Here is a 54,579-nt window from a genome sequence, read left to right as displayed (position 1 = left end):
TCTTAATAGAGATTTTAGAGATGTTTTGAAATGTATTAGTTTCTCAAAAGGTCTGAATGATAAAGAAAACTGCTTCATATTTCTTGATCCGATTTATCATGAAACAGAATATGTCTACAACGTTCCAAAATGGACCCAAAAAGATACGATTGATTGCCTTGATTTAATGGTAAACTGCGGTATTAAATCTGCTATGTCTGAATTTAACCACCCGTTTGTTGTTTCTGAAGCGAAAAAAAGAGGCCTAAACATAATAACTATTGGTGAAAGAGCCAATATTAAAAACAGAAAAACAGAAATTCTGATAACCAATTACGAATTATCTCAAATTCAATTACAATTCAACAATTAATAACCATTAAACAACAAAAACCATGTATTTACAATTCATCACAGGCGCATCCTATTTTTTTGCAACACTTTTTATCTTACTTGTTTTACGCACGTTCGGAATACCGTACTTATTAAAACTGCGTAAAAAAAAGCAAGCTGAGGCGTATGACGAAAAAGAAAAGGAGTTAATTAAAAAAGGGAACCGGCCATTTTTTTACGAGCATGGCCGCGTGAAAGTGTTTGCAGTAACACAGGAACAGGCTAATGCACAATACCGTGAAATGAAGCAAAAACTTAAAAAAGCCAAAAAAGATGCCGTTCTATCAGAAAGAAAAAAGTAAAATCCGGATGGTGGTCCTTACTAAGCACGGCCACGAAAACCCAGTTTTCTATTCTCCAATTCAGGAAAATGCAAAGCCCTCGATTAAAATTATCGAGGGCATGCTAAAAAGAATTCCTAAAACCTTAAAAATGGAGTTGGTTAACGTAATCCGGTTCTATGAAAATGGGGCTTTGATTTATGAAGTAAAATAAAACACATTATGAAAAAAATAACAATTGGTTTTTTATTAGCGACAGCTTTATTTGTTTGGATATGGTGTTTTTTTGCTTGTTTGTTCTTTGCAAGCATTGTAATAGACAATGAGAAAAAAGCGGATGCAATAGGTTTTACAGCATTTTTTTTTGGTATAAGTATCACATATTCAGTTTTGTATTACTACTATTTTAAAAGCAAATTCTTTTCAAAATCTAACGCATAACGTTTCCGAGGCTTTATGAAGTGGCGTAATTTTAGAAATTGCCACAACCAATAAGCGAAAAGATATGAAAACAAAGCTTCTTTTAAAAGAAGTAATACGAAAAACAATTTTTACAAATAAACACTAACCAGCCATTTCATAAAACCTTCGTTATAAACTGGCTAAATTTTTATAAATATGGGAAAACAAAATTATAAATGGGATTTGTCAAAAGAAGAACAAAACCGAAAAGACAATAAAGCTTTATTGGAGGATTTGAAAGTAGTATTAATAGGTATTTTATGCCTTTTTGTTGCTTTCGTATTGTGGGAATTTTTACATTTTTTAGCTGTTTTTACGAAAAGTTTTACATAGCTTGTTTATAACGGTTGGTGGCTTGGCGAAGTACCGTCTTGCACAAATGTTGAATTATAGTACAAAGGCTTGTTGGCGGTATTTTGCCAAACCACTGTTATAAGCCGTTTTTATTAGTGTTTGGCATAATAAATTAATTTAAAAACAATGATTGATTTAAGTAAATATAATGTAGAAAAATTGAATGATTCACAAAAAAAGAAAGTAGATAGAGTGATTAAACTTTTGGTTGAACTTCAAAAAGAAAAAGTAAATGCTTGCGTTGCTTCAACTCCACAAAATAAATTGATTTTCTATAAAGCTGATAAATGGCTTGATAGTATGGAAGAAATACAAGATATGCACAATGAAACAGATTTTGTATATGAAGGTAAAAATCAGCCCGATAGTTTAATAGATACAGTCGGTTACTAAAATGGCTTATAACGTTAAAAGGCTTTGTGCAGTGTCGAATAAACTGCTATAACTTTCAAATTATTACTAAAATGGAAAATAAAAACAAAGCATCAAACAAAGATAATAACTCGGCATTGCATAAAACCGATGTTAGCGGTTGTTCTTCTCCGAAAATCATACTGCATCTTTGTGCTGATTTAGGTTCTGACAGTTTATTTTACCAATTATCAGATGAATATGAAGTCATAATGATAGGCGAAGATATAGGTGTTGAAAATTACACACCACCACCAAATGTTTATGGAATAATAGCAAACCCAGTATGCACTGAATTTTCAACTGCAAACGGATTTCATAAAATAAGAGATTATGAAAAAGGTATGGAAATGGTTAATCATTGTTTAAGGATAATAGATGAAGCCAATCCTAAATGGTGGGTTATCGAGAACCCTGCAAACGGTAGATTAAAAGATTTTTTAGGCAAACCAAAGTATGTTTATCAGCCTTGGGAATATGGAAGCCCTTGGACTAAAAAGACGGCTTTATGGGGTGACTTTAACATACCTCCAAAGAAATATACCGATTGGAATAAAGTGCCTAAAAACGATAAACTTTATGTAAGACCAGGGCGGCCAAAACCCGCACTTGCATTTTTACATAAATCAGCAGTTGATTTGATACCTGAAATGCAATGGGCAAAAGACAAAATAAAATGTGATGCTGACATTCGTTCAATGTGTTCAGCTGGGTTTGCAGAGGCATTCTTTCAGAATAACCGCTAACACGCGGCTAACAACTAAAAAACCATACATATCCAACCATTTAACCATAAATAACCATGAAAGAAGTAAAATTAAACAAAGTAACCGAACAGGAACTTTCGGTACTACAATCAGAACTACACCGGTATAACACCGTAATTTCTACCAACTTTAAACAACCGGAATTCGCCGGCCAATTCTTCGACTTGATAATGTTGATTGACATTACATTTCGCTTATGGTATTCTTTTCATCTAAAAATTACAAAAGGCAGTCCGGCGAAAGGATTTAGCATAAGTTTAAAGCCATTCGAGGCCGTCGCATTACTTAAATGCTGCACGTACCACGTGGAAAACGATGCACACGGTACGTTCACGTACCTCGTGAAAGAGAAATACAAAGGAATTATCGATCAACAGTTGAAAAGTCTTTAAATAATCTACTATTCAATAGCATGATAAAGAATTCTACCTACATACGCAGCTTTACTCCAACTCAAAAAAAACAGTTGGAGCAAGTTGCACAGGAACAAGGTTTAAAAAATGCAAATGATGTTCTTTTATTTACCCTCTCGAGCCATATAGAACTAACAAAAGACGTTGCCCGGCTAAACCGAATTATCGAAATGAAGCAAAAGAAAATCGAATCATTAAAAAATACTAACTTGTAAATAACTTTGAAATAATTATGGAAGAATTCGTAGAAGAAAAACTAAATTCACTTAAAAGTGAACTGAAAGAAATACAAATATCATTTCGAAATAATCCTAAAAGATTTTCAGTTCTGTCTTATACAGTAAAAACACATTATCTTGAAAAAGAAATAATTAAATTAGAAGAACTCTTGCAAGAGTATAATTCTTATAAAGAACAAAAGCCACGCTAGCTGCGTGGTTTTTTTTACTGCTGTAATATCATATATTTGTAAATAATTTAATACAATACTATGTTAATCACTAACGATAAAATTACATTTGAATCTACTGGCCGTGAAAAATTTATAATGGATGGCCGCAATAGCTTTTCAATTAACGGAGATATGATTTGTACAGGCTACGATGATGTAATTTTTTTTAATGATGGTTTGGACGATACAGATAATCTCAAACCGGAAGAAAGAAAGGAGTTAGCCATTTTCATGATAAAACAATGGGCTGATTTTGCCGAAATCGATATTAAAATTTAAACCACTCAAATAGTGTGGTTTTAATTTCCTTTAAATATTTTAGCTGGGATTTGTTGGAAATACTTTTTTAAAATTTTTTCCAATTCAATCTTCAATTTTGGATCATCGTTATTTTTGGATAGTATTTCATTAGCTTTTTTTACTAATTTTTGAGAATCTTTTTCTGCAAATTCACTCATTAGCTTTGTATTAAAAGCCATATTCTCCAAAGATTTTTGCTGTTTCCTTTTCGACATGTAAGATGATTCGACTTTCTTACATTCATTTTCCAGTAGTTGCGTTTCCTTTATCATGTTATATTAATTTTACAACATAAAGGTAAATCAATAAAGGATAAAAAATACTTAATAATCAACGAGTTATTAACTGAGATTGTTGATAAAAATCACTGAAATCTTTTCTTAATCTCTTCCACCTCACTAGCACGAACAGCTTTCTGGTCCTTAGCCTCTTTTAAAGGAATTCCGCGCATTTTAGCAATTACGTTGTTGATCTCTGCACGCACGGTACGTTCGCCAAAAATCCTAAATTCATTCATTAATTCCTGCTTCGTCATTGCGCGAAGCACATCGTTATTTTGTAAAGCGTTGGAAGTCATGGTATTTTGTGGTTAATGGTCATGTCAAAACTAAAAAAAAAGAAATTCACTACAAAATAAAAATCCTTGCAAATGTTTGCAAATCCTTGCAAAAGCTAACAAATGTTTGCAAATCCTTGCGAAACCTCGCGAATGCTTGCAAATCCTGACAAGCAACTTTTTTTCAAACCTACATTTGCTATCAACTTCTTTCACTCGGTCTTAAAAATTTAGTTATGAAACGATTTTAATCCAAAGGCTAGAGTTAATCATTTTGGGAGCTCGGACGTGGTAGGACAAAAACACGGTAACCGGCTCCCGATTAACTCTCAAAAAAAAGAAGTTCTTATAATAATGGATGCAGCAACCGTAAACAGACTACTCCGCAGAGAATTAAAACCATTTGACAAATGGGTCGATTTAATTCCGGCATACGAGGGAAGTCAGTACGATTTTGAAGCGCCAAACCAGTACAGCGATACAGACGACACACTCGTTTTTATGGCAAATTGTGTTGAAAAAACAGCACATCAATTGGTTAAGGTTGCGCCATTATTAAAAGGGAATACGCTCACTGAAACGGTTGATAATATTTACAAATGGTTGTACAATCATTTTCAGTACAAACTGGACGAAACAACCTTACAGCATTTGTACAAACCATCGGCAGCCGTGTATTACCGAAAGATTGGATTTGATTGTAAAACGTTCAGCACGCTTGCATCATCGCTTTTAAGCCTTTTAAAAATTCCACACGCATTTAGAAAGGTAAAGCAAAAAGGGTTTGTTCATCCGGTTACCGGTGAATTGGTCTGGTCGCACGTTTACGTGGTTGTTCCAAACGGTTCACAAACCTTGGTAGTAGATGCCACAACACACAATAACAGAGAAGTCAGTTTCGTCGAAAAATACGATTACGATATGACAAAAGTATTAAAACACGTTATGTTAGGTTCGCCTGCGGTTACAGCGCAACAAAACCCGTACACTTTAGATATGTATGGCGGTTTAGCGTGTCCGGGGCAAACTTGCAATTGTGGTGGTAGTGGCAGTTTAGGGAATCCGTACGCATACGGTTATGATTTGAACGAGCTATACACGTTGCCAATTTATAAACCTTTTGGTTTGAATGGAGGCCTAGACAGTATTAAAAGTTTTCAATGGTCCGACATTAAAACATTGTTTAGTAAAAACATTGATTGTATTGGAGGAACAGCCTACAATAAATCAATTGCCGAAAAAGATATTTCTACTCTAAGCCAACGTCTTTTTGGTTATTTGGATAAAATCAATCAAGCGGTTATTGATAATGACATGAGTACATTGTCTTTTTACGTAAATCAGTTCATTGGTGATGCCACATGGAATGCCTCAATAGCCGGATATAAAAGAGCAGACAAAGATTGGAATTCATGTTCGGCATCAAATTTAAAAGCGGTTCACGAAGCATTTAATTTTTACAGATATACCGCCACAAAAGCCTTAAAAATTTGGTTGGATCAGTATTTTACTGCCACACCAAATGGAACCAAATATTATGGTTTTCCACAAGTTGTTGGTGAAACGAACACAAAATATTACGGACCGGATCCTATTGATCAGACTTTAAAAACGGCACCATCACCATTTCCGGTAATTAATGCGTTTTTTGATGAATGGATTTCCTATGACACCGACTTTTTAATATTTGGAATTCCATATTTCGACTATGCGCTTAAGCCCGGAATGTCAATACCTAAGTTTGAGATTACACAACCGGTATTAGATGCAAATGCAAATATTAATTTGCTTACACCTCAAACGTTGTTAAGTACTTTAACTACTGTTATTCGTACTGCCGAACAAATTGTAACTCCAACGACAAATGGTACAACAAGTCAAAGTGGAACGTATGATGCTTCAACAGGAGCCTATACCGGAAATCCAAATACCCCAAAACCAAAACCACAAAATGCAGGTACAGGATTAGTTATTGGTGCAATAGTAGCATGGGCCGGATGGTCAATTTATCAATCATCAAAAAAATCAAAACCAAATGCAAAGTAACGCTTACACTTACGATATAGAAAATTATGGTCTTGGATTAGTACAAGCAAATAATATTTGTGTTCGTAGAAACCCAGACGGTTCTCGAACTACTTACACAAGCCACGCCGGGGAATGCCCTTATGGCGGTACTCCAACCACGATGGGGCCGGCTTTAAATTGCCCGGAAGCATTAAACGGATGGTTTAGCGATGCTTGGGGATGGGTAAAAAGAAATGCGAAGTATGCTGGTACTATTGGAGTATTGGTTTCTGAAGTTATGGATATCATCGATGGTTCACAATGCAAAACACTTGCCGGGCAAGATAATCCTAATAGTGCTTTTTGTCGTACTGCTTCGGTCATGCGTGATTATACCTTAACCGATGCAGAAAATGCACAGGTTGTCGAATGGGCTACCAATTACTTTTCACCATTTTACAATCAGGTTTTGAATGAACTAAATGCAGTTTTTGCCCAGGGCGTTACACTGGATCAGCAATTGCAAATTATTAATAGAGCTATTTCAAAAATGTCTTTGTTCAAGGCCTATTTAACTACAAATCCAAACGGATTTTCGGTTAACGCCAATAAAGAACAATTCAACGGAGTAACGGAATTCTTTGATTATGTAGAAAAAGTAGTCAATGATATTGTCATGGAAGCAGAAGTTTTATTAACAACTGAATCCACTAAAGTAAATACAACAGGAATGGATTTTAAACCATTTGTTGTGCCTACTATGAGTGCAATGGCTGAATTGTACAAAGTAGCAAATGGCGGTATCGTTCCAACTACGGCAGTTTTAACCCCTACGGCAGCACAAATGCAAGTAATTACAAGTAGCACAACATTGCCAAATGAGCCTAAGGCAGGTTCGGGATCCGGAGCAGGATTATTGATTTTAGGAGGCATCGTCATTGGAGGTGTTTTGATTGCAAATTCCGGTAAAAAAGCTAAAACCACTAAAAAAGGGAAATAATGACAGAATTAATAAATTTTGAAGATTCTAACCCTTACGATTCGTGGTTTCGGTACGAGTTTGAACCGTATTACGAACGTGTATTCGGATCAACAAACTATCTGCTTTCTGGCGAATTTCCTTTGGATGCCATCAATTACAGAGTTTCAAAAATGTGTGCCTACAAAGCCTACGTTCTTACAAATCCTAACGGTTTCAAACCAAATGCTCATGCAATGCAAATCAGCAAAGTAAACGAGTTGCTAAAGCCATTTGAAGATAAAATTTTGAGTTTTGTAGCAGAGTCAAATCAGCCAATCGAAAAGTTTACCGTTCGTGTTAGTACATCACAATTTAAGTACGACCCGATAAATGTTCTAAATGAAGTATCTGTGGATTGTGACAATTTCAGATTTGTGACTAATGGAACTGTTCCACAATATCCTTTAAATGAATCACCGGTTACAACTACTACAGTACAGCCCGCTCCATCAGCAGAAAGTACGATTAAAGTAATTGAACCAACTAACACGGGTTCCGGCGGTATCATTATCGGGGGTATAGCTTTGGCAGGATTACTCCTGTTTTTAGCAAGAAAGAAAAACAAGAATAACTAAAAATAATTTTTTAACCATTAAACCACTTAAAAACCATGTTTAAATCACCTAATTCTAAGACAATTGGAACCGCCGCTGTAGCAGTTGGCGCTGGTGTTGTTGGTGCAAAAGTTTCAGACGGTCTAGTGGCTTTAATGCCTGACAGCACAGCGAAATACAAAAAATTAGCAGTGGCGGCAGTAGCATTATTAGGCGCAGCATCGGTAGAAGCAAAAACCACAGCAGGTACAGCCGTACAAGCATCGCTTGTTGGTATGGCCATCAAACAGGGAACTGATTTCGTTACGGATCAGTTAACTACAAATGTTGCTCCAAAGGACAACTCAAGCAAGTTAAACCAATTTATTAATGCAGTTGTAGGACATCCTACCGCAGGCGCAGTACAAACGCCTCCAGTTGTAAATTCTACTGCTTTGGCAAGACTAGGAAACCCAATCAATTGGGCTCCGGTGTACCAACCTGAAGAAATCGCCTTTACGGGGGTTTAATCTCAACAAAACTGAAATTTTAACAAAAGAAAATCATTAAAACAGAAAAAGTAAGATGAACAATTTACCATTTTTTACAATCGTAATGGCTTTCCTGATGGGAATTACCGGAAAGCTTTCAGCACAGTTACAAGCTGACATTAAATCAGGCACAATAACTTTAGACGATCAAACGCTGGAGTTGAAAAAAGAAATCGGAGGCGGTGGAGAAATCTCCTTATTGTTAGCTTCCGATAACAGAATCGACGGACTTTGTACGTTTGATAAAAACACACTTCAATCCGGGAGAGCATTTATTTTCGATAACATTTCCTTAGGATATGCTACTGATGCCGCTAGTGGTAAAGTAACTCAATTATCCTACAACACAGCTGCACCGAAAGAGTTGCAAAATGCTACACTTGTCATAACTCAAATCGGTCGTGAAGTATTGCGTTTGCCGGTTAGGGACATCTGTAATATCGAAACCGGTAACAACATTTCGGACGAGTACCGCCAGTTAAAATCGTTGCGATATTTATTAGACGATCAGACTATCCAAATCAAATTAATTTTTCCTGACGGTGTTACTTTAGATGGAGCTGCAAAACACTACGTTTATTTAAGACTAAACGGCTTGCAGACTACTAAAAAGGCAGCTTAATACTACGACCATTTACCACACAAACCAACCTTAAAAAGCCCTGTCAAACATGGCAGGGCTTTTTTTAAAACTATTCAATATGAATAAATTCGAACATAGAGCGGTAAACATCACATTGTCTGACAGTTCAGCGTTGGCAATTGAAGATATTAAAATTCCTGATGGGAAAATCATTGCCATTGGTGCAGTAGTTGTCGGAAATACTGATAATGAAATCATTAACCTTTGTGTTAAACAAAATGGAAATGAAGTTTTAAGTCCTTCCGATTATCGTTTTTCAGAGCCAAAAGCAGGCGGAAACTTTGTACAGTCTTTACGTCCGGTGGATATTGACGGCGGCAGATTGCTTTCTGTTGAATTGCAAGCCTTTGCGAATTCAAGATCAAATGAAGTAAAAGCCCAGGTTCTATTTGTAGTACTTAAACCCGAAAGCGCATCATGTTCTTAAAAGGGATTTTAGGTAAAGAGATTATCAAACGAAGCGAGCAATCATTTTCTTTAAATGGAATGATTAATCCAACTTTTCAAAATGTTGGCACAAGCCCTGTTATGGTCGATGGCCGGATTTTGGAAAGTGGCGACACTTTTTACATGGATTGCCCGAACGTAATCCTTACCAATGCTATTTCAATTCAGTTTACCGGAACTTCAGCACAAAGTAAATTATTGTACTGTCATTTCGTACGACTTGAAGAAAAAGAAGGATGTTAAACTCACACACGCAACATGAGTAATTTACTTGAAACCATTCAGTTTTTAAAAGATAATCCCGGCAATTTCATTCGCTTAACCAACATGGCAGGCGAAATTGAACAACCGTTGGGAAAAAAAGACATTTATCTAAGCGATATCCCGAATGAAGATTTGGCAGCTTACATAAAATTTTTGCTTGGCAGCATTACTACAGATGCACATGTCATTGTAGAACGCCGCCGACAAAAAGGAGCAACACACGAAAAAGCAGGTCCTGCTTTTAAGGTAATTGTAAAAGCCCCTGAACCAATTCAAGCCACACCAGTTGTGGAGCAAACGGTATCACAAAATGCTCAACCGGTTCAACACAATCCACAAGTAATGCCGGCAGTACCCGGTATGGGAATGCCTTTTGGATTATCAGCGGCCGATGCATTTGCGATGATGCGTAAAGCAGACAAACTGGATGATGTGATTTCCGATAAGGAAGAATTAAAAGAAATAGTCAAAGGGTTACGCGCAGAAAATCGTACGCTTGAAATTGATAAACGAGAGTTGCAGACAAAACTTTCCATTGCTGAAGCACAAAAGGACATGGCTGTTTTAGCGGCCAAAATGGAAAACAAATCGTTTTTTGATTCTCAGGCATTTCAAAACTTAATGGAAAAAGCCCCGGACATGGTAGGGATGGTCATGGAAGCCAGAAAAGGAAGTGTACCACAAGTAGCTGCATCCGGATTAGGAGCGGCAAACATTTCAGAAACCAAAAAAACGTTTGTGGAGTACATCATTGAGAATTGTTCCGATGACCAGGTTAATTACCTCGGTTCTATTATCGCATACATGAGTAACCCAAATTTTGTAAATAAGTTGAACGCTTTAATATCCAATCCGAATGAATAAGCAGATTACCATTCAAGGAAAAGACGGCATCGATTTGATGGAGCGTGAAAAAGCATTGGAAAAGGTCCAATCGCTTACCACACAGGAATTAAAAAACCTTGCATCATTGGCCGACAGCGATAAAGCTAGAAAGTATTTATCGGACCCGATCAAGTTTAAAACACTAAAAACATTCTTGTAATACATGAAAAAGACTAACAGAGGTTTAGGAAATCCGGCGGCCGTTGCGGCTGTTGCCAGTACATCAGCAGGTCAAAAAGCCCTTGACAAATCTATGGAAGCAATTCCTATGGTTGCCAAATGGGTTGCTGCTCTTGGACTTATCGGGCTTACTTGGTATCTCGTTAGTAATAGGTTTGTTCGTTGGGATTATAATAACGCATACCCAAAATCAAACATTAGTCAGGCACAGGCCGAAGCGAGAGCCGAAGCCATCTACACGGCCATGTTTGGTATTGGAAATGGTTTTGAAATTGTCAAACAGCAAATAGCAGGATTAAACTATAACGGTTTCATAATGCTTTACAATGCTTTCGGTATCCGCAAATCTGCAACGAATATACCGTTCATAAATAAGGATGAAGGCACTTTGGTTGAATGGATTCAAAACCAGTTTAGCGAAAGTGAAAAAGCACAGTTACGCTTCTTAATCGGAAACTCATTTTTTTAAAAAAAGCAGCATGACAGAGCAAAATAAAAAATTAGCCATTTATGGTGTGGCAGCTTTAGGAATTGGTATAGCAGCCTATTTCATTTTCAGGCCACAAAGTTCTACACCTGGCAACGGAGGTATTTATGATCCAACCGGAAACGGTGGAGTTACCAATCCCGGGCAAACAGTTTTTAACCCGTCTGTAATAGCCGAAAGGCTTTATACAGCGATGGTTATGATAGGAACGGATGAAGATGAAATTTTCAACGCTCTTGCTGGTCTTTCCGAGCCGCAGTATTACCAAGTATCGCAAAAGTTTGGAAAGCGTAGTTACAACAGTACTACCGGTACAAACCACAGCTTTAATCCCTTTACCGATTTACCACTCGAGCCATTGAAAGTATGGCTTAAAAACGAGTTAAGTACTTCGGACTATGAAACTTTAAGAAAACGATTCCCTAATTATTTATAAGCTATGATATTTTCAGGACAAGTATTGGACACCGCAGGAAACCCGCTTCCGTTTGCTTCTGTTTATCCAAAATACAATATGATTACTGGTCAGACAGCTAATGAGTTTGGGCAGTTTTCGGTTAACGTTAATTTGGGTGATCCTGTTGTGATTTCTTATGTAGGTTATAAACCACAGGAAATTAAAGCTACAACCGCACCTGCAACTGTAGTTCTATTGAATAATCAAGTCATTGAAGAAATAGGGATTACTGCCAATACGAAAAAAACGAAAATTCCATGGGTTCCAATTGTAATTGGGAGCGCCATTGTTGGCGCATTAGTGGCGGTATTTGCATCAAATAAAGACGATAAGCCTAAAACAGTAAAGGCAAAATTATAAACAAGACTGCTTCTCGAGTAGTGTTATTTGTGTTCGCGTGTGAATTGTGCAATCGGGAGTTTCATCCCGATTGTAACAATTACTTTAAAAACAGAAAATCATGGCATTCAAATCATTTTTAGGACGTACAGACTTGCCGCGGGGATTCCGAAACAATAATCCGGGAAATCTCGTAAAAACTTCTATTCCGTGGAATGGAGAAGTAGCAGTAAACACCGATGGAAAATTTGAACAATTCATCGAGTTACGTTATGGAATACGTGCTTTGATGCGCGACATTATAAACGATGTGAATAAAGGGAAAACAAGTGTAAAAGCACTAATTACAGAATTCGCACCAGCATTTGAAAACAATACAACCGCTTACATTGCTTCTGTAATTGCTAATGTTGGTTTTTCAGTTATTCCTGAACTAACACAGGAAAATCTCATTGCGATTTGTAAGGCAATTATTTTCGTTGAGAACGATCACTACAACGGTAAAAGTGGTTATTCTAAAATGATTGTTGATGCAGACTATTATCAAGCCATTGCCATTTTAGGGATTGCACTTCCAAAAAAAAAAGTAACATCATAATTCCGGTTTTAGCTTTTGCAGCTATAACGGTTTTAGGGTTTATGTACTTAACACCAAACAAAAATGATAGGAGTAGTAAAAAAAATAGTATTTCCGGAAAATGAATCTTATTTGATGGAAATTATTGGGTTAATCTCACAAATTGATGACAAAGACCCAACAATTTATTTTTTAAAGAACGATTTTCCATTTGAAGTAAGAGCAAAATATAGTGGTCCTTCAGACTATTTAATTTATGACCCTTTTTATAGTAATAAGTTTTTAGACAATAAAACAGGGGTTTCAATTTCTCAACCGGATAAAGGGAAAGCTACTTCAATACAACGTCTTAATGAAAACGAAATAAGGGTCCAGACCTCGGCCGATGGTATATTATATCAAACCGAATTCAGGATAACTATGAAAAGATCTGATTATCCAAAAGACATCATAATAAAAGGCTAAAATATGCAAACTGAAATCATAATAAACATCGTTACAGCTCTTTTTGGGGGTACTGGGGTTATAACATTTTGGGCCGCCAGAAAAGAACGTCAGGTAAACGCATTTGAAGGCATGCAAAAAGTGTACGACCGGATGGTTGCTGATACTGATTTGAAAATGCAGAAAATGCAAGCTGAAATTGACAGTTTACGCAGCCAATTAGAGGCGCAAATGATGAAATGTAATAACTGTACAAAAAAATAATATGCTACATCTGAACCAAAATAACGACGAAGAAACAAGAAAATACCTTGCATTAGGGTATATTTTTTGGTTTGCTATGATACTAGGATTACTTTTTTTAACCGCTAGTTGCAGAAGCAAAAAAACAACCGTTGAAACCTCTAAAATAGAGGTGAAAGAAATTGTTAAAGACAGTTCTTTGATTATCAAAACATCAGATTTGAAAATCGAAAAGACCGTTCCGGTCTTTTCGGATAATTTCTACCCTTACGATACCACACGAACGGACAACCCAATTTTTGAAAATGAAATCAACAACGGTCACACTAAAGTTAGAATTTCATCTACCAAAAAAGGGTTGAGAATCACAACCGAAAGTAAACCGGTGGAAAATAAACAGGAAAAGAAAAACAACATCATCAACAATGTAAAGGTTCGAGAAACAGAAAAAAAAGAAGCCAACACCAGCAAAACAAATAAGGTAATTGTGCCAATTTACTTTCAATGGTGGTTTTGGCTACTCATTGTGATTTTGTCGGTGATACTTCGATATTTTGTGTTAAGCAAAATTTTCCCGGATAAAGAAAATGAGTAATGAATTATCAAAATATAAAAAACCACTTGCGATAATTGGCATCGCAACGATTCTTTATTTCATGGCATCAACAAAATCATTTGCAAAAATTACCGTCGATAATGTAAAACGTGGTTGCGATCAGGATTGGGGCTGTGGTTCTTATGGGGCAACTCGCGGAAACAGAACTCATAACGGACTGGATATAAAAGCAATTCCCGGGCAACAAATTATTTCGCCTATTTCGGGAACGGTAACTCGTTTCCCTTATCCGTATGGCGATGATTTGCGCTGGACCGGTATCGAAATAAAAAACTCCGATTACCATGTAAAAATCTTTTACTTAACGCCAACTGTTCTTCAGAACGCAAAAGTAAAACAAGGTCAGGTTATTGGAAGAGCGCAAAACATTGCCAGTAAATATTCTTCCAGTATGACTAATCATGTGCATATAGAAGTGAGAAATGCAAAAACATTAGAATTGATTAACCCTGATACTTTGCTTTAAGATGAAACCAAACGAAAAAAAAATAATGATTGTTGGCATCGGTGCTTTGGCGGCAATCGGAATATATTTTGCCACTCGAGGTAGTAATGAAATGGTTGTACAGGAAATCCCTAACCAAATTCCAACCCCGACCCCGCAGCAACCTACGCCGGTTGTTTTGGATGGTAACAAGTTGCTTAAAAAAGGCATAAATGGTGCGGAAACCAAGAAATTGCAAACGTTGTTAGGAATTTCTTCAGATGGTATTTTCGGATCACAAACTGAAGCTGCTTTGTTGGCCAAAAAAGGCGTTGTGCAAACAACTCTTAATCAGTTTGCCACCCTGCCAAATATCAATCAAAATTCGATTGCTATTGGTAGCCGTGTAATGGCTGATTTAAAGACCGGAACGCCAATTTTTACCGCTATCCAAAAAGCCGATGGATCGTATTATTCCGATTATAAAATTTTATACTATCACGATTACGGTAAGGAGATTGGAATTGTAAAATCGCACAATGATACCAAAACATGGTATTTAGTTGAATACACCGGTCTTTTAGGTTCCAAACATTTATATTTTGTCAAATCTACAGATGTAGCAAAAATATAGACTATGAAAACAGTTATAAAAGTTGTAGGCATTGCTGCCTTGGCCACCACTCTTTTTGCTTTCAAAAAGAAGAACGATTATACCAAAGTAATTGAGCAAATGGATTTTAAAGTCGAAGGACTTTCCAATATCAGGCTAAATGGGACCAATGTTCTTTTTGATTTAGCCGTGAGATTTTATAATCGTACGGATATCGATTTCGAAGTGTTTACGGCCGGATTGATAAAGCTAAGGAAAATTAAGGTTTGGATGAATGGCGCGTATGTCGGGGAAGCTAACAGTAATATTACTGAGATCCAAATACCGGCTTATTCTTCCATAGTGGTTAATAAAATTTTAGTTTCATCACCTCTTTTGCAAATGTTAAGCCAAATTACTACATTTGAAAATGAAACCGACTTCAAGAATATTAAGCTTGAAGTGATTGTAGATGCCTTGGGCGAAACGTATGTTTTAGAACAGCCGCTACAATTATAAACCATTTAACCACCAAACCAATGTCAAAACTAATATCCAAATTCAATGGGCTGCATGGGCGTACTGTGAATCGTGCCTATTTAGTATCTCTTAAAAATTCTGCCAAAAAGGAAAACAATAAGGAAATTGAATCGCGAATTTCAAACTTACTTTTGTCATTTCCGGATGCGGATAATTTTGATATAGAAATCGACGATCCTATTTCCGACAGCATTAAGCCTATCGGTTTATCAATTCCGGATTATCAGTATTTAGAATTTGAAGAAGCATTCGCCACCTCTGATGAAGATAATTTGGGTTTAGGCAAGGCTATTTCACCGGAAGAAATTTACCAAATGATTACGGATAAAGTTCTTAATCAAATTAAGAAAGTTAATAAAAAAGATTATAAGAGAAAATGGGAAACCAAGGGTTATTTAATTGCTTATAATTTTGAATCAAAAAAACCGTATAAAGGTGTAAATCAGTTGATTTTAGGTGGTTTTTTCGATCCTATTCCGAATCCTTATTACTTAACTTTTAAACAAGTGAAGGAACTTGGCGGAACTGTTAGAAAGGGAAGCGAAGGACAGGAAGTGATTTACTACACAAAGTATGAAAAAGAGGTAACCAAAAAAGTTAAGGATGAATTTGGTAAAGAAACAGGAGAAACAAAAGAAGTAACCGAATCGTTTTACGCAATACGTTATTACAATGTTTTTAACGGTTCAGATATTGACGGTATTGATTTTGATTTAGACAATTTCAATTTAGCTGGTAAAATTAAAAATGAAGTTATCGCTAAAGGTAAAAATCAACCTATTGAAGCTGCAGACTTAATCATTAGTAATTATCCAAAACCGCAACCAACTATTAATCATGGTGGGATACGAGCATATTTTGACCCTGAAAACGATGTAATTCAATTGCCTGAATTTCAGAGTTTCGAGAGTTCACAGGATTATTACAGAACGGCCTTTCATGAACTATCCCATAGTACATTATTGCCTAACAGGTTAAACAGAAACCCAGATATTTACGATAGAAAGGAATATGCTTTCGAGGAATTAGTGGCGGAGTTTGGCGCGGTTTTTTTGTCCTCACAGGCCGGCATAATTTTTTACACCAATAAAAATCATGCTGCATATTTAAAAGGATGGAATGAAGCCTTAACCCAAATGAAAGATGATAACAGATTTCTTATAAAAGCGGGTGCTGCAGCTCAAAAAATTGCTGATTACATATTGCAGTTTGATGAAAATGGCAATCCTCTGTATTTAAAGCATAATTTTGAATCTGAAAAACCAAATCGTGTAAAGAAATCACCATCTAATTACGGTAAAAAGACAAAGTTTGTTTCAAAACCAAAAACAAAAAAAGCGGAATATCCATTCAGTAAAGATGACATTCCTTATGAAACCGCTTACAGAGCGCATACGGGCACTTCATTCAGTCCTGAAAAAAGGGCAGAAATGGAAAAAAACAGATACTTTGAGGCTCTAAAAGAATTGTATGATAAGTTCTTTCCAAAAGCCAAAGAAGCAGGTAAAGAAATTGAGTTTACAGAATTATTTTCTAAACTTCAAACAGGATTTTTAAACCGTTTTCTAAAGTATCTTACTTCACGCCATGGATTTTATTCTACCATGATCGCTGGTCCTGCTAAATTTCCAGTTTCAAGAATGGAAAAGAAAAGCCGGGCTATTGACAGTAATTTGAATGATTTTATAAAGTATTTGGAATACGGAGAAAAGAAGCTTAATGACTTAGTTACTCCGGAAAGTGAAAAACCAATTAAATCAGGTAGCGATAATGCCCTTTTATTGTTAAAAGAAAAACTTTCAAAACTTGAAACGTTCCAGAAAAGAGCAAATGAAGCCAACAAGCAATTACGCGCTATAACAAAAAAGCATTCTGATTTTGATGTTGTTCTCGACTTATATAAAAAAGCATTGGCCGAAATTGGTTTTTCTGATAAGGATATTATCGGTATCACTCAGTTAGGAGAAAGAGAAAAGCGTGTGATGTGGCTTTCAATGGGGACAACAAATAATGCCGCTGAAATTAGACGTATAAAGGCTAGAATTGAAACCGAGGAAAGACTTGTAAAAAAAGATAAGGATACCACAATTGAAAAAAAATATGATTTCAATGGTGGTTATGTAGAGTTAGATTATTCTGAAAATCGGATTAAAATTTATTTTGATACCATACCGGATGCAGAACTTCGTTCCAAATTGAAAGGAGCCGGATATGCGTTTAAATGGTCGCCAAAAAATAAAGCTTGGCAACGTCAACTTAATACATTTAGATTAGAATATCTTGAAAGAATCCTTTCAGGATTTGATTCTCAAAAAAAACATATAAATAGTGATTCTTCACCTCAATTAGAGTTATTCGAAAAAGGAATGGCCGCACCTGCTGTAGAAACAATATATATTGATACGCCGGTAATTGTAAAGACAGAAACAATATCCAGCCCAATTGAAGTTCATTCAAACGAACAGGCTCCAGTTGCACAAGTAAAAAAGGTACTTCCAGTTACGACTTCGGTAACCGCTGAAGTAATTTCTGAGATCGCTCCAAAGCACAAAACACTCGGTTACTTGATGGCAAACGACGAAGTGAATGAATTGTATCAAATACCTGGGGATGTTGGGGCATTTTTGGGGGATGTTGAGATTAAGCCAAAGGAAAGTGTTGTTATTACGCTTTCATCACCGCAAGGTGGCGGAAAAACGCGTACACTTTTACAGTTTGCAAACGCTTATGCTTATAATTACAGTGTAAAAATTTTTTCACTTGAAGAACACGTGGAAAGCAAGGTTTTTAAAGATAAAATTGCAGAGTATATCGATCCGGCTAATTTTGAAAGAATTTCCGTTGATAGTGAACTACCGAAAGGCATCAATACCATACATGAAGCCGTTAAGGATTTTGATATCATTATGACCGATTCATGGCAAAAGATGCTTGAAATAAACTCAAGACTTTCGCTCGATCAGGATTTTCGAAAAAAATACGACGGGAAAACATTTTTGTTTATCTATCAACAAACCTCTGACGGAAAGATGAGAGGCGGTTCAACCAGTCAATTTGATGGCGACATTATCTTGTTTGTAGAGAAATTTCCTGACTATCGCAAAAGTTACGTGTACCCAAATAAGAATCGATACACAAAAATTCCTTTGGACCAATTAAAGTACAATATCTATTCGGGAAAAATGGATAGGGTAGAAGAAGAATTCGAAACTGAAACTATAAATCAATAATAACCATTTAAACCACAAAAACCATGGCGAAAAAACAGACAACAGGAAAAAGAGTTTCCAAGAAAGAAGCACTAACAAGCTGCGGAACACACCTTAAAAAAGGTTACAAATATGTAGCGGGTGGCGGCGTTGTGAAAGTTGAAAAGAAGAAAAGCACTTCAAGAGGTAAGAAGAAGTAATTTTTTTAGGTTAGTTATGTTAAGAGAATCCCGATTAAGGCCGGGATTTTTTATTTTTGCAGTATGACAGTGGATTTAGACATAACAATAAAAACCGATCGGGAACTAACCCCGGAAGAACAGGAGTACCACGAATTTTGGATAAACCAGTTTAAAGGCCATTTCGATGAATGGTTTTTAAAGTGTGGTATTCCGGTTTCAAATTCTCTGCATTTCAACATTGATTACTTCGCTGATAAAAGAAAGTTTGCCATAACTTATGTAAATCGTTATCAGGAAAGGATTTTAGAGCGAATTAGAATGGATGATTATTTTTACAACCGGTATTTTGGGCAATGAAAAAACCGCTTTTTAGCGGTTTTTTTATGTTATTGTAGTGAATTATGCTAAAACATTGAAATAATTAAACGCCATCCCGTTTAAATCTACACACTTTAAGTCTGTTTTTGAAAAGGTCAACGCATATTCTTTTGCCATGAAATTCATAACAACCTCAAGATGACTAACGGCTTTTCTAAAATGAGTAGAATAAGTTAAATTGCAAGGCTGTATGTCCGGTTGTGGCGCACCACCTTTGTTTTGAGCCACTTTCTCATTAATTAAATACCTTGATCTTCTTGATAATTGATAAAGCTTGGTGTATGATAAATAGGTCGCCTCGTCTATTTTTCCTACTGAAAGAACTCTGGTAGGGTTGATTACGTCGCTTACGCTTGTATGGGATAGATAATTTTTGTTTGTTTTATTTACTACATGAGCAGACATAAAGTGACAAGCTACATAAAAACATGTGGTAACTTGCCAATCCCAATACCCGTTTACATCTCTATTTATATTGCTCAGAAAAGCCAGGTTTGACTTACCTTGTAAAATGTGATCCGTAAAAGTTGCCAATTTATTCCTCGGTATTAACGATGATGTAATTCTGAGGGATTTCTAATTCGTCGCAATCCTCAACTATAGTGGTTAGAAGTCTAAAACCTATCTCGGAGTATTCTCCGTTGATTTTAGCCTCAGTCATGATAAGTGCATCTTCAGTCGCTTCGTCGTCTTGTGCGATTTCAGCCCAAACTAAGATTTTTGTATCAGACATATCAAACGCGATTTTTTTCAAATCTTTGATTTTATCTGACAATGTAGAAAAATATAACTGTAACATGTGAGGAATAATAACCGTTGAAGTCATTTTACGTCCTTGTTTGGCTGCTTCCAAATAATTATTCTCAATGAAATTAGCGTACATTTCTCTTTTTTCAGGGTGCATCGTATCGGTCTTATAGGTTAATTGGTCTACTTTAATTGCATTAATCATAGTAGCAAACCAGTCGTCCTGTGTAGACTGAGGTGAAGTATTTCTTTTTTCAAGTATCATAAGTAAAGAAATATTTAAAACTTATTTGTGTAAATAGTGATGAATGAGTCAATTACGGAAATAAAGTTACAATTTTTTTTAAAATATTTCTACAGCTTTTCCGTATTAATTGCGCAAATATATATATTCAGAAACGATATCCAAGATAAAGGTATAAAAAAATAACGCTTATTTAAGTTATCTTATTACATGTTTTTGCTTTATTGCTAGCAACAATAAGTGTACCAAGTTGCTAATTTGTTACTGTTTTGAACTGCTCAAGGCCTTTTTGATACGCTCCGAATAATCTTCCGGAAGTTCCGCATCAATATCGCGCAAATACTTCTTTAATGCATCATGAGAAGCGTGTCCGGTAATTAGCATCAAATGGCTTTCAGCTTCAAAAGGTGTAAGTTCCTTTCGGAATTCCCGGTAAAGTTTTGTGATAAAGGTATGTCGAAAAGAATAAATAGTGTAGTCTTTACTTAATCCAAGCGCGGTTTTTACTTCAAAAAACAAATCCGAATAATATTGACGACGGTTTTCTTCTTTGGCCGGCCAATACCCGCATAATTTGTCACGGTTAAAAAGTAACATATCTGATGGCAATCCTTTCATGTCCGGCAATTCTTCAAAAAGAATATCCGGGATGATTTTTGTTTTGATGCCGGTTTTTGTTTGCAGCGTTACTCGTTTTTGTTTTAGATCAATATCACCTATAGTAATACGGCATACTTCGACAGGTCTTAAAAAGTTGTAGGATATGAATTTAATAAATAGACCGAGTACCGGATAAGCAACTACTTTTTCCTCGATCGCTTCTTCCTGACTACTATTAAAGGTCTTGTTTCGTTTTGCCTTTGCTTTCTCTACAGGAATGTCCGAAACCAAATTAGCTTCTACAATATTGTTGTTTACTAAATTGGAATAAAAGGAAGACAACGCAATCCGGGTGTTATTTCGATTGGTTGCACTGGTGGCCTTCATTACTTCATTTAGATATTTGGCAATTGCAATTCTATTTACTGAAGTAATATGTCGAAATTCCCATCCGTTTTTTATCAGCCACTTTTTAAATTGCTGCAATCGGCTATTAAAATCACTATAATGTGATGCGGAAAATTTGGATTTAGTTAATTCCAGTACAAAATCAATCGCCTCTACAGTAGAATATTTTTTTACTTCGTCGATTAGTTCAGTTTCTTCGTAGGGATTAAAGCCGTTTTTTAAAATATCTTCAACGGTATCACGCAGCATCTTTATAGCCTTGTTTCTTCCGGAAAGCGTTTTGTATCGCATAACCCCGGTATCAATGGACGGTTGACGTTCCATTTTTCCGGTTTGGGGATTTCTAAAGGAAAAATACACGTACCAACGCTTGGTTATATCGCCTGAAGCGTTGTAAATCTTTGGAATTGAGTATTTTTTCTTATTGCTCAAATCGTACGCGTTATCGTACGCGTTGCGTACTACTTTTGTGATTTTAGACATTAAAAAAGCGGTTTAAAATCTCTCTTAAACCGCTTGATTGCTGTACTTGTAATTTGTAGCGAAGACGGGAGTTGAACCCGTGACCTCAGGGTTATGAATCCTGCGCTCTAACCAACTGAGCTACCTCGCCATTTGTTGGTCTTACATCCTTGCTGAATGCGGGTGCAAATATAAAACTAAAATCATAGCTTCCAAACATATTTTTCAAAAAATATTTTTTTTCATTTTTTTTCGATTTTCTTTGTTTATTTCAGTAAATACTATATATTTCCGAAAATTTATAAATGAAACATGGAAGGTAAAGTTAGATACGAATTAGAGTTCCCCATTATGTCATCGCCTCAGCTACTATATCAGTATATATCTACACCTTCGGGATTGCAGGAATGGTTTGCAGACAATGTAAATTCCCGCGGAGAATTTTTCACATTTGTCTGGAACGATTCAGAAGAAAAAGCGCGTCTGGCTTCTAAGAAAACCGGTGAAAAAGTAAAATTTCGCTGGGTGGACGAAGAAAATAAAGATGCCGAATATTATTTTGAATTGCGAATATTAGAAGACGAAATCACCAAAGACGTTTCGCTAATGGTGGTGGATTTCGCCGAAGAGGATGATCTTGATGAGGCCAAACAGCTTTGGGAAAACCAGATTTCCGATTTAAAACATGTCATAGGATCCGTTTAATTTTAAATTTATAAAGGTTATATTTGCCCTGAATTTATTCAGGGCTTTTTTTATGGTTAATTACAACGGGACTCTTGTGACACAAACAGGAGCAGAGATACAGGGAAACAGAGGTTTTTTGTTCGGAGATTCAATTTTTGAAACAATCAAAGTGCTGGATGGTAAGGTGTTGTTTCTTGAGGATCATTATTTCAGACTGATGGCTTCCCTGCGAATTGTCCGAATGGAAATCCCGATGCATTTTACCATGGAATATTTTGAAAGCCAGATTTTGGGCTTGGTGAAAGTGCAAGCCATTGAAAGTTCTGCCCGAGTTCGTTTTTCCGTTTTTCGTAAAGCCGGTGGTTTTTACCTTCCTGAAACCAATGATATTGAATTTGTGGCGGTTGCTGAATTTCTTGAAAACGCGATGTATTCTTTTGAGAATCAGCCGTATGAAGTGGAGCTTTTTAAAGATTTTTACATAACTGCACAATTGTTGTCAACCCTGAAAAGCAACAACCGTCTGGTTCAGATAACCGGTAGTATTTTTGCGGAGGAAAACGGATATCAGAACTGTTTGGTGATGAATGAGGTTAAAAATATTGCAGAAGCATTGCAAGGCAATCTTTTTATGCTCACCGGGAATAAACTGATTACACCGCCGTTATCTGACGGTTGTCTGAACGGAATCATGCGCAAGCAGATTTTGGCAATAGCGCGAAAAATGGAAAACTTAGAAGTGGCAGAGCAGTCCATTTCGCCTTTCGATCTGCAGAAAGCAGACGAACTTTTTATAACCAATGTTATTAAAGGCATTCAGCCGATTACCAAATACCGCAAAAAAGAATACAAGACCGATTTGGCCTCCGAATTAGTGAAGAAACTTAACGTACAAATTCGATTGGTTTAATTCAGGATTGGATTTTCCGGCGCGTTCGACCATATCAGATAATCGCCGCCTTGTTCCATGATTTTTTCTTTCCAGAAATGAGTGGCTGATTTTCCGATTATTTTATTGGCGTAGCTGTTTTTGGAAACAATCCAGGAGTTTTCTTCCAGTTCGTCTTCCAGTTGATGGGAATCCCAGCCGGTGTAGCCTAAAAAGAATCGGATGTTATTTTTTTTGATTTTCCCCTGATTGATGAGGTCTTTGGTGTATTCGAAATCGCCTCCCCAATAGATGCCGCTGGATATTTCAATGCTGTTCGGGATGAGTTCCGGAATATTGTGGATGAAATACAAGTTGTCCTGTTCGACCGGACCGCCGTTATAAATGCGGAAATTTGCGTTGATTTCCGGAATCAGATCGTGGATGGTGTATCGAAGCGGTTTGTTCATGATAAAACCTACTGAGCCTTCCGTATTGTGGTCTGCCAGCAATACTACAGACCGGTTGAAAGAAAGGTCGCCAATAATAGAAGGTTCGGCAATGAGAAGATTTCCTTTTTTAGGTTTAACTGATATCATCTTTCGTAGGTTTTTGGTTAATACTTAACAATCCTCTTAAAAGATCTAATTAAAATTAACAAAAAAAATAAATCGGCTCAAAATAAAATCGTTAAAAGGCAAAAAAAAACCCCGATTTAATCGGGGTTCATATTGTAAGTGTAAAACTATTTTTTGTTTACAGAACCTTCCAATTCAGCTCCTGCTTTGAATTTTACTACATTTTTAGCAGCAATTTTGATAGTTTTTCCAGTCTGAGGGTTTCTTCCTTCTCTTGCAGCTCTTTTAGATACTGACCAAGATCCGAAACCTACTAAAGATACTCTTCCGCCTTTTTTCAAAGTTCCTTCTACGTTTTTCAAGAAAGACTCTAAAGCTAATTTAGCAGCTGCTTTAGTAATACCTGCGTCTGCAGCGATTGCATCGATTAATTCTGATTTGTTCATAATAAATAGTTATTAATAGATTGATTAATTAATTAATGTCCTACAAATTTATATGAATTTCCCAATTACACAAGTGTTTTTCAGTTTTTTACAAAAAAAACACGCAAATTGTTGATAACTTAAGCCGTTTGTTAATAAACGAACTTGCATTTTTCGATTTTTCGCTACTGTTAGTGTTTACAAGGCTTACAGTGCGATGGCCTTTTCGCTGAACGAAATTCCGTTTAAAAGTTCCGGAGCGGTCATTCTTTTTTTACCTGGGAATTGTAAACTCAAAATTTTAAGGAAGCCGTCTTTTGCTGCAATTTTCATTTCCTTTTTAGTGGAAAGAATCGTACCGGTTGCATGGCTGTGACTTTCCGCTTCAAAGCGCGTTTCGTAGATTTTTACGTTCCATTCCTGTTCGTTGTCCCTAATGAAACACCAGGCAGCCGGATACGGACTCAGCCCGCGCACCAGATTGTGAATCGCTTTTCCGGATTGGGTCCAGTCTATTTTGCAGTTGTCGCGGTTCAGTTTGTAAGCCGTTTTAATTTCAGGGCTGTCTGCTTGTATTGTGGTGGTAACATTGCCTTTTTCAATCAAAGCTAAAGTTTTCAGAACCGTTTCGCTGCCTAAAACCATTAAACGGTCGTGCAGTTCGCCGGCAGTTTCATTTTCACCGATGGCAATTTCATCGTTTAAAATCATGGCTCCGGTATCGATTTTATCATCAATAAAAAACGTGGTCACGCCAGTTTTGGTTTCCCCGTTGATAATCGCCCAGTTAATCGGTGCCGCCCCGCGATATTCCGGAAGAAGCGAAGCGTGCAGATTAAATGTTCCGAATTTCGGCATGCGCCACACCACTTCCGGCAGCATTCTGAAAGCTACCACTACCTGCAAATTGGCATTCAGGCTGCGGAGTTCTTCCAGAAACGTTTCGTCTTTTAAGTTGGTGGGCTGAAGCAAACGTAAATTTTTCTCCAGCGCGTATTCTTTTACGGCAGAGTATTTGATTTTCTGTCCGCGTCCGGCAGGTTTATCGGCTGCGGTGATGACCCCGACGATTTCGTAATTGTTCTTATATATGGTATTGAGGATTCCCACGGCGAACTCCGGTGTTCCCATGAAAACAATGCGCAGTTTTTCCATTATACTATTGAATATTGGTTAAAATTGTCAATCCTGATTTTGTTGTTTTCCAGCAGGATTCTCAGTGCAAAGATAGTTTCCTCCGAAGTTAATTCCAGCGAATTTTCAATTTCTCTTGAGGTAAGTGCTGAATTCTGCAGCAAGGTCAGGATGCTTTCCGCCGTTTCAATCGGGCTTTTCGGTGTTTTTTTCTTCTGAATGCAAACCGAGCAGTTTCCGCAATCTGAAGCATTGGTTTCCCCGAAATACGTCAGTAACAACCGGCTTTTGCATTCCGAAGTGTCCGAAACATAATTGACAACCGAGGCAAACTGATTCGCTTTCAGTTCGTTTTGCTGTTGCAGAAATTTCGCCACGCGGTTAATTGTCAGTTCGTCTTCACGCACTTCGTTAAAGGTAAGGGTGCTGTCGTTGGACTGTGTTTTCAGCTGACAGGCTTCTTTTTGCTGCATTCGTTTCAAAACGGCAACGATTTCGTCTTCGGAAGCCTTGGCTTTTTTAGCAATCAGGCTGGTGTTGATTGACGTGTCGACATCATAAACGCCGGAATAATTCCGCAAAATCGCCGTAAGCACCGGTTCGTCGGCCGGATTCAAACTTAAATAACGGAGCATTTCGCGGCTGTCCAGCAAAAAGCGAACGGTGATTTTTTCCGAAAACTCTTTGGAAAGCGAAATAATCCCCTGATTGTCAATAAACTGCAACGCATTAAAGGTTTTCAGCGTCGGAAATTTATACTGATGGCAGAACTGGTTCAGGTTAAACGAATAACTTTCGTTAATTCCTTCGCCATAGCCAATCTGAAAATAATTGTTGAGTTTAAGGTAAACCTCTTTCAGAAATGCTTTATCCGGCAAAACATCCAAAAATTGCGATTTGGTGGTTTGAATATCGGAAGGAGATAACAGCAACACCGCAAAGGCTTTTTCACCGTTTCGTCCCGCACGACCGGCTTCCTGATAATAATTTTCCAGATTTTCCGGCAACTGTATGTGGATTACCGTGCGGACATTCGGCTTGTCAATACCCATTCCGAAAGCGTTGGTGGCGACTATAACCTGTGCTTCTTCGTCAAGCCAGACCTGCATATTTTTCTCCTTTTCTTTGGAAGTCAGGCCGCCGTGGTAAAAAGTGCTTTTGAAACCGAGCGTGTTGAGCTGTGCCGATACTTCGTGACAAGCCTTCCGGTTGCGGACATAAATAATCGAAGGTTCCGGATTTTTGGTTAGTATCTGCTGGATGCGAAACAGTTTGTCCTCTGCTTCAAAAACCATGTAGGCAATATTTTCTCTCGCAAAGGATTTTTTGAATACCTGAGGCTGCTGCAACCCAAGTTGTGTGCAAATATCCTCCTGAACTCTTTCAGTAGCCGATGCGGTTAAAGCTAAAAACGGCACTTTCAGAAAAAACTCTTTCAGTTTTGAGATTTTCAGATACGCCGGCCGGAAATCGTGGCCCCACTGCGACACACAATGCGCTTCGTCGATGGCAATTAAATTTATCGGCAGGCTTTTGATGCGCTCCAAAACCCAGTCGGACTGCAACCGTTCCGGGGACAAATACAGAAATTTGTAATTGCCGAACTGACAATTGTCCAGCAAATCAATGGTTTCGTCTGCGGATATGCCGCCGGTTAAGGCGAGGGCTTTAAGGTCGCGTTTCTGTAAATTCGCAATCTGATCTTTCATCAGCGCAATTAACGGAGAAATGACCAGGCAAATCCCGGGTTTCATCAAAGCGGGAATCTGAAAACACACCGATTTCCCGCCACCGGTTGGCAGCAAAGCAAACGTGTCTTTTCCGTCCAGAACCGATTGGATAATGGCATCCTGCGGCGTTCGGAACGAATCGTGATTCCAGTGTTTTTTAAGAAGGGTTAATGCGTCCAAGAGATAAACCTAAAAATCGTTTACGAATATAGTTTATTTCGACAGATTTTCAAGAATAAAGTCAATACGGTTTTCCAACGTGTCTTTCGGAACTTCAATTAACGAATATCCGTATTTTTCATAGGTTTCGATAAGATGCTGCTGGATTAAAACGGCCTGTTCGTAGGTTTCGTAACGGGCATCGTCGCTGGTGTAAATTTCTTCCCAGGGCGGAAGAATGAAAACCCGTGAATATTTGTGCTCGCGGCAGGCTTCGTCAAAAAAAGCGGGATAGGCATCGCCAATGTAGTGCATGTAGGCCAAAACATCGGGAATCCCACGGTCGATAAATACAAAATCTTCGGTTTCTTTTACCGCATTGTGGTATTGTTTTTTTCGGCCTTCCAGCAATAATTCGCTGAACAAAAGCGGTTTTTCCAGAAACAATTGTTCGATTCCCTGTTTGCGGGCTTCGTGAATGACTTCGCGCGACACTTCCGGATAGCACACGTATCCTTTTTCGGTTAAACCATTGATAACAGTGGTTTTTCCAGAGCCCGGTCCGCCGATAATCAAAACAATTTCTTTCGCCACTTTTTTAAAATAAGGGGCAAATTTACATTTTTTTACTTAACGGATAAAGCAGTTTTTAATTTTATGTTCCGGATTGTCTTAAAAACTGGTTAATCATCATTCATAATTCATAACTCTAATGTATATTTGCTTTTATTTTTGATTGAAATGGATAAGAAAACCGAAGAATTTTATCAGCGCCTTAAAGAAGAATTAGTCAATTCAACGATTTGGCCTTCTGAGTATTTGTTTAAATTCATTGTTCCTACGGATAAAGACAAAATCATGATTATAGAAACCGCTTTCGACGGAATGGGAGCTGTTATCGAAACCAATCAGTCCAAAACCGGAAAGTACACCAGTGTTTCCATAAACGTACACATGAAAAGTGCTCAGAGTGTAATTGAAAAATATCAGGAACTCTCCGCAATTGAAGGTATCATTTCCCTATAAAAACAAACTACATGCAGTTTACACCAGAAGAAGCAATTCATCATTTAGAATATAACGCCGAACGTCCCCATCTGATTATTCCGGAATACGGGCGTCATTTGCAAAAACTGATCGATCAGGCTACGGAAATCGCAGATCGCGGAGAGCGCAACAAAGCGGCCCGTTACATCATTTCGGTAATGGGAACGTTAAATCCGCATTTAAGAGATGTTCCGGATTTTCAGCATAAATTGTGGGATCAGATTTTTATCATGTCCGATTTTAAACTCGACGTAGATTCACCTTATCCGATTCCGAATAAAGAAATCCTGCACCAGAAACCGGAGCGTTTGAATTATCCTCAAAATTTTCCGAAGTACCGTTTTTACGGCAACAATATCAAGTACATGATTGACGTAGCCAACAAATGGGAGGAAGGTGAGTTGAAAAATGCCCTGATTATGGTAATAGCCAACCACATGAAAAAATCCTACCTGAGCTGGAACAAGGATACCGTGAAAGACGAAGTGATTTTTGAGCATTTGTTTGAATTGTCCGACGGGAAAATCAACTTGATGAAAACCGATGAAGAGCTTTCCAACACGACGGATTTGATGCGGGTGAACAAAAAACAATCCAACAAAATGCAGTTCGGCAGTAACAAACCGAAGAAACACAACAATCCGAACCAGAAAAACAAAAAGCCGGGCAATAACAATAATAACAACAACAGAAAACAATAAAAGCCGATGGGAACATTTAAAATTGAAGGCGGAATCCGACTGAAAGGCGAGGTTATCCCGCAAGGAGCCAAAAATGAGGCGTTACAGGTATTGTGTCCCGTGTTACTGACTTCAGAAAAAGTTAGGATTACCAATATTCCGGATATTATTGATGTCAATAAACTGATTACGCTTTTAGGAAACTTAGGCGTTAAAATACAAAAAAACGGTCCTGGGGATTATACCTTTCAGGCCGATGAAGTTAATGTAGACTACTTAAAAACCGAAGCATTTAAAAAAGAAGGCGGAAGTTTACGCGGTTCCATCATGATTGTAGGACCGCTTTTGGCACGTTTCGGTTGCGGTTACATTCCGAAGCCGGGAGGCGATAAAATCGGACGCCGTCGTTTGGATACGCATTTCGAAGGGTTCATCAACTTAGGCGCCAAATTCCGTTATGAAAGAGCCGACCATTTTTACGGTGTGGAAACTGATGGCCGTTTAAAAGGAACCTACATGCTTTTGGACGAAGCTTCGGTTACCGGAACAGCAAACATTGTCATGGCAGCGGTTTTGGCGGAAGGAACCACCACCATTTACAACGCGGCCTGTGAACCGTACCTGCAACAGTTGTGTAAAATGCTGAATTCGATGGGAGCCAAAATTAAAGGTGTCGGATCGAATTTGCTTACCATTGAAGGTGTTGACAGCTTAGGCGGTTGCGAGCATAGAATCTTACCGGACATGATCGAAATCGGTTCCTGGATCGGATTGGCGGCCATGACCAAAAGTGAAATCACCATTAAAAATGTAAGCTGGGAGAATTTAGGTGTTATTCCGAGTGTATTCCGAAAATTAGGAATTACGGTGGAACGAAGAGGAGACGATATTTACATTCCGTCGCATGAAAACGGTTACGAAGTAAAAACCGATATCGACGGTTCCATTTTAACCATTGCTGATGCCCCATGGCCGGGCTTTACTCCCGATTTGCTGAGCATCGTTTTGGTGGTGGCAACCCAAGCAAAAGGTGATGTGTTAATTCACCAGAAAATGTTTGAAAGCCGTTTGTTCTTCGTGGACAAATTAATTGATATGGGTGCGAAAATCATGTTGTGCGATCCGCACCGTGCCGTGGTGATGGGACACGATTTCAAATCGCAACTGAAAGCCACTACCATGAGTTCCCCGGATATCCGTGCCGGAATTTCGTTGCTGATTGCGGCGTTAACAGCTAAGGGAACGAGTACCATTCAGAACATCGAACAAATCGACAGAGGTTATGAAAGAATTGATGAGCGTTTAAGAGCTTTAGGTGCTAACATCATTCGTGCGTAACGGTATGTGATATTTATAGTAACAGGGAGCTGAATCGAAATGATTTGGCTCTTTTCTTTTAACCATGGAAACAGACATTTTAATTTTTCTCTGTTTAGCAGCCTTTTCGGCAGGTTTTGTCGATGCGATTGTGGGTGGCGGCGGTTTGATACAAACCCCGGTTGCGCTTATTTTACTGCCAAATTATTCGGTAGCAACCATCATCGGCTCCCTAAAAATACCGGCATTTAGCGGAACGGGTTTTGCGGCTTTTCAGTATCTGAAGAAAGTACAGATGAACTGGAAACTGCTTTTGCTTATGGCAGTCGTGGCGTTTGCTTCGGCTTTTGCAGGTTCTGAATTGCTCACGCTGGTAAGTAACGATTTTATGAAACCGCTGCTTTTGGTGGTTTTGACTTTGCTCGCGATGTATACCTTCATGAAGAAAAACTTCGGACAGCATCAGGAGAAATTGCTGTCGGTAAAACAACAAATGATTTATGCTGTTCTAATTAGTATAACAGTTGGTTTTTACGACGGTTTTATCGGTCCCGGAACCGGAAGTTTTTTTGTCGTGGCTTTTGTTTCAGTATTAGGATTTGATTTTCTGCATGCTTCGGCGAATGCGAAAATGGTTAATCTGGCTACGAATTTCGGTTCGATTTGCCTTTTTCTGCTGAAGGGAAAAATCATCTGGGCAATCGCTTTACCGATGGCCGTGTGCAATGCTTTAGGCGGTTTTTTGGGTGCGAAACTGGCAATTAAAAAAGGAAACGGGTTCATTCGTATATTTTTTCTGATTGTAGTTGTCGGAACACTTTTGCGCTTTGCCTACGATATTTTTTGTTGAAGAAACTATATAAAAAAAGCGTTGCAGTAAATCCAACGCTTTTTTTAGAAGATTTATTAGTCGATGATATTCAGAAACTTCAGGCCAAACACGATGCCGTCTGCCTGAAAACCGTTTTGGTACGAGCGCACATAATCCACACGCAGCATTCGGAATTTACCAAAACCAACATTGTCAAAACCAACGGTGTATTCCTGATACGGTTTAAAATCCGGTACATTCAGCTGATGGAAACCTACAACCAGATTCCATTGCAGTTTGTTCAGCAGCGGAATTTTGTTCATAAGAAACCCTTTGTCGTTGTGTTCGATATGCGTTTCCAGAAAAGCATCATTGGTGCTGTTGCTGTAATACGGCAACATGTTGAAAACATTCAGGTAGCGGTCTGCCGTGCCCACATGGGTTTGGTTGCCGTTAAAGTGTTTGTAATCTATAAAGGAAATGTTATCGGCATTGAAAAATTTACCGGCTTTTAAGCGAATGGCAAAATCGCCTTTGTTGCCGAGGGTTTTATCGTAATCGATTTGTCCGTTTACGAAGTCGTAATTGTAATTTTCTTTATTGCCGGCGAATCCTTTTTCATAACCGAAAGAAAGGGTAGGGTAATCATCGTTCGGAATGTTGATTTTTCCGTCCGGTCTTGTAATGTATTTGTTTCCGAAACGGATTCGCGTACCGATGTTGGCTTTTACCAGATTGTGTTTTTCGATGGCGGCAAAAGTATTGTCAAGCGGTGCCAGCGGATTGTTCGAAGTATAGTCTTTATCATTTTTAATCAACACGTAATCCGTATGGTTGAACAATGGTTTACGGGCGGAATACTCGATGCTTCCGTTGACTGAAACGCCGTTCAGGATGTCTTGTCCGTAACCCAGACGGATAAACTCCTTGTTGTAGTATTTCGCGTAATTGTCTTTAAAGAACAGCGTACTCACCGAATTGATTAGATTGGAAATAGGGTTGGAAGCGTTAAACTGATTGATGCTGCTGCCACCAGAAGCGGAAATCGTACGGTAATTTGTGGTGTTGAAACGATGGTAGAAACTTCCGTTGACACGCAAACGCTCTTCGGCAAAACCATAATTGAAAACGGAATTTACAGCCGTGTACGTTCCTTTTTCCTCATTACGTTTGTTAAACGAAAATCCGGAATCGAAATTCCAGCCCTGAACGGTATTGAAACCTAAGGAAGAGATATTAAGCAATCCTTTATACGAAGCCGAGCATTTGTGATAAGAATCGCGATAAGTGTAGCCGGTTATCAGCTTTGAAAGTTTGAATTGATTGCCTTTCGCATCCAAAGAATCCAGATACACCTGTGATTTTCGGATGGTCTGAATGCTGTCTTTTCTCTGATAATCGTTTATTTCTTCTTCGGTTAAAGGCACCGGTCTGTTTTCATTCCAGTAAAGACTGTCTTTTTTGTTGGCATCCGCAACGATTTTAGCAATTTCGTTGGTAAACGTTTTCTTTTCAAACTGCTCACGGAATTTATAATTGCTGAACACGTGCGTAAATTTCCCGGTAAAGCCCATTCCGAAAATGGAGGCTTTAAAGTCGATGGTTTGCAGGTTTTTGGTCCAGATTTTTGTGGCAGGATTGTAATGGTAACTTTGCGTGAAATCGATGTTTTCCAGAATCGGCTGTTGCATGCGATAGCCTTTACTGCCCAATTCGACCGCATAAATCGCCCAAGTGTCCTCTATAATATAAAGGTAGCCTTCAAAAACAGGTTCTTTGTCGCGTTTGGGCATCACCTTGATTTTGTTCACCAGCTGATTGTGTTCGTTAGTGAAGAAACTCTCCAGTTTGAATTTGTAATAGTTTAAGGCATTATCGGCAATCGGGGAAATCATGTTGAGGCCCATGTTTACATAATTTTCATAGAAATCGTAATTGGTACCCTGTGCCGTGTTGAAGCTAAAGCCGTTGTCATTACCGCTAACTTTGGAAGCGATGATTTCTTCTTTTATCTTGTCGGGTTTTTCGTAGGCAATTTTTGAAACAGTTTCGGATAAATACAAAATTCCGGTACCGGTAGAATCTAAAGCGCCTTCAAAATCACCTATTTCCACGCCCATGAATTTCTTGGGAACGTTTTTCGCTCTGAAAATCCCGCGGGAATAGAAATCGGCTTCGTATCGGTCGGTTTTGGCGGCATTCTGCTTGCGGTTTTTAATCGCGTTTCGGATGATGGCATAAGCCGGATCTTCTTTTTTCGGGCCTATAACTACTTCGGCAATGGTGTAATTTTCATCTTCGAGCGTTATATCTATAGTATAAGGAAATTGCAAAATATCTTTAGTGACTTTTTTGGTTTTATAACCAAGCGACTGAAAAATCACGGTATAGTTTCCTTTTTCTTTTACCGTGAGTTCATATATACCGTTGTCGTTGGCGGAAGTACCGTTGTAGGTATTCTCAATCATAACGGTAGTATAAGGAATGGGATTCCCGGTTTTGTCGGTAATTTTTCCTCTGATTTGGGCAAATAAGGTTACTGATAGAAATAAGGCTGTTACAGTAAATAAGTGTTTCATTCGTTTCTTTATAATATAGACGTGGCAATTTTGTAAAAGGTTGTATGGCTACAGAAATGATTTTATGGCGAGTTCATAACTGTCAAGGCCAAAACCGATAATAATTCCTTTGGCATTTGGCGAGATATACGACTGATGTCGGAAACTCTCGCGGGAGAAGGTGTTGGAAATGTGAACTTCAACAACAGGAGTGGTTATGGCTTTTACGGCATCGCCAATTCCTATTGAAGTATGAGTGTAAGCTGCGGCATTAAGAATGATACCGTCAAAACTGAAACCCGCTTCCTGGATTTTAGTGATGAGTTCGCCTTCAATGTTGCTTTGAAAATAATGTAATTCGATGTTGCTGTATTTCTTCTTCAGTAGGAAATAGTAGTCTTCAAAAGTTTCACTTCCGTAAATTTCGGGTTCGCGTTTTCCCAGCAGGTTTAAATTCGGGCCGTTTATAATTATGATTTTCATAGTTCTTGACTTTCTGTAAAAGTAGTAAAATGCTTAAGATAAAATTCAATTTGAGTGTTATTTGTAGGTCCTTAAGAGCGGTAAAAAGACTCACATTTAACGATGGTAAGTTGGATTTAGGAAAAAAAACACATTAATTGTAAGAAAAATCTTTATTCAAATTGTAATTTTTATAACAGGATATGCTTTTTTTTGTAAATTTTTAACAATAATTAACTTTCTAATTATCAATAACTTATGTTTTATTTTTTTGTTTTGGCTGCAAGTTGTTGATACATTTTTTAAACAAAGATTTTTTTCGATTGGATTTTTTATAGATTTGCTGAGTAAATTTTTAAAATTTAAACTAAACATGAAAAAAATTATTTTATCTGTAGCAGCAGTATTCGCTTTCGGATTTGCTAATGCTCAAGAAGAAGTTAAAGAAGCTGGAAACGGTGGATTTGGAAAAGGGAACATCTTTGTTTCTGGTACTGTAGGATTCAGTTCTATGAATAATAAAGATGCGGATTGGAAAAGTTCAAACTTTACAATTTCTCCAAAAGTTGGATTTTTTGTAACTGAAAACATTGCTATTGGTGGTCAATTAGGATATTCTTCATCTAAAGATACTGCTATGGACAATGTAATGGGAATTGATGTTTCTGCTTTCGGATCAACTTTCTCAGTTAACACTTTTTCAGTAGGTGCTTTCGGTAGATATTACTTTACTCCAGCTAGCCAGTTTTCTTTATATGGTCAATTAGGTTTAGACTACATGACCTCTACTATTGATGAGGTTGATGGTGTTTCTGTAAACGACAACAACAAAGTTAATGGAATTGGTGCTGGTTTAGGTTTAGGTATGAACTACTTTGTATCTAACAACTTTGCATTAGAAGCTGGTTTAGGAGTATTAAACTTTACAAATGCAAAACCAGATGTTGATGGTGCTGATGGAGTTTCAACTTTCAACTTCGGTGCTAACTTATCTAACATTTCATTTGGAGCAATCTACAAATTCTAATTTTTAGAATCTAATGAATAATGAAAAGCCCCGCTTAGCGGGGCTTTTTTTGTTAATTAAATTGTTGATATCTAGTGTTTTAAAAAAGTGTTTCGGTTTGTTTTTACCGATAATTTTAATATAACTAATTTTTAAAACACATTTTATGAAAAAACAATTGTTATTTTTAATGGCAGGTTTGGGCTTTAGCGTAGTGTCTTTTGCTCAGGACGGTAAATCTGGAGGTTCCGGAATGGCCGACGATGTAAGATTTGGCCCTAAGGCTGGTGTTACGTTTACAAACTTTACCGGTGATGGGGATTCTGACGGTAAAACGGGTTTTTTTGTGGGCGGTTTCGCTGATATTTCAATTAGTGAGAAGTTCCACATTCAGCCAGAGGTGTTATATTCTTCTGAAGGTGCAGACAAAGCCTCAATCGATTATATCCGTATTCCGGTTATGGCTAAATATTACGTTGCGGAAGGGTTTAACTTGCAGGCGGGTCCAAATATTGGATTTAAAGTGGCAACAGAAAATGATGCTGTGGATGAAAGTACAAAATCAACTGATTTTGGATTAGGTCTGGGAGCTGCTTATGATTTGCCAATGGGTTTAATCATTGAGGCCCGGTATAATTTAGGATTGGCTAATATCAGTGATGTTAGTGGTTTCGATTCGAAAAACACCGGTTTCCAAATTGGTTTAGGATATAAATTCTAAGATAATCGAAACAAAAAGCCCCGCTATGCGGGGCTTTTATTTTAAAACTTAATGCCAATACCGGCCTGAAATACCTGATTTTTTGAACCGCTGTCTTTAACCACTTCGTTTAAACTTTGCGTAAAACGACCGCTAAGGAATAAGCCGCCGGTAAAATTAAACGATAATCCGGCTGCGAGGGCAGTATCAAAATCGTTTACGTCATTGGTTTCGACGGCACTGTCGTCATTTTCATATTTTTCTCCTATTTTAAGCCCAAATTGAGGTCCGGCTTCAATACTGATGGCTTTACCCAGATAAATTTTGGCCAGAACCGGAACATTGATGTAGTCGAGTTTGTATTCGGTTTTGTAATTCGTGCCCAAAACCGTCTGGTTGATTTCAAAACCCTGACGGGAATACAAAACCTCCGGCTGGATGGCAAATACATTTCTGACTACCGGAATTTCTCCCACAAACCCCAAATGAAAACTGGTTCGCGGGTCTGGCCCTTCGTTAAAATCTCCTTTTGTAATGGTAGAGTAGTTTAAACCTCCTTTTATTCCGAATGACGAGCCTGTTATGCCTTTGTCCTGTGCAGTAGCCGTCGTGACAGCTGATAAAACTAATCCTGCAAATAAAATGTGTAGCGTTCTCATAAAAATAGATTTTTAGTTTCTATATTTAAACCACAAATCGTGCCGCATAGTATTTGCGCATAGTAATTTTAAAGTTTATTTAACGTTAATGCAGTCTTGGAATTCTTACATAAAAGAGTACAAAAATTACCTTAAACTGGAGCGTGGTCTGTCCCAGAATACGATTGATAACTACGTTATGGATGTCGAAAAACTGGTAGGTTTCCTTGAGGCGAATCAATTGGATGAAAATCCGGTCAGCATAGGGGAAGAAACCGTCCAGCAGTTTGTTTATAGGATTTCCGGTCAGGTGAATGCGCGCTCTCAGGCAAGAATTTTATCGGGTCTGAAGAGTTTTTTCAATTACCTGGTTTTTGAAGATTACCGACAAACGACACCTTTGGAACTGATCGAAGTGCCGAAAATCGGAAGAAAGCTGCCCGATACGCTTTCCGTGCAGGAAATTGACAAGCTTATAGCGGCTATAGATTTATCAAAGGACGAAGGCGAACGCAACCGGGCCATGTTGGAAACGCTTTACAGTTGCGGTTTACGCGTTTCGGAATTAATCACCCTTAAAATATCAGATCTTTTTTTTGACGAAGGGTTTATTAAAATCACCGGAAAAGGCAATAAACAGCGTTTTGTGCCCATAAGTCCGGCAACGCAGAAGTATATTTATCTGTATAAAGATCAGGTCAGAAATCACCTTGAAATCCAAAAAGGACATGAAGATACGCTTTTTCTCAACCGGAGAGGAAAGCAGCTTACACGGGCGATGGTTTTTACCATTATAAAGGACTTGGCTGTAAAAATTAATTTAAACAAAACGATAAGTCCGCACACGTTTCGTCATTCTTTCGCCACGCATTTACTGGAAAACGGCGCCGACCTGCGCTCCATTCAAATGATGTTGGGACACGAATCCATCACGACTACGGAAGTTTACATGCATCTGGACCGCAAGCATCTTTCGGAAGTACTGAATGCCTATCATCCCAGAAAATAAAAAAGTCCCGATTTCTCGAGACTTTTTTTGTGTATAAGGGTTTCTTATTTTGCAATGTTTACCGCACGGGTTTCACGGATAACCGTAATTTTTACCTGACCCGGATACGTCATTTCTGTCTGGATTTTCTGGGAAATGTCAAACGATAAACTTCCGGCCATTTCATCACTTACTTTTTCGCTTTCCACGATTACGCGCAGTTCACGACCGGCCTGAATCGCATAAGCATTCTTAACACCGTTGAAACCGTAAGCAATGTCCTCAAGGTCTTTCAAACGCTGAATATACGAATCCAGTACCTGACGACGTGCTCCCGGACGAGCTCCCGAAATCGCGTCACACACCTGAATAATCGGAGAAATTAACGATTTCATTTCGATTTCGTCGTGGTGTGCTCCAATAGCGTTGCACACTTCTTCTTTCTCACCGTATTTCTCAGCCCATTGCATCCCTAAGATAGCGTGCGGCAATTCGCTTTCCGTTTCCGGAACTTTACCAATATCGTGTAACAGTCCGGCTCTTTTGGCCAGTTTTACGTTTAAGCCTAATTCTGCTGCCATGATACCGCAGAGTTTGGCCACTTCGCGTGAGTGTTGTAATAAGTTCTGTCCGTAGGAAGAACGGTATTTCATGCGCCCTACGATTTTGATTAGTTCAAGGTGTAAACCGTGGATTCCTAAGTCGATAACCGTACGTTTTCCGACTTCGATGATTTCTTCCTCGATTTGTTTCTGGGTTTTGGCCACCACTTCTTCGATACGGGCAGGGTGAATACGTCCGTCGGTTACTAATTTGTGTAAAGCCAGACGCGCTACTTCACGGCGCACCGGATCGAAACAAGAGAGAATAATTGCTTCCGGCGTATCGTCCACAATGATTTCCACACCGGTAGCAGCTTCCAAAGCGCGGATGTTACGGCCTTCACGACCGATAATTCTACCTTTAACGTCATCCGATTCAATGTTGAACACCGAAACGCAGTTTTCCACTGCTTCTTCCGTACCCACGCGCTGAATGGTGTTAATGATGATTTTTTTGGCTTCCTGTTGCGCAGTCAGTTTTGCTTCTTCAAGCGTTTCCTGAATGTAAGCCATGGCGTTGGTTCTTGCTTCTGCTTTTAAGCTTTCCATCAATTGGTTTTTGGCATCTTCTGCAGACAAACCGGAAATGGTTTCCAGTTGCTCCACCTGACTTTTGTGAAGACGCTCAACCTCTAATTGCTTTTTGTCGATATGCTCGATACGGTTGTTGTAATCGGCAATTTTTTGTTCGATTTCGTCGTTTAGCTTTTTGGTTTTTGCTAATTCGTTGGATACCTGAGATTCTTTGTCCCGGGTTCTTTTTTCAGCTTCGGCTATTTTTTTGTCTTTGGCTAAAATCTCTTTTTCATGCTCCGATTTCAGTTCTAAAAACTTCTCTTTGGCCTGAAGTAATTTATCTTTTTTAATCGATTCTGCCTCAACTTTAGCATCTTTCAAAATCGAAGATGCTTCCTTTTTAGCATTTTTGATAAGATTGGAAACGTTTGCCTTTTCAAGGTATTTCGCTATTCCGAATCCTACTCCGATTCCGGCCAGACAGCCGATAATTATAATAAGTGTGTTCATAAGTGGTTTGAAATTATATATAAAAAAAGCCTACATTAGGGGTATTGCATAAACTCGTATGGACAAGTTTTGAGTTAACTCGCTGTTCAAGGACCTGCTCGGGGCAGTTTGCTTTAGAAGCGACGATTCACTCATTTGAATTTGTTAGTGTTGAGTTTATCAAATAGGTACTAATGTAGGCAGTATCTTGATCTATGTAAAGAACGTATTTATTTTTTATTTGGCGAGAAGCGCACTCAATTTCTGATCCATTTCGGATAATCGTTCAAAAGCAGCCTGAAAATCTTCTGATTTGTCAATCTGTTTCTGCTCCAGTTGTGAGGCAAACTGCAGGGCACACATGGCCAGAACGTCCTGTTTGTCTCGTACGGCATAGTTTTCTTCGAATTGCTTAATCATCCCGTCAATTTTTTTGGAAGCGCTTCTGAGGCCTTCTTCCTGCGCAAAATCCACCGTTAAAGGGTAAACTCTGTCGGCAATTGATATTTTTATTTTAAGCTTTCCGTTCATAGGCTTTCTAATCAGAAAGTTGTGCTATGCAATAATCTATGTCGCGAATTAATGAATTTATTTTGAGTTTTGTTTCTCTCTTGCCTTCGTCACTGCCTAATAATGAATTGGTCATCCGGAGCGTTTCGCATTGTTTTTTTAACGTTTCGATTTCACCGGACTGGTTATCGATAATGTGTTTGGATTGTTCCAATTCCATCCTTAATTCTTTGTTTAAAGCCTCCAGATTATCCAGTTTTTGGCTCAGTTTTGAGAATTTAACCTCAAGAGAATCAATGATTTCATTTAATCCGTTCATTAGCGAATGTTTCAATTCATGATTTCACAAAGTTAATATTCCATTTGAGAAATAGCAATTTTTTGTCGTAAATTTTGCAAAAACTAACTTTAAAGGTATAAAACTTTGTTTAGGAGTTAGTTACGGATTTGTGTTTTTTCCTCATTCAACCAAAGGTAATTTTCTTATATTAGCAGAATATTAGCCTAAATCATAGTTTATGAGACTGCCGTTTTTAGTATTTATTTTATTCGCCTTTCATTTAGGTCACAGTCAAAAATATCCTCGGGACTATTTCCGTTCCCCTATGGATATTCCTTTGTATGCTTCCGGATCTTTCGGAGAGTTAAGGGGAAATCATTTTCATTCCGGTTTGGATCTGAAAACCAATCAGAAAGAAGGTTTGTCCGTTTATTCCGCGGCAGACGGTTATGTTTCCCGTATAAAAATTTCCGAAGGAGGTTACGGAAAAGCCCTGTACATCACGCATCCAAACGGTTATACCTCGGTTTACGCACATTTGAAAAAGTTTGAAGGCAGTATTGCCGAATATGTCCGTAAAAAACAATATGCCCAAAAATCCTACGAAATAGAATTGTTCCCGCAGGCTTCAGATTTGGTTCTGAAAAAAGGCGATCTGATTGCGCTTTCCGGGAATAGCGGCAGTTCGGGCGGTCCTCACCTGCATTTTGAAATCCGCGATACGAAGACGGAGCAAATTATCAATCCGTTGTATTTTGGGTTTGATATCCTAATGCCGGATGCTGTTTTGCCGGTTATTAACGGACTTATGGTGTATGCCGTGAATGACAGTTCGGTTGTAAACAAATCGCAACGTCCTATTCCGGTGAACCTGTCTTTACAGAAAGACGGGAATTATCTGGCTGATAAAGTATACGCCAAAGGAAATATCGCTTTTGCGGTTAACACCTACGACCAGGCCGATAAAAATTACAATTGGAACGGTATTTTTAAAGCCGAAACGTTTTTAAACGGCTCGAGACTGTTTGGTTATCAGTTTGAGAAATTTGCATTCGACGAAACACGATACGTTAACAATTTCATTGATTATCACCGTTATAAAACCATCGGGCAAACGGTTCAGAAACTGTTTTTTAAGAGGCGTTATCCTTTTTCTGTGGTGAGCGGAAACGTTACTAACGGACAAATCACGGTTTATCCTGGTACCACATTAAATTATCGCATCGAAATTTCGGATTTTCACGGCAACAAAAGGGTGATTAACATCCCGATTCAATATTCGGAAGCTGAAAGTACTATTCCCAAAACGGAAGTGAAAACTCCTTACTTTGTAAAGTCGAAAAACGACAACAATTACACCAAGGACAATGTGTCGGTTTTTATTCCGGCAAATGCCTTTTATGATGATTTTTACATGAATTTCGACGTTAAGGACAACGTGCTTTACCTGCATGACGATACGGTTCCGGTGCATCAAAACCTAACGGTAACTTTCGATGTTTCGGGCATTCCGAATCTCAACCGTGAAAAAACCTTTATATCGCGGATGGACGGCAGCAAGAAAGAGTTTTTTACAACGACTAAAAAAGGGAACCTTTTCTCGGCAAGAACCAAAGACTTAGGGAAGTTCTTTCTGGAAGTAGATACCATTGCACCCAGAATTTACCGTCCGAATTTTGCGGAAGGCGCCAATTTGGATAAGTATGATTCCATCAGCATTCACATCAGCGACGATTTGTCCGGAATTAAAGAATACAATGCCTATCTTAACGGTAAATGGATTTTAATGGAGTATGATTATAAAACCAAAACCCTGGTTCATTTTTTCAATGATGCCGTATACGATGCGGAAAAAAACGAATTAAAAGTAGTAGTGTCCGATAAAATGGGAAATTCTGCTATCTTTGAAACTCATTTTTTTAAAACCAAAACCTAAAACCGTTTGAGAACTGTATATAAACTTCTGATTGTTAGCCTGTTTTTTTTAAGTTGTTCTGTTTTTTCCCAAAAAGCCAGAGTAAAAGGAATTTTATTAGACGAATTCAACAAACCCATAGCAGGCGCAACGATTAAAGCGGAAGCGGAAACGGTAAATTCCAATGAAAACGGTTTTTTCCTTATTGCAATCCCGTCGGGAAAGAAAGTAACGATTGAAATTTCACACGTTTCCTATAAAAAATCGACAGTTGTTGTGGAACTGAAACCGAATGAAGATTACGAACTCAATGTGGTTTTGAACCAAAGTGCCGAGCAAATCGGAGAAGTAGTGGTTTCCAGTGCCGGACGTAAAAGGGTGGAAGGGATTACGGTGATTGAACCTCAGGTTATTCGCATGATTCCGGGAGCTAACGCTGGTGTGGAGAACATCTTAAAAACATTGCCGGGCGTTTATTCCAACAACGAATTGAGTACACAATATGCCGTTCGGGGCGGAAATTATGATGAAAATCTGGTTTACGTCAATGAAATTGAAGTTTACCGCCCGTTCCTGATTCGTTCCGGTCAGCAGGAAGGTTTGAGTTTTACCAATACCGAAATGGTTTCCAATGTGGATTTTTCCGCAGGTGGTTTTCAGTCCAAATACGGCGATAAACTGTCATCGGTTTTAGATATAACCTACAGAAGACCAACAAAATTTCAAGCGGCTTTAGATGCGAGTTTGTTAGGCGGAAGCGCCACCGTAGACCTGGTTTCCAAAAATCAGAAGTGGAGCAATATTACCGGTATCCGTTACCGAAACAACAGTCTTTTGGTAAACAGTCAGGAAACCGAATCGAACTTTAAACCGTCTTTTGCCGACATTCAGACACAGCTTACTTTCGATGCTTCAACCAAATGGCAATGGAGTTTCTTAGGTAATATATCGCAAAATAAATACCATTATCAGCCATTGTCGCGTCAGACCAATTTCGGTACGGTAGACGATCCGATTGCGTTGCAGATTTTTTACGAAGGTCAGGAAAAAGACGAATACCTAACTCTTTTCGGAGCGGTAAAATCGGTATATCAGGCCAATGATAATTTTAAACTGAAATTTATCGGATCAACGTATCACACGCAGGAACAGGAATATTTCGATATTCTGGCACAATACCGTTTGGGAGAAATTGATACCAATATCGGTTCGGATACTTTTGGAGATGTGGTCTTTTCAAGAGGTGTCGGTTCCCAGCTTACCCATGCCAGAAACGATCTGGATGCCTTAATTGTAAACGCAGAAGTAAAAGGGTTTCACGAAATTAAAGAGAAAAACAGTCAGGTGGAATGGGGTTTCAAATACACCAGAGAAGACATTCGCGACCGTGTGGTAGAGTGGGAAGTTATCGATTCTGCCGGTTTTTCCCTGCCGAATCCGGTTATCGATATTCCGAACGACCAGCCGTATAATCCGTATTACGGACCCTTGTCGCCCTATAAAAACGTGAGAGCGACTAATTTTATAAAAATCAACCGCTTTTCCGGATATGCCCAATGGAATTACCGTGGTTCATTGGGCGCTAACCAAATCTGGATCAATGCCGGGGCAAGAGCGCATCAGTGGCAGGTTACCGGAGCGCCAACGGAAGGGAAGAGTCAGGTGGTTTTCAGTCCGCGTGCCCAGTTTGCCCTTAAACCGGATTGGGAGAAGGACATGGTTTTCCGATTATCGGGAGGTTTGTACCATCAGCCGCCGTTTTACAGAGAACTTCGGGATTATGACGGGGTAGTGCAGCCTAATGTTAAAGCACAACAATCCATTCATATTGTAGCGAGTAACGATTACAGTTTTAAAATGTGGAACCGGCCGTTTAAACTGGTTTCGGAGGCCTATTATAAAAATTTGACGGATGTGAACACCTATACAATTGATAATGTCCGAATCCGTTACCGGGCCAACAACGATGCAACGGCATATGTTTACGGAGCCGATTTCCGTCTGAACGGCGAATTTGTACCGGGAACCGAATCCTGGTTCAGTTTCGGCTATCTGAAAACGGAAGAAAACCAGAACGACAGAGGTTACATAGCCCGTCCGACCGACCAGAGGCTGAAATTCGGATTGTTGTTTCAGGATTACATGCCGAATATTCCCAATCTGAAAATGTATCTGAATTTGGTTTACAATACAGGGCTTCCGGGAGGTTCACCGTCGTATGCAGATCCGTATCAATACCAGTTGCGTCTGAGAGATTACCGTCGTGCGGATGCCGGGTTTTCGTATGTGTTTAAAGACGCAACGATTTCGTCCAACAGAAATTGGCTAAAACATTTTAAAGAATTTTCACTTGGTCTGGAAATCTATAACCTGTTTAACAATCAGAATGCCATTACCAATACCTGGGTGCGCGATGTGTACACCAAAAGTCAGTACGGCATTCCGAATTACATGACCACCCGAACCTTTAATGTGAAATTGAATGTCCGATTGTAGTTCGTCCCAAAAAGTTTTATATTTGAAAGACCAATTGTGTTAGTATGAAAAACTTGTCGAAAATAACCGTTATCGCTTCCCTTTTTCTTTTTGCGGCCTGTAAAGAGGAAAATGCCAAGCCCAAGGTAAGTTATGAAGAATCGAAAACGGCTTCAGAAGTTGTCGTGAAAAATGATTCTTCGCAAATCAAAATTGCCGATTTACCGATTCATATGGAAGGAACCAAATACCTGATTCACGCGATAGGCGATGTGAGGGTTTCTGCGGAACGAAGCAGTTACGGTTCGAGCAAAACCAATTCGGTAAGTTACGCTTTGTCGAATTACAATCGTTTTGAACTGACCGGTTATTTCGAAAATCTGAAGTTTCAGCATCTGGATTCCACGGCTTTACGACCTTTAACGGATAAAATCATTCAGATTCAGACCGCAACCTATCTGAATACGATAGCGGATAACACCAAAAAACAGATTTTGGTTTATGCTTTGGTGGATGCCGATACCAACCGTGACGGAAAAACCGATTCAAACGACATTAAATCGTTGTACATCAGTAATTTCAACGGAACGGGTTTTACAAAACTGTCTGCGGATTTACAGGAATTAATCGACTGGAACATTGTCGAAGTGCAAAATCGTCTGTATTTCAGAACGATAGAGGATAATAATAAAAACGGTGCTTTCGATAAGAATGACAAAGTGCATTATTATTATGTTAACCTGCTTGCCAAAGAATGGGGTGCTGAGGAATATGAACCGATTGCACAATCTAAATAAAGTAAAAGCGAACATTTTTGTTCGCTTTTTTTATATCAGAATATCGCTTTCCAAATCGGATTTTTCAATCGTGAAGTCAAAGCCTAATTTGGAAACCAGTTCAATCACGAGCTTTTTATACCAGTTTTCACTTTTGGGATGAATGTAAATCCGTTCAATCAGGGTATTGATGTCGACGTTTATTTTAAGCCCTTCATTAATCGTGAGATTTTGCGCGGTTACATCGGAAATTACCCGAATTTCATTTTCGTACTGAAAACTTTTGCGTTTGAAAAGAAACGGAAAGAAAACATCATCAAAGGGAATATGCTCTTTTTTGTAATCGATATAATTCACTTCGCCGATGAATTGTTCGAAGTTGCGCTCTAAATGAAGCGCTTCTTTTAAACGGCCAATCGTAGATTGTATCGCCAGTCCTTCGTTGTTTTTGGTAAACACCTGCCACATGGCAAAACTTTCGTATTCGTTGGTATGCCAGCTGCTGATGACTACATTTTCGCGATGTGATTTGTAATAATCGAGAAATTTTGGGTTGTTTTCAGATATTTTTTTGATTTCTTCAAAAGTAGGCTCGCTGAACGTGCCTTCGTATTGGTCTTCAAATTTATCCGAGCGCGACATAAACATTTTACCCGAAATCAAAAGGTCTAAAAATTTGGACAAATCCAAGTATTTCCAGATAATCGTGTCCGGATTTTCGGGAAGTTTGATGTTTGGGTTGTTTACATACATTTTATTCAAAAGACTGCATGGACACCAGTTTGGAATACATACCGTTTTTAGCTAACAATTCTTCGTGAGTACCTTGTTCAACAATCTGCCCTTTTTGCATCACCACAATTGTATCAGCTTTTTGAACGGTCGATAAGCGATGGGCAATCACTACAGAAGTCCGGTTCTCCATCATTTTCTCCAAAGCTTGCTGCACTAATCGCTCGCTTTCCGTATCTAAGGCCGAAGTGGCTTCGTCCAAAACCATAATCGGCGGATTTTTAAGCACGGCACGGGCAATGGAAAGACGTTGTTTCTGACCTCCGGACAATTTGTTTCCGGAGTCACCAATAACAGTATTAATGCCTTCGGGCAAATCTTTAACAAATTCGTAAGCGTTAGCAGTTTTCAGGGCATTGATAATTTCTTCTTCAGTGGCATCTTCTTTTCCCAAGAGAATATTGTTTTTGATTGTATCGTTGAAAAGAATGCTGTCCTGAGTAACCAGCCCGATTTGTTGCCGCAATGAATGCATCGTAACCTCTTTAACGTCGAACCCGTCAATTTTGATGTGACCTTGCTGAATGTCGTAAAATCGTGTAAGCAGGTTGGCGATGGTGCTTTTTCCACTGCCCGACTGCCCGACAAGTGCCACGGTTTTTCCTTTTGGAATTTTCAGGGAAAGATTTTTAATCACCGGATCCGCTTCATAGCCAAACGTTACATTTTCAAGGGATATTGCGCTGGAGAATGTGTTTAAGGTTATTGCGTTAGGCTGATCTACTATATCATTTTCCGTTTCGATAAGGCCAAACACCCGATCGGCAGCAGCCAAACCGCTTTTTACCTGATAAGAGGCTTTGGAAATGGCCTTTGCCGGCGTCAAAATAGTGTAGGCCAGAGCGATGTAAGTGATAAAGGCTGTACTGGACAGGCTCTTTTCAACCAATACCAAATGCCCGCCGTACCAAAGCAGGGTAGCAATGGTTAGAATTCCCAAAAACTCACTCATTGGAGAGGCCAAATTGTTCTTGTCTGATATTTTATTCGACAGATACAACAGGCGCTCAAGGGATTCGTTAAAACGTTTTTTAAATACGCTTTCCGCATTGAAACTTTTTACCACTTTTAAACCGGAAAGGGTTTCGTCTAAAGTGGAAATGAACAAGCCTGATTCCTGCTGTACTTTCGTTGATTTAGCCTTCAGGCTTTTTCCTATTTTCGAAATGATTAAGCCGGAAATCGGAATGAAAAGCAGCACGAAAAGTGTAAGTTTTGCACTAATCAGAAACATCGAGGCCAGGGAAAAAATAATGGTTAAAGGCTCTCGGACCACCAATTCTAAAATCTGAAAAAAGGAATTTTGTACTTCGCCTACGTCGCCCAGCATGCGGGTCATTACATCTCCTTTTCTTTTGTCGGAATAATGCGAAATGGGTAACTGGATAATTTTATCGAACAAGGATTTGCGGATGTCTCTCAATACACCGTTTCTTAAAATTGAGATATGTCTGGAAGCCAGATAATTGAAGATATTTTTTAAGAAAGCCGTCAAAACAACAATCCCGATTACCAACAGCAAAGTGTTTTGTACGCCGTACTGATCCGAAATGGTGGTAACATAATAATTGAATAACTCCTGAATGTATTGTTTTAAATTTCCAATCCCTTCATAGACAGGTTTTTGGGTGACTCTGGAGGTTTGTTTGAAAAGCACGTCCAGCGTAGGCATGATGGAAATCATCAACAACGTACTGAATAAGGCATACAGTATGTTGAAGCCAATGTTCAGGATTACATTTTTTTTATAATATAACGCGTAAGGAATTATTTTTGAAAAGTTCTTATCCATTAGTTCAATTGCATTTCCGCAATAATATTTTTGATTTTAGCCTCCAGAAACGCTTCCGCTTCCGGGATGTCATTAATTGATTCCACCTGGCAATTTACGCTAAAGTAGAATTTTATTTTCGGTTCGGTTCCGCTTGGTCGGGCGCAGATTTTACTGCCGTCTTCCAGATAATAAATCAGGACGTTCGATTTCGGAATGGAAATACTGAATTCTTCTCCGTTCATGAAATCTTTTCCTTTGGAAGTCTGGTAGTCTTCAATGCAAACCACGCGTTGTCCGTTAATTTCTTTCAGTGGGTTTTCGCGCAAATCAATCATCATCTGTTTAATTTCGTTGGCGCCTTCTATTCCTTTTTTGGTGATGGAAATCAGGTGCTCCTTGTAAAAGCCGAAATCGACATACATCTGAAGCAATTCCTGATACAGCGAACTTCCTTTTTCTTTGGCCTGTGCGGCAATTTCGCAAACTAATAAAATAGCGGCAATGGCGTCTTTGTCACGAACGGCGTCACCTACCATAAAACCGAAACTTTCTTCGCCGCCACCAATGAATTTCTGGTTTGGAAAATCTTTGATGAATTTGGCAATCCATTTGAAACCGGTTAACCCGACTTTACATTCCACATCATAAGCGGAAGCCAACTCCAGCATCATCGGTGTGGAAACAATCGTAGAGCCAACAAATTCTGTTCCAGACAGTTTTCCGGCTTTTTGCCATTGCTGAAGCAGAAAATGTGTCATGACAACCATCGTCTGGTTTCCGTTCAGCAGAATCATTTTTCCGTTAGTATCGCGAACCGCAACGCCTAATCGGTCGGAATCCGGATCGGTTCCCACGACGATGTCGGCATTGATTGTATCGGCCAGTTCCATCGCCATGGTTAAGGCTTCCGGTTCTTCCGGGTTGGGCGATTTAACCGTTGGGAAATTTCCGTTCGGTTCGGCCTGTTCTTTCACAATGTTCACATCGGTATAGCCTGCTTTTTCCAAAACGCCCGGAATGGCTTTAATCGAAGTGCCGTGTAAGGAAGTGTAAACGATTTTCAGGTTTTCTTTTGCCGGTTTCGAGGTGTTAAAACTCGCATTGGCTATTGTTGAATCACGAAAGGCCTCGTCAATCGCTGTATCGATGTATTCAATCAGACTTTCGTCAGCTTTGAAATTCACATCGGAATATTCCAGACTTTCGATTTCTTTGATGATTTCGCCGTCCTGCGGAGGTACAATCTGTCCGCCGTCCTGCCAGTATACTTTGTATCCGTTGTATTCCGGCGGATTGTGCGATGCCGTTAAAACGATTCCGGTATGACATTTTAAATGACGCACCGTGAACGATAATTCCGGTGTCGGACGCATATCGGAAAACAGAAATACTTTGATGCCGTTTGCTGAAAATACATCTGCAACTACTTTGGCTAATGTATTACTGTTATGGCGGCAATCGTAAGCAATCGCTACTTTAATGTCTTCATTTGGAAAACACTTTTTTAAATAGTTGGAAAGTCCCTGCGTGTTTTTACCTAAGGTGTATTTGTTGATGCGGTTCGTACCCACGCCCATAATGCCGCGCATACCGCCGGTTCCGAATTCCAGATTCTTGTAGAAACTGTCTTCCAGTTCTTTCGGGGCAGAAGTCATCATTTCGCGGATGGCTTCGTGCGTGTTGTTATCGAAAGTGGGTGTTAACCAAATGTTTACCTGATCTAAAATTGCTTTTTCAATGTGCATTGCTCTTCTGATAATTTAAGTCATTTACAAAATTACAGGTTTAATTCCTTTGCAATTTTGTAGCGTTCTTCATTGTTTTTCGTTCGTAAAATTATTTCTCCCAGAAAACCGGCAAGAAAGAGTTGTGTTCCGATGATCATTGTAGTTAGCGCAATGTAAAACCAAGGGTTGTTGGTAACCAGTATAGCCGTTTCGTGGCTGTATATTTTGTATAATTTCATAATGCCGATGTAGCCTGCCGATAAGAAACCAATCAGGAACATAATCACGCCTAAGGCGCCAAACAGGTGCATCGGACGTTTTCCGAATTTGGAGATAAACCAAATCGTAATCAAATCCAGAAAACCGTTGATAAAACGGCTCATGCCAAATTTAGACGAACCGTATTTCCGCGCCTGATGAATCACGACTTTTTCGCCAATGTTTCCAAATCCGGCATTCTTGGCCAAAACCGGAATGTAGCGGTGCATTTCGCCGGACACTTCTACGTTTTTTACCACGATGTTTTTGTAGGCTTTCAGGCCGCAGTTGAAATCGTTCAGTTTTACTCCGGAGGTTTTCCGTGCCGCCCAGTTAAACAATTTCGATGGCAGGTTTTTGGCTACCACCGAATCATAGCGCTTTTTCTTCCAGCCCGACACCAAATCGTAATTGTCTTTGGTAATCATGCTGAAAAGTTCCGGAATTTCATCGGGTGAATCCTGTAAATCGGCATCCATCGTGATAATCACATCGCCTTGCGCTTTGGCAAAACCCGCGTGCAATGCCTGTGATTTTCCGTAATTGCGTAAAAAACGAATTCCTTTTACGTTGGCATCTTTCGCCGAAAGGTCTTCGATAGTTTTCCAGGAATTGTCGGTCGAACCATCATCAATGAAAAGTACTTCATAAGAGAAGTTGTTTTCTTTCATGACTTTTACAATCCAGGCATGGAGTTCGGGTAACGATTCCTGTTCGTTTAATAAAGGAATTATGATGGATAAATTCATCCTTACGTTTTAAATTTTAATATCTTCCTGCTGTCAAGCGGTCGGCAGGGCTGAAAATAATAGGCTGTTATTCAAAAACCGGTTTGTCTTTTTTAAGAATAACCCCAACAATTAAGGAGTGAATCAAACCGATAACTGCATACATTACAATCGTAAAAGGCACAGCAACGTATGGGTTCATGAATATTTTTACGAATTTCATCGACATTTTTAACTGTTCGGCTGTCGTGGAAGGATTCTGTTTTACGGCAATTTCTTGAATTTTTTCAAACAATTCTTCTTTGAATTCCGGGAAAATCAAATCGAAAATAATGTAAAACACACCGTAAATTAGTGCTGCAAGTACCGTAATGGAAACACCGATTTTCAGAGTTTGTGAAAGCGATAAAAAACCTTCGCTGATTTCTTTTTTGAATTTATTGGCTGCAGTATAAATTAAAACAAACGGCAAAACCACATAATTAAGCAGGTTCATGACAATACCGGCCCAGGCATTTTCGTTAGTGTCAATGTTTAAAGCATACATTAGCATAAACTCTAAAACCAAAACAACTCCGAAAGTTACCCCGTAGGATAAGGCATGTTTGGCAGGTGTAGTACTGTTTTCCATAAAAACTTGAATTATTTAATTTACAAATATAACAATTATGATCTATCACCGGTTAGTTGCGGCTATTTAAAAAAAGTTACACAATTATTTGAAATTAAAAATATAGTTGTAAATTTGCAGCCTGAAATAAAAAGATTATAAACAAAAAGTTACAGTGCGTTTATACCTTTTAGCGAATAAAAGCATCAGAACGGTTGTAACCATTAATAAAAAAGATTTACCATGAAAAAAGGAATTCACCCGGAAAATTACAGATTAGTAGCCTTCAAAGATATGTCAAACGACGACGTATTCATTACTAAATCTACAGTAGAAACTAAAGAAACCATCACTGTTGACGGTGTTGAGTACCCAGTATACAAAATGGAGATTTCAAGAACATCTCACCCATTCTATACAGGTAAATCCAAACTTATCGATACTGCAGGACGTATTGATAAATTCAAAAACAAATACGCGAAATTCAGCAAATAATAACTGTTTTACGATATCTGAAAAGCCTCTCAAATTTGGGAGGCTTTTTTATTTTATCTGAACGAAAACTTTGTAACTTTGGTTTCGGTTGCCGATAACCAATAAACAAACAGACAATTATGAACTACATACTTTTTGACGGAACCGTTCGCAACGCCTTATTGCCGTTCACCTTTACCCGTCCGGTAGCCGACATCCGCGTGGGAATTTTAACCATCCGCGAAAAATGGGAAAAATATTTGGGCTATACCACCACCACATTAACCGAAGAATACCTGATGGAGAAATTTCCGATGGTGGAAATGGAGGAAAACGTGATGATTAATGCCTCGTTTTTGCCCAATGAAATTCTTTCGGAAATGGTGCGCTCGCTGGAAGCCGATCAGGCGATTTTTTATAATGACGAAGTAGTTGCCTTTTACAGCAGGGAAAATCAGGAAGAAGTGAATTTTGATGAATACGAAATCATTGAATACACCGAAGACTGCATCCAGATCCAGCATACCTGGGACATCTTTGCCAAAAACGATGCGGCTTTGCGCGAAGATTTCGATTTGATTACCGAAGGCCGTTTTTCACAACCTATCCCGAAAAGCGTAAACGTAATCGCTCCCGAAAACATCTTTATTGAAGAAGGGGCGAAACTGGAATTCGTCACTTTAAATGCTTCCACCGGACCCATTTACATTGGTAAAAATGCCGAAATCATGGAAGGTTCCGTAATTCGCGGGCCGTTTGCTTTGTGTGAAGAAGCACAGGTGAAGTTAGCAACCAAAGTATACGGGGCAACCACAGTTGGTCCTCACTGTAGAATTGGAGGAGAAGTCAATAACTCGGTGCTTTTCGGCTATTCGAACAAAGGACACGACGGGTTTTTAGGGAATTCCGTTTTGGGCGAATGGTGCAACATAGGTGCCGACAGTAACAATTCCAACCTGAAAAACAACTACGAAGAAGTAAAATTGTGGAGCTATGAAACCGAAGGATTTGCTCGCACCGGATTGCAATTCTGCGGATTAATGATGGGCGATCACAGCAAATGCGGCATCAACACGATGTTCAATACCGGAACGGTTGTCGGGGTTTCGGCGAATATTTTCGGAAGCGGTTTTCCGCGTAATTTCGTGCCGAGTTTCTCCTGGGGCGGTGCCTCCGGTTTTACTACTTATATGACCAACAAAGCATTTCAGACGGCAAAAATCGTAATGGATCGCCGTCATGTGGAATTTACCGAACAAGACGCCCGAATTCTGGAACACGTTTTTGAGGAAACCAAGAAATACCGAAAAGAATAACCAGAAATTTATGCAAATTATAACACCACGATTACCGAAAGGAGTCGTGGTTTTTTTGTAAATTTATTCTTCAAACTTCGAAAGTTATGTTCAGAACAGAAAACGATTTGTTAGGGGATTTACAGGTTCCTGCCAAGGCGTATTACGGCATTCAGACCCAGCGCGCCATCGATAATTTTAAAATATCCGGGGTTAAATTGTACCAGTTTCCTGAGTTCATCAAAGGACTGGCTTATGTGAAATGGGCTGCGGCAGAAACCAACTTCCAGTTAGGGCTGCTCGATGAAAAACTGAAAAACGTCATCGTGGAAGCGGCCAAAGAAGTGCTCACCGGAAAATTCGATCAGGAATTTCCCGTGGATATGATTCAGGGCGGTGCCGGAACGTCGACCAATATGAATATCAACGAAGTGTTGGCGAATCGCGCTTTGGAACTCATGGGTTATCAGAAAGGCGAGTACCAATACTGTTCCCCGAACGATCACGTGAATTTGTCGCAATCCACCAACGATGCCTATCCGACGGCTATCCGCATTGCGGCCGTGAATTCCAACATGCAGCTTATTGCGCATTTGAAAGACCTTATAGCTTCTTTCCGAAAAAAAGGCGAGGAGTTCAAACACGTTTTGAAAATGGGAAGAACTCAATTGCAAGACGCTGTCCCGATGACGCTTGGTCAGGAATTTGAAGCGTTTGCGGCTACTTTAGATGAAGAAGTAGACCGGTTAACCCAAAACAGCAACCTGATGCTGGAAACCAATATGGGCGCCACGGCTATCGGAACCGGTATCAATGCGGCTCCCGGCTATGCAAAATTGTGTGCTGAAAATTTGGCAACCGTTACAGGACTCGCCATTTTTTCCGCACCGAATTTAATTGAGGCCACACCCGATACCGGCGCTTACGTGATTTATTCTTCGGCTTTAAAGCGTATGGCGATTAAAATGTCCAAAATCTGTAACGATTTGCGTTTGTTGTCTTCCGGACCGCGTTGTGGGCTGAACGAAATCAATCTGCCGCCAATGCAGCCGGGTTCGTCCATTATGCCGGGAAAAGTAAATCCGGTTATTCCGGAGGTGATGAATCAGGTGTGTTTTCGCGTCATTGGGAACGATTTAACTGTGACAATGGCCGCCGAAGCAGGACAATTGCAACTCAATGTGATGGAGCCCGTTTTGACGTATGCCATTATGGAATCGATGCAGTTGTTGTCGAACGCGATGGATACGTTGCGCAAAAAATGTATTGACGGTATTACTGCCAACGAAGAACACTGTCGTGAAATGGTGCTGCACAGCATCGGAATCGTAACGGCACTGAATCCGTATATCGGCTATAAAAACAGCACCAAAATTGCCAAAGAAGCATTGGAAACCGGTAAAAGTGTTTACAATTTAGTGCTGGAACACAATATTTTATCCAAAGAGCAACTGGACGATATTTTGAATCCGGAAAACATGCTGGCGCCGAAAAAACATTAGGCTAATCTTTTAAAATATTTCCGTTTTTGTCGAATTCCAAGTCGATTTTGTTGGTCAGGTCTACATCAAGGTCTTTGTGACCCCAATCGATGTGGGTAATTTTTTCATTCGGATATTTCGCTTTTACATATTCCGTAATTGAAGGAAGAATGTACGCTGTCGGGATGGGTTTGCCATGGCCGTCCACTTCGCGATAACTGCCGTCTTTCCAGAATTCGACT

70 protein-coding genes, 1 tRNA gene and 1 other RNA gene (2 of these 72 running past the window's edge) are annotated in these 54,579 nt (G+C 38.9%); 48 read left to right on the top strand and 24 right to left on the bottom strand.

The window, feature by feature from the left end:
- The 11 genes from G498_RS0100675 to G498_RS0100625 all read left to right on the top strand — a co-directional run.
- Window positions 1-352, top strand: partial view of a DNA adenine methylase gene (locus tag G498_RS0100675; RefSeq protein ID WP_026979366.1) — the final stretch only. 428 nt of this gene lie to the left of the window's left edge; 352 of the gene's 780 nt are visible here — the last part of the coding sequence; its start codon lies off the left edge, out of view; it ends in the stop codon at window positions 350-352.
- 22 nt (window positions 353-374) lie between these two features.
- Window positions 375-674 carry a hypothetical protein gene (locus G498_RS0100670; protein WP_026979365.1) on the top strand — a complete coding sequence of 100 codons (300 nt, stop codon included), beginning with the start codon at window positions 375-377 and terminating at the stop codon, window positions 672-674.
- Between the two features lie 7 nt (window positions 675-681).
- A complete protein-coding gene (locus tag G498_RS0100665; protein WP_161625323.1) occupies window positions 682-867 on the top strand; it encodes a hypothetical protein in 186 nt (61 codons plus the stop codon).
- An 8-nt stretch (window positions 868-875) separates the two neighbouring features.
- The gene (locus G498_RS0100660) at window positions 876-1,094 is read left to right on the top strand and encodes a hypothetical protein (RefSeq protein WP_026979363.1); all 219 of its coding nucleotides are present in this window, start codon (window positions 876-878) and stop codon (window positions 1,092-1,094) included.
- A 177-nt stretch (window positions 1,095-1,271) separates the two neighbouring features.
- On the top strand, window positions 1,272-1,448 hold the full coding sequence (locus tag G498_RS15675; RefSeq protein ID WP_154656435.1) for a hypothetical protein: 177 nt from the start codon (window positions 1,272-1,274) through the stop codon (window positions 1,446-1,448).
- A gap of 147 nt (window positions 1,449-1,595) precedes the next feature.
- Window positions 1,596-1,862, top strand: coding sequence for a hypothetical protein (locus G498_RS0100650; RefSeq protein ID WP_026979362.1), 267 nt, complete (start codon window positions 1,596-1,598; stop codon window positions 1,860-1,862).
- 71 nt (window positions 1,863-1,933) lie between these two features.
- Window positions 1,934-2,626, top strand: coding sequence for a DNA cytosine methyltransferase (locus G498_RS15905; protein ID WP_205619167.1), 693 nt, complete (start codon window positions 1,934-1,936; stop codon window positions 2,624-2,626).
- A gap of 56 nt (window positions 2,627-2,682) precedes the next feature.
- A complete protein-coding gene (locus G498_RS0100640) occupies window positions 2,683-3,039 on the top strand; it encodes a hypothetical protein (protein WP_026979360.1) in 357 nt (118 codons plus the stop codon).
- A gap of 20 nt (window positions 3,040-3,059) precedes the next feature.
- Window positions 3,060-3,275, top strand: a complete 216-nt coding sequence (locus tag G498_RS0100635; protein WP_026979359.1) for a hypothetical protein — start codon at window positions 3,060-3,062, stop codon at window positions 3,273-3,275.
- A gap of 17 nt (window positions 3,276-3,292) precedes the next feature.
- A complete protein-coding gene (locus tag G498_RS0100630; protein WP_026979358.1) occupies window positions 3,293-3,490 on the top strand; it encodes a hypothetical protein in 198 nt (65 codons plus the stop codon).
- A gap of 60 nt (window positions 3,491-3,550) precedes the next feature.
- Window positions 3,551-3,790 (top strand): hypothetical protein, encoded by a 240-nt coding sequence (locus tag G498_RS0100625; RefSeq protein WP_026979357.1) that lies wholly within the window; start codon window positions 3,551-3,553, stop codon window positions 3,788-3,790.
- A 20-nt stretch (window positions 3,791-3,810) separates the two neighbouring features.
- Here G498_RS0100625 and G498_RS0100620 read toward each other — a convergent pair whose 3' ends face one another.
- Entirely contained in the window at window positions 3,811-4,083 is a 273-nt protein-coding gene (locus tag G498_RS0100620) for a hypothetical protein (protein ID WP_026979356.1), read from the bottom strand.
- 92 nt (window positions 4,084-4,175) lie between these two features.
- A complete protein-coding gene (locus tag G498_RS0100615) occupies window positions 4,176-4,388 on the bottom strand; it encodes a hypothetical protein (protein WP_026979355.1) in 213 nt (70 codons plus the stop codon).
- 333 nt (window positions 4,389-4,721) lie between these two features.
- On the opposite strand from G498_RS0100615, the gene G498_RS0100610 reads away from it, so the two are divergent.
- The 22 genes from G498_RS0100610 (at window position 4,722) to G498_RS0100505 (ending at window position 19,365) form a co-directional block, all read left to right on the top strand.
- Window positions 4,722-6,413, top strand: coding sequence for a hypothetical protein (locus tag G498_RS0100610; RefSeq protein WP_026979354.1), 1,692 nt, complete (start codon window positions 4,722-4,724; stop codon window positions 6,411-6,413).
- Window positions 6,403-7,374 (top strand): hypothetical protein, encoded by a 972-nt coding sequence (locus G498_RS0100605; RefSeq protein ID WP_131387684.1) that lies wholly within the window; start codon window positions 6,403-6,405, stop codon window positions 7,372-7,374. Before G498_RS0100610 ends, G498_RS0100605 begins: the two co-directional genes overlap by 11 nt.
- Window positions 7,374-7,970 carry an NPXTG-anchored protein gene (locus tag G498_RS0100600; RefSeq protein ID WP_117616524.1) on the top strand — a complete coding sequence of 199 codons (597 nt, stop codon included), beginning with the start codon at window positions 7,374-7,376 and terminating at the stop codon, window positions 7,968-7,970. Before G498_RS0100605 ends, G498_RS0100600 begins: the two co-directional genes overlap by 1 nt.
- Before the next feature lie 35 nt (window positions 7,971-8,005).
- On the top strand, window positions 8,006-8,458 hold the full coding sequence (locus G498_RS0100595) for a hypothetical protein (protein ID WP_026979351.1): 453 nt from the start codon (window positions 8,006-8,008) through the stop codon (window positions 8,456-8,458).
- Between the two features lie 55 nt (window positions 8,459-8,513).
- Complete coding sequence (locus G498_RS0100590; protein WP_026979350.1) at window positions 8,514-9,101, top strand: hypothetical protein; 588 nt, start codon at window positions 8,514-8,516, stop codon at window positions 9,099-9,101.
- A gap of 79 nt (window positions 9,102-9,180) precedes the next feature.
- Complete coding sequence (locus tag G498_RS0100585; protein ID WP_026979349.1) at window positions 9,181-9,549, top strand: hypothetical protein; 369 nt, start codon at window positions 9,181-9,183, stop codon at window positions 9,547-9,549.
- Complete coding sequence (locus G498_RS0100580) at window positions 9,540-9,812, top strand: hypothetical protein (RefSeq protein WP_026979348.1); 273 nt, start codon at window positions 9,540-9,542, stop codon at window positions 9,810-9,812. The genes G498_RS0100585 and G498_RS0100580 overlap by 10 nt, the downstream gene beginning before the upstream one ends.
- A 15-nt stretch (window positions 9,813-9,827) precedes the next feature.
- Window positions 9,828-10,697, top strand: coding sequence for a hypothetical protein (locus tag G498_RS0100575; RefSeq protein ID WP_026979347.1), 870 nt, complete (start codon window positions 9,828-9,830; stop codon window positions 10,695-10,697).
- On the top strand, window positions 10,690-10,878 hold the full coding sequence (locus G498_RS0100570) for a hypothetical protein (protein WP_026979346.1): 189 nt from the start codon (window positions 10,690-10,692) through the stop codon (window positions 10,876-10,878). The genes G498_RS0100575 and G498_RS0100570 overlap by 8 nt, the downstream gene beginning before the upstream one ends.
- A gap of 3 nt (window positions 10,879-10,881) precedes the next feature.
- Complete coding sequence (locus tag G498_RS0100565) at window positions 10,882-11,367, top strand: hypothetical protein (protein ID WP_026979345.1); 486 nt, start codon at window positions 10,882-10,884, stop codon at window positions 11,365-11,367.
- A 10-nt stretch (window positions 11,368-11,377) separates the two neighbouring features.
- The gene (locus tag G498_RS0100560) at window positions 11,378-11,821 is read left to right on the top strand and encodes a hypothetical protein (protein ID WP_026979344.1); all 444 of its coding nucleotides are present in this window, start codon (window positions 11,378-11,380) and stop codon (window positions 11,819-11,821) included.
- Window positions 11,822-11,824: 3 nt separating this feature from the next.
- Window positions 11,825-12,202 carry a carboxypeptidase-like regulatory domain-containing protein gene (locus tag G498_RS0100555; protein WP_026979343.1) on the top strand — a complete coding sequence of 126 codons (378 nt, stop codon included), beginning with the start codon at window positions 11,825-11,827 and terminating at the stop codon, window positions 12,200-12,202.
- 100 nt (window positions 12,203-12,302) lie between these two features.
- Window positions 12,303-12,779, top strand: coding sequence for a hypothetical protein (locus tag G498_RS15265; protein ID WP_051269593.1), 477 nt, complete (start codon window positions 12,303-12,305; stop codon window positions 12,777-12,779).
- A gap of 63 nt (window positions 12,780-12,842) precedes the next feature.
- Window positions 12,843-13,223 (top strand): hypothetical protein, encoded by a 381-nt coding sequence (locus G498_RS0100545; protein WP_026979342.1) that lies wholly within the window; start codon window positions 12,843-12,845, stop codon window positions 13,221-13,223.
- A 3-nt stretch (window positions 13,224-13,226) separates the two neighbouring features.
- Window positions 13,227-13,466, top strand: coding sequence for a hypothetical protein (locus tag G498_RS0100540; RefSeq protein ID WP_026979341.1), 240 nt, complete (start codon window positions 13,227-13,229; stop codon window positions 13,464-13,466).
- Window position 13,467: 1 nt separating this feature from the next.
- A complete protein-coding gene (locus G498_RS0100535; protein WP_035744337.1) occupies window positions 13,468-14,040 on the top strand; it encodes a hypothetical protein in 573 nt (190 codons plus the stop codon).
- A 61-nt stretch (window positions 14,041-14,101) separates the two neighbouring features.
- A complete protein-coding gene (locus G498_RS14480) occupies window positions 14,102-14,527 on the top strand; it encodes a M23 family metallopeptidase (RefSeq protein WP_161625322.1) in 426 nt (141 codons plus the stop codon).
- A gap of 1 nt (window position 14,528) precedes the next feature.
- Window positions 14,529-15,119: a peptidoglycan-binding domain-containing protein gene (locus tag G498_RS0100525; protein WP_026979339.1), complete on the top strand. Its 591-nt coding sequence runs from the start codon at window positions 14,529-14,531 to the stop codon at window positions 15,117-15,119.
- A gap of 3 nt (window positions 15,120-15,122) precedes the next feature.
- A complete protein-coding gene (locus G498_RS0100520; protein WP_026979338.1) occupies window positions 15,123-15,596 on the top strand; it encodes a hypothetical protein in 474 nt (157 codons plus the stop codon).
- 20 nt (window positions 15,597-15,616) lie between these two features.
- The gene (locus G498_RS15260; RefSeq protein ID WP_051269587.1) at window positions 15,617-18,847 is read left to right on the top strand and encodes a zincin-like metallopeptidase domain-containing protein; all 3,231 of its coding nucleotides are present in this window, start codon (window positions 15,617-15,619) and stop codon (window positions 18,845-18,847) included.
- 23 nt (window positions 18,848-18,870) lie between these two features.
- Complete coding sequence (locus G498_RS15870) at window positions 18,871-19,026, top strand: hypothetical protein (protein WP_154656434.1); 156 nt, start codon at window positions 18,871-18,873, stop codon at window positions 19,024-19,026.
- A 63-nt stretch (window positions 19,027-19,089) separates the two neighbouring features.
- Window positions 19,090-19,365, top strand: a complete 276-nt coding sequence (locus G498_RS0100505) for a hypothetical protein (RefSeq protein ID WP_026979337.1) — start codon at window positions 19,090-19,092, stop codon at window positions 19,363-19,365.
- Window positions 19,366-19,407: 42 nt separating this feature from the next.
- On the opposite strand, the gene G498_RS0100500 is transcribed toward G498_RS0100505, so the two are convergent.
- From G498_RS0100500 to G498_RS0100485, 4 genes are all read right to left on the bottom strand, one after another.
- Complete coding sequence (locus G498_RS0100500) at window positions 19,408-19,920, bottom strand: hypothetical protein (RefSeq protein ID WP_131387682.1); 513 nt, start codon at window positions 19,918-19,920, stop codon at window positions 19,408-19,410.
- A gap of 1 nt (window position 19,921) precedes the next feature.
- Entirely contained in the window at window positions 19,922-20,398 is a 477-nt protein-coding gene (locus G498_RS0100495) for a hypothetical protein (RefSeq protein WP_026979335.1), read from the bottom strand.
- Between the two features lie 240 nt (window positions 20,399-20,638).
- Window positions 20,639-21,868: a tyrosine-type recombinase/integrase gene (locus G498_RS0100490; protein WP_026979334.1), complete on the bottom strand. Its 1,230-nt coding sequence runs from the start codon at window positions 21,866-21,868 to the stop codon at window positions 20,639-20,641.
- Window positions 21,869-21,924: 56 nt separating this feature from the next.
- A tRNA-Met gene (locus G498_RS0100485) sits at window positions 21,925-21,998 on the bottom strand.
- A gap of 161 nt (window positions 21,999-22,159) precedes the next feature.
- Here G498_RS0100485 and G498_RS0100480 point away from each other — a divergent pair.
- Window positions 22,160-22,552: an START-like domain-containing protein gene (locus tag G498_RS0100480; protein WP_026979333.1), complete on the top strand. Its 393-nt coding sequence runs from the start codon at window positions 22,160-22,162 to the stop codon at window positions 22,550-22,552.
- Window positions 22,553-22,604: 52 nt separating this feature from the next.
- Window positions 22,605-23,444 (top strand): aminotransferase class IV, encoded by an 840-nt coding sequence (locus G498_RS0100475; RefSeq protein ID WP_026979332.1) that lies wholly within the window; start codon window positions 22,605-22,607, stop codon window positions 23,442-23,444.
- On the opposite strand, the gene G498_RS0100470 is transcribed toward G498_RS0100475, so the two are convergent.
- The 5 genes from G498_RS0100470 to G498_RS0100450 all read right to left on the bottom strand — a co-directional run bounded on the left by G498_RS0100470 (window position 23,441) and on the right by G498_RS0100450 (window position 28,022).
- A complete protein-coding gene (locus G498_RS0100470) occupies window positions 23,441-24,001 on the bottom strand; it encodes a YqgE/AlgH family protein (RefSeq protein WP_026979331.1) in 561 nt (186 codons plus the stop codon). The two genes, G498_RS0100475 and G498_RS0100470, sit on opposite strands and share 4 nt — an antisense overlap.
- A gap of 146 nt (window positions 24,002-24,147) precedes the next feature.
- On the bottom strand, window positions 24,148-24,426 hold the full coding sequence (locus G498_RS0100465; protein WP_026979330.1) for an HU family DNA-binding protein: 279 nt from the start codon (window positions 24,424-24,426) through the stop codon (window positions 24,148-24,150).
- Between the two features lie 186 nt (window positions 24,427-24,612).
- Window positions 24,613-25,560: a methionyl-tRNA formyltransferase gene (gene fmt / locus G498_RS0100460; protein ID WP_026979329.1), complete on the bottom strand. Its 948-nt coding sequence runs from the start codon at window positions 25,558-25,560 to the stop codon at window positions 24,613-24,615.
- The gene (locus tag G498_RS0100455; RefSeq protein WP_026979328.1) at window positions 25,560-27,449 is read right to left on the bottom strand and encodes a RecQ family ATP-dependent DNA helicase; all 1,890 of its coding nucleotides are present in this window, start codon (window positions 27,447-27,449) and stop codon (window positions 25,560-25,562) included. The genes fmt and G498_RS0100455 overlap by 1 nt, the downstream gene beginning before the upstream one ends.
- Before the next feature lie 33 nt (window positions 27,450-27,482).
- Window positions 27,483-28,022, bottom strand: coding sequence for an AAA family ATPase (locus G498_RS0100450; protein WP_026979327.1), 540 nt, complete (start codon window positions 28,020-28,022; stop codon window positions 27,483-27,485).
- A gap of 147 nt (window positions 28,023-28,169) precedes the next feature.
- Here G498_RS0100450 and G498_RS0100445 point away from each other — a divergent pair, with 147 nt between their 5' ends.
- The 4 genes from G498_RS0100445 (at window position 28,170) to G498_RS0100430 (ending at window position 31,322) form a co-directional block, all read left to right on the top strand.
- Window positions 28,170-28,454 (top strand): DUF493 family protein, encoded by a 285-nt coding sequence (locus tag G498_RS0100445; RefSeq protein ID WP_026979326.1) that lies wholly within the window; start codon window positions 28,170-28,172, stop codon window positions 28,452-28,454.
- Between the two features lie 11 nt (window positions 28,455-28,465).
- Complete coding sequence (locus G498_RS0100440) at window positions 28,466-29,176, top strand: DUF4290 domain-containing protein (RefSeq protein WP_026979325.1); 711 nt, start codon at window positions 28,466-28,468, stop codon at window positions 29,174-29,176.
- Window positions 29,177-29,182: 6 nt separating this feature from the next.
- Window positions 29,183-30,493, top strand: coding sequence for a UDP-N-acetylglucosamine 1-carboxyvinyltransferase (gene murA / locus G498_RS0100435; protein ID WP_026979324.1), 1,311 nt, complete (start codon window positions 29,183-29,185; stop codon window positions 30,491-30,493).
- A gap of 64 nt (window positions 30,494-30,557) precedes the next feature.
- A complete protein-coding gene (locus G498_RS0100430) occupies window positions 30,558-31,322 on the top strand; it encodes a sulfite exporter TauE/SafE family protein (protein ID WP_026979323.1) in 765 nt (254 codons plus the stop codon).
- A 56-nt stretch (window positions 31,323-31,378) separates the two neighbouring features.
- Here the strand turns inward: G498_RS0100430 and G498_RS0100425 are convergent, their stop codons facing one another.
- Both G498_RS0100425 and aroQ read right to left on the bottom strand, forming a co-directional pair.
- The gene (locus G498_RS0100425) at window positions 31,379-33,862 is read right to left on the bottom strand and encodes a DUF5686 and carboxypeptidase regulatory-like domain-containing protein (protein ID WP_026979322.1); all 2,484 of its coding nucleotides are present in this window, start codon (window positions 33,860-33,862) and stop codon (window positions 31,379-31,381) included.
- Window positions 33,863-33,910: 48 nt separating this feature from the next.
- A complete protein-coding gene (gene aroQ, locus G498_RS0100420) occupies window positions 33,911-34,324 on the bottom strand; it encodes a type II 3-dehydroquinate dehydratase (RefSeq protein ID WP_026979321.1) in 414 nt (137 codons plus the stop codon).
- A 352-nt stretch (window positions 34,325-34,676) separates the two neighbouring features.
- Between aroQ and G498_RS0100410 the strand changes: the two genes are divergently transcribed.
- Both G498_RS0100410 and G498_RS0100405 read left to right on the top strand, forming a co-directional pair.
- Window positions 34,677-35,330, top strand: coding sequence for an outer membrane protein (locus G498_RS0100410; protein WP_026979319.1), 654 nt, complete (start codon window positions 34,677-34,679; stop codon window positions 35,328-35,330).
- A 145-nt stretch (window positions 35,331-35,475) separates the two neighbouring features.
- Window positions 35,476-36,030, top strand: coding sequence for a porin family protein (locus G498_RS0100405; RefSeq protein WP_026979318.1), 555 nt, complete (start codon window positions 35,476-35,478; stop codon window positions 36,028-36,030).
- 41 nt (window positions 36,031-36,071) lie between these two features.
- Here the strand turns inward: G498_RS0100405 and G498_RS0100400 are convergent, their stop codons facing one another.
- Window positions 36,072-36,668 carry a porin family protein gene (locus G498_RS0100400; protein WP_026979317.1) on the bottom strand — a complete coding sequence of 199 codons (597 nt, stop codon included), beginning with the start codon at window positions 36,666-36,668 and terminating at the stop codon, window positions 36,072-36,074.
- Between the two features lie 88 nt (window positions 36,669-36,756).
- Between G498_RS0100400 and xerD the strand changes: the two genes are divergently transcribed.
- Window positions 36,757-37,656 (top strand): site-specific tyrosine recombinase XerD, encoded by a 900-nt coding sequence (xerD, locus tag G498_RS0100395; protein WP_026979316.1) that lies wholly within the window; start codon window positions 36,757-36,759, stop codon window positions 37,654-37,656.
- A gap of 44 nt (window positions 37,657-37,700) precedes the next feature.
- On the opposite strand, the gene rny is transcribed toward xerD, so the two are convergent.
- The 4 genes from rny to G498_RS0100380 all read right to left on the bottom strand — a co-directional run bounded on the left by rny (window position 37,701) and on the right by G498_RS0100380 (window position 40,071).
- Entirely contained in the window at window positions 37,701-39,263 is a 1,563-nt protein-coding gene (gene rny / locus G498_RS0100390; protein ID WP_026979315.1) for a ribonuclease Y, read from the bottom strand.
- A gap of 50 nt (window positions 39,264-39,313) precedes the next feature.
- Window positions 39,314-39,419, bottom strand: a non-coding RNA gene (gene ssrS / locus G498_RS16015) — 6S RNA.
- 60 nt (window positions 39,420-39,479) lie between these two features.
- A complete protein-coding gene (locus G498_RS0100385; protein WP_026979314.1) occupies window positions 39,480-39,773 on the bottom strand; it encodes a cell division protein ZapA in 294 nt (97 codons plus the stop codon).
- A 7-nt stretch (window positions 39,774-39,780) separates the two neighbouring features.
- Complete coding sequence (locus G498_RS0100380; protein WP_026979313.1) at window positions 39,781-40,071, bottom strand: hypothetical protein; 291 nt, start codon at window positions 40,069-40,071, stop codon at window positions 39,781-39,783.
- A 199-nt stretch (window positions 40,072-40,270) separates the two neighbouring features.
- Between G498_RS0100380 and G498_RS0100375 the strand changes: the two genes are divergently transcribed.
- The 3 genes from G498_RS0100375 to G498_RS0100365 are packed head-to-tail and all read left to right on the top strand — an operon-like array spanning window position 40,271 to window position 45,219.
- A complete protein-coding gene (locus G498_RS0100375; protein ID WP_026979312.1) occupies window positions 40,271-41,968 on the top strand; it encodes a M23 family metallopeptidase in 1,698 nt (565 codons plus the stop codon).
- Between the two features lie 6 nt (window positions 41,969-41,974).
- Window positions 41,975-44,443, top strand: a complete 2,469-nt coding sequence (locus G498_RS0100370; protein ID WP_035744331.1) for a TonB-dependent receptor — start codon at window positions 41,975-41,977, stop codon at window positions 44,441-44,443.
- A gap of 44 nt (window positions 44,444-44,487) precedes the next feature.
- Window positions 44,488-45,219, top strand: coding sequence for a hypothetical protein (locus tag G498_RS0100365; protein ID WP_026979310.1), 732 nt, complete (start codon window positions 44,488-44,490; stop codon window positions 45,217-45,219).
- A 30-nt stretch (window positions 45,220-45,249) separates the two neighbouring features.
- On the opposite strand, the gene G498_RS0100360 is transcribed toward G498_RS0100365, so the two are convergent.
- The 5 genes from G498_RS0100360 to G498_RS0100340 all read right to left on the bottom strand — a co-directional run bounded on the left by G498_RS0100360 (window position 45,250) and on the right by G498_RS0100340 (window position 51,108).
- On the bottom strand, window positions 45,250-45,951 hold the full coding sequence (locus tag G498_RS0100360) for a DUF2971 domain-containing protein (protein ID WP_026979309.1): 702 nt from the start codon (window positions 45,949-45,951) through the stop codon (window positions 45,250-45,252).
- A gap of 1 nt (window position 45,952) precedes the next feature.
- Window positions 45,953-47,782 (bottom strand): ABC transporter ATP-binding protein, encoded by a 1,830-nt coding sequence (locus tag G498_RS0100355; protein ID WP_026979308.1) that lies wholly within the window; start codon window positions 47,780-47,782, stop codon window positions 45,953-45,955.
- Window positions 47,782-49,509 carry a phospho-sugar mutase gene (locus G498_RS0100350; protein WP_026979307.1) on the bottom strand — a complete coding sequence of 576 codons (1,728 nt, stop codon included), beginning with the start codon at window positions 49,507-49,509 and terminating at the stop codon, window positions 47,782-47,784. Before G498_RS0100350 ends, G498_RS0100355 begins: the two co-directional genes overlap by 1 nt.
- A gap of 32 nt (window positions 49,510-49,541) precedes the next feature.
- Entirely contained in the window at window positions 49,542-50,498 is a 957-nt protein-coding gene (locus G498_RS0100345) for a glycosyltransferase family 2 protein (protein WP_026979306.1), read from the bottom strand.
- 67 nt (window positions 50,499-50,565) lie between these two features.
- Complete coding sequence (locus G498_RS0100340; protein WP_026979305.1) at window positions 50,566-51,108, bottom strand: DUF4199 domain-containing protein; 543 nt, start codon at window positions 51,106-51,108, stop codon at window positions 50,566-50,568.
- Between the two features lie 222 nt (window positions 51,109-51,330).
- Between G498_RS0100340 and G498_RS0100335 the strand changes: the two genes are divergently transcribed.
- From G498_RS0100335 to aspA, 3 genes are all read left to right on the top strand, one after another.
- Window positions 51,331-51,582, top strand: a complete 252-nt coding sequence (locus G498_RS0100335; protein ID WP_026979304.1) for a type B 50S ribosomal protein L31 — start codon at window positions 51,331-51,333, stop codon at window positions 51,580-51,582.
- A 119-nt stretch (window positions 51,583-51,701) separates the two neighbouring features.
- Complete coding sequence (locus tag G498_RS0100330) at window positions 51,702-52,877, top strand: GlmU family protein (protein WP_026979303.1); 1,176 nt, start codon at window positions 51,702-51,704, stop codon at window positions 52,875-52,877.
- A gap of 86 nt (window positions 52,878-52,963) precedes the next feature.
- A complete protein-coding gene (gene aspA / locus G498_RS0100325; RefSeq protein WP_026979302.1) occupies window positions 52,964-54,358 on the top strand; it encodes an aspartate ammonia-lyase in 1,395 nt (464 codons plus the stop codon).
- Between the two features lies 1 nt (window position 54,359).
- On the opposite strand, the gene G498_RS0100320 is transcribed toward aspA, so the two are convergent.
- Window positions 54,360-54,579 carry the 3' portion of a PepSY-like domain-containing protein gene (locus G498_RS0100320; protein WP_026979301.1) on the bottom strand. It continues 209 nt past the right edge of the window, so the window shows 220 of its 429 coding nt (coding positions 210-429); the start codon falls outside the window, past its right edge; the stop codon is at window positions 54,360-54,362.

The organism is Flavobacterium suncheonense GH29-5 = DSM 17707 (assembly GCF_000430025.1).
GTDB lineage: Bacteria > Bacteroidota > Bacteroidia > Flavobacteriales > Flavobacteriaceae > Flavobacterium > Flavobacterium suncheonense.
Note: the sequence above shows the minus strand (reverse complement) of the source record. Positions and strands in the feature narration are given on the sequence as shown.

What these genes read in the sequence shown, in the direction of transcription:
- G498_RS0100505 (WP_026979337.1), top strand. Translation starts at nt 19,090, where the DNA reads ATGACAGTGGATTTAGACATAACAATAAAAACCGATCGGGAACTAACC.
- G498_RS15260 (WP_051269587.1), top strand. Translation starts at nt 15,617, where the DNA reads ATGTCAAAACTAATATCCAAATTCAATGGGCTGCATGGGCGTACTGTG.
- G498_RS0100495 (WP_026979335.1), bottom strand. Translation starts at nt 20,398, where the DNA reads ATGATACTTGAAAAAAGAAATACTTCACCTCAGTCTACACAGGACGAC.
- G498_RS15675 (WP_154656435.1), top strand. Translation starts at nt 1,272, where the DNA reads ATGGGAAAACAAAATTATAAATGGGATTTGTCAAAAGAAGAACAAAAC.
- G498_RS0100410 (WP_026979319.1), top strand. Translation starts at nt 34,677, where the DNA reads ATGAAAAAAATTATTTTATCTGTAGCAGCAGTATTCGCTTTCGGATTT.
- G498_RS0100640 (WP_026979360.1), top strand. Translation starts at nt 2,683, where the DNA reads ATGAAAGAAGTAAAATTAAACAAAGTAACCGAACAGGAACTTTCGGTA.
- G498_RS0100405 (WP_026979318.1), top strand. Translation starts at nt 35,476, where the DNA reads ATGAAAAAACAATTGTTATTTTTAATGGCAGGTTTGGGCTTTAGCGTA.
- G498_RS0100340 (WP_026979305.1), bottom strand. Translation starts at nt 51,108, where the DNA reads ATGGAAAACAGTACTACACCTGCCAAACATGCCTTATCCTACGGGGTA.
- G498_RS0100360 (WP_026979309.1), bottom strand. Translation starts at nt 45,951, where the DNA reads ATGTATGTAAACAACCCAAACATCAAACTTCCCGAAAATCCGGACACG.
- aspA (WP_026979302.1), top strand. Translation starts at nt 52,964, where the DNA reads ATGTTCAGAACAGAAAACGATTTGTTAGGGGATTTACAGGTTCCTGCC.
- G498_RS0100355 (WP_026979308.1), bottom strand. Translation starts at nt 47,782, where the DNA reads ATGGATAAGAACTTTTCAAAAATAATTCCTTACGCGTTATATTATAAA.
- G498_RS0100350 (WP_026979307.1), bottom strand. Translation starts at nt 49,509, where the DNA reads ATGCACATTGAAAAAGCAATTTTAGATCAGGTAAACATTTGGTTAACA.
- G498_RS0100425 (WP_026979322.1), bottom strand. Translation starts at nt 33,862, where the DNA reads ATGAAACACTTATTTACTGTAACAGCCTTATTTCTATCAGTAACCTTA.
- G498_RS0100385 (WP_026979314.1), bottom strand. Translation starts at nt 39,773, where the DNA reads ATGAACGGAAAGCTTAAAATAAAAATATCAATTGCCGACAGAGTTTAC.
- G498_RS0100625 (WP_026979357.1), top strand. Translation starts at nt 3,551, where the DNA reads ATGTTAATCACTAACGATAAAATTACATTTGAATCTACTGGCCGTGAA.
- G498_RS0100525 (WP_026979339.1), top strand. Translation starts at nt 14,529, where the DNA reads ATGAAACCAAACGAAAAAAAAATAATGATTGTTGGCATCGGTGCTTTG.
- rny (WP_026979315.1), bottom strand. Translation starts at nt 39,263, where the DNA reads ATGAACACACTTATTATAATTATCGGCTGTCTGGCCGGAATCGGAGTA.
- G498_RS0100375 (WP_026979312.1), top strand. Translation starts at nt 40,271, where the DNA reads ATGAGACTGCCGTTTTTAGTATTTATTTTATTCGCCTTTCATTTAGGT.
- aroQ (WP_026979321.1), bottom strand. Translation starts at nt 34,324, where the DNA reads ATGAAAATCATAATTATAAACGGCCCGAATTTAAACCTGCTGGGAAAA.
- G498_RS14480 (WP_161625322.1), top strand. Translation starts at nt 14,102, where the DNA reads ATGGCATCAACAAAATCATTTGCAAAAATTACCGTCGATAATGTAAAA.
- G498_RS0100585 (WP_026979349.1), top strand. Translation starts at nt 9,181, where the DNA reads ATGAATAAATTCGAACATAGAGCGGTAAACATCACATTGTCTGACAGT.
- G498_RS0100615 (WP_026979355.1), bottom strand. Translation starts at nt 4,388, where the DNA reads ATGACTTCCAACGCTTTACAAAATAACGATGTGCTTCGCGCAATGACG.
- G498_RS0100580 (WP_026979348.1), top strand. Translation starts at nt 9,540, where the DNA reads ATGTTCTTAAAAGGGATTTTAGGTAAAGAGATTATCAAACGAAGCGAG.
- G498_RS15265 (WP_051269593.1), top strand. Translation starts at nt 12,303, where the DNA reads ATGGCATTCAAATCATTTTTAGGACGTACAGACTTGCCGCGGGGATTC.
- G498_RS0100345 (WP_026979306.1), bottom strand. Translation starts at nt 50,498, where the DNA reads ATGAATTTATCCATCATAATTCCTTTATTAAACGAACAGGAATCGTTA.
- fmt (WP_026979329.1), bottom strand. Translation starts at nt 25,560, where the DNA reads ATGGAAAAACTGCGCATTGTTTTCATGGGAACACCGGAGTTCGCCGTG.
- G498_RS0100520 (WP_026979338.1), top strand. Translation starts at nt 15,123, where the DNA reads ATGAAAACAGTTATAAAAGTTGTAGGCATTGCTGCCTTGGCCACCACT.
- G498_RS0100590 (WP_026979350.1), top strand. Translation starts at nt 8,514, where the DNA reads ATGAACAATTTACCATTTTTTACAATCGTAATGGCTTTCCTGATGGGA.
- G498_RS0100400 (WP_026979317.1), bottom strand. Translation starts at nt 36,668, where the DNA reads ATGAGAACGCTACACATTTTATTTGCAGGATTAGTTTTATCAGCTGTC.
- G498_RS0100565 (WP_026979345.1), top strand. Translation starts at nt 10,882, where the DNA reads ATGAAAAAGACTAACAGAGGTTTAGGAAATCCGGCGGCCGTTGCGGCT.
- G498_RS0100470 (WP_026979331.1), bottom strand. Translation starts at nt 24,001, where the DNA reads ATGATATCAGTTAAACCTAAAAAAGGAAATCTTCTCATTGCCGAACCT.
- G498_RS0100665 (WP_161625323.1), top strand. Translation starts at nt 682, where the DNA reads ATGGTGGTCCTTACTAAGCACGGCCACGAAAACCCAGTTTTCTATTCT.
- G498_RS0100480 (WP_026979333.1), top strand. Translation starts at nt 22,160, where the DNA reads ATGGAAGGTAAAGTTAGATACGAATTAGAGTTCCCCATTATGTCATCG.
- xerD (WP_026979316.1), top strand. Translation starts at nt 36,757, where the DNA reads ATGCAGTCTTGGAATTCTTACATAAAAGAGTACAAAAATTACCTTAAA.
- G498_RS0100465 (WP_026979330.1), bottom strand. Translation starts at nt 24,426, where the DNA reads ATGAACAAATCAGAATTAATCGATGCAATCGCTGCAGACGCAGGTATT.
- G498_RS0100570 (WP_026979346.1), top strand. Translation starts at nt 10,690, where the DNA reads ATGAATAAGCAGATTACCATTCAAGGAAAAGACGGCATCGATTTGATG.
- G498_RS0100475 (WP_026979332.1), top strand. Translation starts at nt 22,605, where the DNA reads ATGGTTAATTACAACGGGACTCTTGTGACACAAACAGGAGCAGAGATA.
- G498_RS0100600 (WP_117616524.1), top strand. Translation starts at nt 7,374, where the DNA reads ATGACAGAATTAATAAATTTTGAAGATTCTAACCCTTACGATTCGTGG.
- G498_RS0100610 (WP_026979354.1), top strand. Translation starts at nt 4,722, where the DNA reads ATGGATGCAGCAACCGTAAACAGACTACTCCGCAGAGAATTAAAACCA.
- G498_RS0100380 (WP_026979313.1), bottom strand. Translation starts at nt 40,071, where the DNA reads ATGAACGGATTAAATGAAATCATTGATTCTCTTGAGGTTAAATTCTCA.
- G498_RS0100670 (WP_026979365.1), top strand. Translation starts at nt 375, where the DNA reads ATGTATTTACAATTCATCACAGGCGCATCCTATTTTTTTGCAACACTT.
- G498_RS0100620 (WP_026979356.1), bottom strand. Translation starts at nt 4,083, where the DNA reads ATGATAAAGGAAACGCAACTACTGGAAAATGAATGTAAGAAAGTCGAA.
- G498_RS0100635 (WP_026979359.1), top strand. Translation starts at nt 3,060, where the DNA reads ATGATAAAGAATTCTACCTACATACGCAGCTTTACTCCAACTCAAAAA.
- G498_RS0100440 (WP_026979325.1), top strand. Translation starts at nt 28,466, where the DNA reads ATGCAGTTTACACCAGAAGAAGCAATTCATCATTTAGAATATAACGCC.
- G498_RS0100535 (WP_035744337.1), top strand. Translation starts at nt 13,468, where the DNA reads ATGCTACATCTGAACCAAAATAACGACGAAGAAACAAGAAAATACCTT.
- G498_RS0100445 (WP_026979326.1), top strand. Translation starts at nt 28,170, where the DNA reads ATGGATAAGAAAACCGAAGAATTTTATCAGCGCCTTAAAGAAGAATTA.
- G498_RS0100430 (WP_026979323.1), top strand. Translation starts at nt 30,558, where the DNA reads ATGGAAACAGACATTTTAATTTTTCTCTGTTTAGCAGCCTTTTCGGCA.
- G498_RS0100335 (WP_026979304.1), top strand. Translation starts at nt 51,331, where the DNA reads ATGAAAAAAGGAATTCACCCGGAAAATTACAGATTAGTAGCCTTCAAA.
- G498_RS0100365 (WP_026979310.1), top strand. Translation starts at nt 44,488, where the DNA reads ATGAAAAACTTGTCGAAAATAACCGTTATCGCTTCCCTTTTTCTTTTT.
- G498_RS0100595 (WP_026979351.1), top strand. Translation starts at nt 8,006, where the DNA reads ATGTTTAAATCACCTAATTCTAAGACAATTGGAACCGCCGCTGTAGCA.
- G498_RS0100575 (WP_026979347.1), top strand. Translation starts at nt 9,828, where the DNA reads ATGAGTAATTTACTTGAAACCATTCAGTTTTTAAAAGATAATCCCGGC.
- G498_RS15870 (WP_154656434.1), top strand. Translation starts at nt 18,871, where the DNA reads ATGGCGAAAAAACAGACAACAGGAAAAAGAGTTTCCAAGAAAGAAGCA.
- murA (WP_026979324.1), top strand. Translation starts at nt 29,183, where the DNA reads ATGGGAACATTTAAAATTGAAGGCGGAATCCGACTGAAAGGCGAGGTT.
- G498_RS0100545 (WP_026979342.1), top strand. Translation starts at nt 12,843, where the DNA reads ATGATAGGAGTAGTAAAAAAAATAGTATTTCCGGAAAATGAATCTTAT.
- G498_RS0100555 (WP_026979343.1), top strand. Translation starts at nt 11,825, where the DNA reads ATGATATTTTCAGGACAAGTATTGGACACCGCAGGAAACCCGCTTCCG.
- G498_RS15905 (WP_205619167.1), top strand. Translation starts at nt 1,934, where the DNA reads ATGGAAAATAAAAACAAAGCATCAAACAAAGATAATAACTCGGCATTG.
- G498_RS0100330 (WP_026979303.1), top strand. Translation starts at nt 51,702, where the DNA reads ATGAACTACATACTTTTTGACGGAACCGTTCGCAACGCCTTATTGCCG.
- G498_RS0100650 (WP_026979362.1), top strand. Translation starts at nt 1,596, where the DNA reads ATGATTGATTTAAGTAAATATAATGTAGAAAAATTGAATGATTCACAA.
- G498_RS0100540 (WP_026979341.1), top strand. Translation starts at nt 13,227, where the DNA reads ATGCAAACTGAAATCATAATAAACATCGTTACAGCTCTTTTTGGGGGT.
- G498_RS0100605 (WP_131387684.1), top strand. Translation starts at nt 6,403, where the DNA reads ATGCAAAGTAACGCTTACACTTACGATATAGAAAATTATGGTCTTGGA.
- G498_RS0100630 (WP_026979358.1), top strand. Translation starts at nt 3,293, where the DNA reads ATGGAAGAATTCGTAGAAGAAAAACTAAATTCACTTAAAAGTGAACTG.
- G498_RS0100490 (WP_026979334.1), bottom strand. Translation starts at nt 21,868, where the DNA reads ATGTCTAAAATCACAAAAGTAGTACGCAACGCGTACGATAACGCGTAC.
- G498_RS0100560 (WP_026979344.1), top strand. Translation starts at nt 11,378, where the DNA reads ATGACAGAGCAAAATAAAAAATTAGCCATTTATGGTGTGGCAGCTTTA.
- G498_RS0100660 (WP_026979363.1), top strand. Translation starts at nt 876, where the DNA reads ATGAAAAAAATAACAATTGGTTTTTTATTAGCGACAGCTTTATTTGTT.